The organism is candidate division WOR-3 bacterium (assembly GCA_039802005.1).
In the GTDB taxonomy this organism is placed as follows: Bacteria; Hydrothermota; Tepidihabitantia; order SM23-42; family JAOAFX01; genus JAOAFX01.
Genome location: JBDRVV010000012.1, coordinates 1 through 57,671 on the forward strand (window position 1 = coordinate 1; position 57,671 = coordinate 57,671).

General features: G+C 36.8%; 55 protein-coding genes and 1 tRNA gene (1 of these 56 running past the window's edge). 31 read left to right on the plus strand and 25 right to left on the minus strand.

Annotated elements, in window-relative coordinates; all coding sequences use genetic code 11:
* Both ABIL69_05365 and ABIL69_05370 read left to right on the plus strand, forming a co-directional pair.
* Positions 1-404: T9SS type A sorting domain-containing protein (locus ABIL69_05365; GenBank protein ID MEO0123417.1), on the plus strand; the 404-nt coding region annotated here is incomplete at its 5' end.
* Between the two features lie 150 nt (positions 405-554).
* On the plus strand, positions 555-1,172 hold the full coding sequence (locus ABIL69_05370; protein MEO0123418.1) for an energy transducer TonB: 618 nt from the start codon (positions 555-557) through the stop codon (positions 1,170-1,172).
* Here ABIL69_05370 and ABIL69_05375 read toward each other — a convergent pair whose 3' ends face one another.
* From ABIL69_05375 to recR, 12 genes are all read right to left on the minus strand, one after another.
* Positions 1,173-2,174: a bifunctional phosphoglucose/phosphomannose isomerase gene (locus ABIL69_05375; protein MEO0123419.1), complete on the minus strand. Its 1,002-nt coding sequence runs from the start codon at positions 2,172-2,174 to the stop codon at positions 1,173-1,175.
* 5 nt (positions 2,175-2,179) lie between these two features.
* Positions 2,180-3,931, minus strand: a complete 1,752-nt coding sequence (gene ptsP / locus ABIL69_05380; protein ID MEO0123420.1) for a phosphoenolpyruvate--protein phosphotransferase — start codon at positions 3,929-3,931, stop codon at positions 2,180-2,182.
* Positions 3,931-4,188 carry an HPr family phosphocarrier protein gene (locus tag ABIL69_05385; protein MEO0123421.1) on the minus strand — a complete coding sequence of 86 codons (258 nt, stop codon included), beginning with the start codon at positions 4,186-4,188 and terminating at the stop codon, positions 3,931-3,933. Before ABIL69_05385 ends, ptsP begins: the two co-directional genes overlap by 1 nt.
* Positions 4,185-4,877, minus strand: coding sequence for a PTS system mannose/fructose/sorbose family transporter subunit IID (locus ABIL69_05390; protein MEO0123422.1), 693 nt, complete (start codon positions 4,875-4,877; stop codon positions 4,185-4,187). Before ABIL69_05390 ends, ABIL69_05385 begins: the two co-directional genes overlap by 4 nt.
* Positions 4,850-5,494, minus strand: coding sequence for a PTS sugar transporter subunit IIC (locus ABIL69_05395; protein ID MEO0123423.1), 645 nt, complete (start codon positions 5,492-5,494; stop codon positions 4,850-4,852). The genes ABIL69_05390 and ABIL69_05395 overlap by 28 nt, the downstream gene beginning before the upstream one ends.
* Complete coding sequence (locus tag ABIL69_05400) at positions 5,491-7,407, minus strand: alpha-amylase/4-alpha-glucanotransferase domain-containing protein (protein MEO0123424.1); 1,917 nt, start codon at positions 7,405-7,407, stop codon at positions 5,491-5,493. The genes ABIL69_05395 and ABIL69_05400 overlap by 4 nt, the downstream gene beginning before the upstream one ends.
* Complete coding sequence (locus tag ABIL69_05405) at positions 7,408-7,881, minus strand: PTS sugar transporter subunit IIB (protein MEO0123425.1); 474 nt, start codon at positions 7,879-7,881, stop codon at positions 7,408-7,410.
* A 1-nt stretch (position 7,882) separates the two neighbouring features.
* Positions 7,883-9,328 (minus strand): hypothetical protein, encoded by a 1,446-nt coding sequence (locus ABIL69_05410; GenBank protein MEO0123426.1) that lies wholly within the window; start codon positions 9,326-9,328, stop codon positions 7,883-7,885.
* A 284-nt stretch (positions 9,329-9,612) separates the two neighbouring features.
* Complete coding sequence (gcvPA, locus tag ABIL69_05415; GenBank protein ID MEO0123427.1) at positions 9,613-10,956, minus strand: aminomethyl-transferring glycine dehydrogenase subunit GcvPA; 1,344 nt, start codon at positions 10,954-10,956, stop codon at positions 9,613-9,615.
* On the minus strand, positions 10,956-11,342 hold the full coding sequence (gene gcvH, locus ABIL69_05420; protein MEO0123428.1) for a glycine cleavage system protein GcvH: 387 nt from the start codon (positions 11,340-11,342) through the stop codon (positions 10,956-10,958). The genes gcvPA and gcvH overlap by 1 nt, the downstream gene beginning before the upstream one ends.
* A gap of 9 nt (positions 11,343-11,351) precedes the next feature.
* A complete protein-coding gene (gene gcvT / locus ABIL69_05425) occupies positions 11,352-12,440 on the minus strand; it encodes a glycine cleavage system aminomethyltransferase GcvT (protein MEO0123429.1) in 1,089 nt (362 codons plus the stop codon).
* Between the two features lie 42 nt (positions 12,441-12,482).
* Positions 12,483-13,070, minus strand: coding sequence for a recombination mediator RecR (recR, locus tag ABIL69_05430; protein MEO0123430.1), 588 nt, complete (start codon positions 13,068-13,070; stop codon positions 12,483-12,485).
* Positions 13,071-13,179: 109 nt separating this feature from the next.
* On the opposite strand from recR, the gene ABIL69_05435 reads away from it, so the two are divergent.
* Positions 13,180-13,968 carry a TIGR00282 family metallophosphoesterase gene (locus tag ABIL69_05435; protein ID MEO0123431.1) on the plus strand — a complete coding sequence of 263 codons (789 nt, stop codon included), beginning with the start codon at positions 13,180-13,182 and terminating at the stop codon, positions 13,966-13,968.
* Between the two features lie 163 nt (positions 13,969-14,131).
* Positions 14,132-14,680 (plus strand): hypothetical protein, encoded by a 549-nt coding sequence (locus ABIL69_05440; GenBank protein MEO0123432.1) that lies wholly within the window; start codon positions 14,132-14,134, stop codon positions 14,678-14,680.
* Here the strand turns inward: ABIL69_05440 and ABIL69_05445 are convergent.
* On the minus strand, positions 14,670-15,362 hold the full coding sequence (locus ABIL69_05445; GenBank protein MEO0123433.1) for a PrsW family glutamic-type intramembrane protease: 693 nt from the start codon (positions 15,360-15,362) through the stop codon (positions 14,670-14,672). The genes ABIL69_05440 and ABIL69_05445 overlap by 11 nt on opposite strands.
* A gap of 82 nt (positions 15,363-15,444) precedes the next feature.
* Between ABIL69_05445 and ABIL69_05450 the strand changes: the two genes are divergently transcribed.
* From ABIL69_05450 to ABIL69_05495, 10 genes are all read left to right on the plus strand, one after another.
* Positions 15,445-16,083 (plus strand): HAD family hydrolase, encoded by a 639-nt coding sequence (locus ABIL69_05450; protein MEO0123434.1) that lies wholly within the window; start codon positions 15,445-15,447, stop codon positions 16,081-16,083.
* Between the two features lie 78 nt (positions 16,084-16,161).
* Positions 16,162-18,084: a hypothetical protein gene (locus ABIL69_05455; protein MEO0123435.1), complete on the plus strand. Its 1,923-nt coding sequence runs from the start codon at positions 16,162-16,164 to the stop codon at positions 18,082-18,084.
* Between the two features lie 45 nt (positions 18,085-18,129).
* The gene (locus ABIL69_05460; protein ID MEO0123436.1) at positions 18,130-19,848 is read left to right on the plus strand and encodes a proline--tRNA ligase; all 1,719 of its coding nucleotides are present in this window, start codon (positions 18,130-18,132) and stop codon (positions 19,846-19,848) included.
* Positions 19,841-20,299, plus strand: coding sequence for a ribosome maturation factor RimP (gene rimP, locus ABIL69_05465; GenBank protein MEO0123437.1), 459 nt, complete (start codon positions 19,841-19,843; stop codon positions 20,297-20,299). Before ABIL69_05460 ends, rimP begins: the two co-directional genes overlap by 8 nt.
* The gene (nusA, locus tag ABIL69_05470) at positions 20,283-21,578 is read left to right on the plus strand and encodes a transcription termination factor NusA (protein MEO0123438.1); all 1,296 of its coding nucleotides are present in this window, start codon (positions 20,283-20,285) and stop codon (positions 21,576-21,578) included. Before rimP ends, nusA begins: the two co-directional genes overlap by 17 nt.
* Complete coding sequence (infB, locus tag ABIL69_05475) at positions 21,559-23,652, plus strand: translation initiation factor IF-2 (protein ID MEO0123439.1); 2,094 nt, start codon at positions 21,559-21,561, stop codon at positions 23,650-23,652. The genes nusA and infB overlap by 20 nt, the downstream gene beginning before the upstream one ends.
* A gap of 4 nt (positions 23,653-23,656) precedes the next feature.
* Positions 23,657-23,965, plus strand: a complete 309-nt coding sequence (locus ABIL69_05480; GenBank protein MEO0123440.1) for a DUF503 domain-containing protein — start codon at positions 23,657-23,659, stop codon at positions 23,963-23,965.
* A gap of 1 nt (position 23,966) precedes the next feature.
* A complete protein-coding gene (rbfA, locus tag ABIL69_05485) occupies positions 23,967-24,305 on the plus strand; it encodes a 30S ribosome-binding factor RbfA (GenBank protein ID MEO0123441.1) in 339 nt (112 codons plus the stop codon).
* Entirely contained in the window at positions 24,247-25,233 is a 987-nt protein-coding gene (locus tag ABIL69_05490; protein MEO0123442.1) for a bifunctional oligoribonuclease/PAP phosphatase NrnA, read from the plus strand. The genes rbfA and ABIL69_05490 overlap by 59 nt, the downstream gene beginning before the upstream one ends.
* On the plus strand, positions 25,214-26,095 hold the full coding sequence (locus tag ABIL69_05495) for a bifunctional riboflavin kinase/FAD synthetase (protein ID MEO0123443.1): 882 nt from the start codon (positions 25,214-25,216) through the stop codon (positions 26,093-26,095). The genes ABIL69_05490 and ABIL69_05495 overlap by 20 nt, the downstream gene beginning before the upstream one ends.
* Here ABIL69_05495 and ABIL69_05500 read toward each other — a convergent pair.
* Both ABIL69_05500 and ABIL69_05505 read right to left on the minus strand, forming a co-directional pair.
* Positions 26,085-27,896, minus strand: coding sequence for an HD domain-containing phosphohydrolase (locus tag ABIL69_05500; protein MEO0123444.1), 1,812 nt, complete (start codon positions 27,894-27,896; stop codon positions 26,085-26,087). The genes ABIL69_05495 and ABIL69_05500 overlap by 11 nt on opposite strands.
* Entirely contained in the window at positions 27,893-28,870 is a 978-nt protein-coding gene (locus tag ABIL69_05505; protein MEO0123445.1) for a HAMP domain-containing sensor histidine kinase, read from the minus strand. The genes ABIL69_05500 and ABIL69_05505 overlap by 4 nt, the downstream gene beginning before the upstream one ends.
* A gap of 649 nt (positions 28,871-29,519) precedes the next feature.
* On the opposite strand from ABIL69_05505, the gene ABIL69_05510 reads away from it, so the two are divergent.
* A complete protein-coding gene (locus ABIL69_05510; GenBank protein MEO0123446.1) occupies positions 29,520-30,359 on the plus strand; it encodes a fibronectin type III domain-containing protein in 840 nt (279 codons plus the stop codon).
* 59 nt (positions 30,360-30,418) lie between these two features.
* On the opposite strand, the gene folE is transcribed toward ABIL69_05510, so the two are convergent.
* From folE to ABIL69_05535, 5 genes are read right to left on the minus strand one after another with little or no spacing between them, the layout of a single operon-like run.
* The gene (gene folE, locus ABIL69_05515; protein ID MEO0123447.1) at positions 30,419-30,976 is read right to left on the minus strand and encodes a GTP cyclohydrolase I FolE; all 558 of its coding nucleotides are present in this window, start codon (positions 30,974-30,976) and stop codon (positions 30,419-30,421) included.
* Between the two features lie 2 nt (positions 30,977-30,978).
* Positions 30,979-32,874, minus strand: coding sequence for an ATP-dependent zinc metalloprotease FtsH (gene ftsH / locus ABIL69_05520; protein ID MEO0123448.1), 1,896 nt, complete (start codon positions 32,872-32,874; stop codon positions 30,979-30,981).
* A complete protein-coding gene (gene hpt / locus ABIL69_05525) occupies positions 32,864-33,373 on the minus strand; it encodes a hypoxanthine phosphoribosyltransferase (protein MEO0123449.1) in 510 nt (169 codons plus the stop codon). Before hpt ends, ftsH begins: the two co-directional genes overlap by 11 nt.
* Positions 33,357-34,718 carry a tRNA lysidine(34) synthetase TilS gene (gene tilS / locus ABIL69_05530; GenBank protein ID MEO0123450.1) on the minus strand — a complete coding sequence of 454 codons (1,362 nt, stop codon included), beginning with the start codon at positions 34,716-34,718 and terminating at the stop codon, positions 33,357-33,359. The genes hpt and tilS overlap by 17 nt, the downstream gene beginning before the upstream one ends.
* Before the next feature lie 44 nt (positions 34,719-34,762).
* A complete protein-coding gene (locus ABIL69_05535) occupies positions 34,763-35,434 on the minus strand; it encodes a hypothetical protein (protein MEO0123451.1) in 672 nt (223 codons plus the stop codon).
* A gap of 108 nt (positions 35,435-35,542) precedes the next feature.
* Here ABIL69_05535 and ABIL69_05540 point away from each other — a divergent pair, with 108 nt between their 5' ends.
* From ABIL69_05540 to tyrS, 13 genes are all read left to right on the plus strand, one after another.
* On the plus strand, positions 35,543-36,598 hold the full coding sequence (locus ABIL69_05540; GenBank protein MEO0123452.1) for a rod shape-determining protein: 1,056 nt from the start codon (positions 35,543-35,545) through the stop codon (positions 36,596-36,598).
* Positions 36,599-37,336, plus strand: a complete 738-nt coding sequence (gene mreC, locus ABIL69_05545) for a rod shape-determining protein MreC (GenBank protein ID MEO0123453.1) — start codon at positions 36,599-36,601, stop codon at positions 37,334-37,336. It abuts the gene before it with no gap.
* Between the two features lie 5 nt (positions 37,337-37,341).
* The gene (locus ABIL69_05550; protein MEO0123454.1) at positions 37,342-37,761 is read left to right on the plus strand and encodes a hypothetical protein; all 420 of its coding nucleotides are present in this window, start codon (positions 37,342-37,344) and stop codon (positions 37,759-37,761) included.
* The gene (gene mrdA / locus ABIL69_05555; protein MEO0123455.1) at positions 37,746-39,464 is read left to right on the plus strand and encodes a penicillin-binding protein 2; all 1,719 of its coding nucleotides are present in this window, start codon (positions 37,746-37,748) and stop codon (positions 39,462-39,464) included. The genes ABIL69_05550 and mrdA overlap by 16 nt, the downstream gene beginning before the upstream one ends.
* Complete coding sequence (gene rodA / locus ABIL69_05560) at positions 39,457-40,626, plus strand: rod shape-determining protein RodA (protein ID MEO0123456.1); 1,170 nt, start codon at positions 39,457-39,459, stop codon at positions 40,624-40,626. The genes mrdA and rodA overlap by 8 nt, the downstream gene beginning before the upstream one ends.
* Entirely contained in the window at positions 40,626-42,191 is a 1,566-nt protein-coding gene (locus tag ABIL69_05565) for a lipoate--protein ligase family protein (GenBank protein ID MEO0123457.1), read from the plus strand. Before rodA ends, ABIL69_05565 begins: the two co-directional genes overlap by 1 nt.
* Positions 42,181-43,221: an NAD(P)/FAD-dependent oxidoreductase gene (locus ABIL69_05570; protein ID MEO0123458.1), complete on the plus strand. Its 1,041-nt coding sequence runs from the start codon at positions 42,181-42,183 to the stop codon at positions 43,219-43,221. Before ABIL69_05565 ends, ABIL69_05570 begins: the two co-directional genes overlap by 11 nt.
* Positions 43,214-44,131 carry a radical SAM protein gene (locus ABIL69_05575; protein MEO0123459.1) on the plus strand — a complete coding sequence of 306 codons (918 nt, stop codon included), beginning with the start codon at positions 43,214-43,216 and terminating at the stop codon, positions 44,129-44,131. Before ABIL69_05570 ends, ABIL69_05575 begins: the two co-directional genes overlap by 8 nt.
* 12 nt (positions 44,132-44,143) lie before the next feature.
* Positions 44,144-45,178, plus strand: a complete 1,035-nt coding sequence (locus ABIL69_05580) for a radical SAM protein (protein MEO0123460.1) — start codon at positions 44,144-44,146, stop codon at positions 45,176-45,178.
* Complete coding sequence (locus tag ABIL69_05585) at positions 45,171-46,598, plus strand: FAD-binding oxidoreductase (GenBank protein MEO0123461.1); 1,428 nt, start codon at positions 45,171-45,173, stop codon at positions 46,596-46,598. Before ABIL69_05580 ends, ABIL69_05585 begins: the two co-directional genes overlap by 8 nt.
* Before the next feature lie 15 nt (positions 46,599-46,613).
* The gene (locus ABIL69_05590; protein ID MEO0123462.1) at positions 46,614-47,318 is read left to right on the plus strand and encodes an anaerobic ribonucleoside-triphosphate reductase activating protein; all 705 of its coding nucleotides are present in this window, start codon (positions 46,614-46,616) and stop codon (positions 47,316-47,318) included.
* Positions 47,319-47,395: 77 nt separating this feature from the next.
* A complete protein-coding gene (locus ABIL69_05595; protein MEO0123463.1) occupies positions 47,396-48,820 on the plus strand; it encodes a radical SAM protein in 1,425 nt (474 codons plus the stop codon).
* Positions 48,798-49,988, plus strand: a complete 1,191-nt coding sequence (tyrS, locus tag ABIL69_05600) for a tyrosine--tRNA ligase (protein ID MEO0123464.1) — start codon at positions 48,798-48,800, stop codon at positions 49,986-49,988. The genes ABIL69_05595 and tyrS overlap by 23 nt, the downstream gene beginning before the upstream one ends.
* A gap of 16 nt (positions 49,989-50,004) precedes the next feature.
* On the opposite strand, the gene ABIL69_05605 is transcribed toward tyrS, so the two are convergent.
* Positions 50,005-50,583 carry a hypothetical protein gene (locus ABIL69_05605; protein MEO0123465.1) on the minus strand — a complete coding sequence of 193 codons (579 nt, stop codon included), beginning with the start codon at positions 50,581-50,583 and terminating at the stop codon, positions 50,005-50,007.
* Positions 50,584-50,994: 411 nt separating this feature from the next.
* Here ABIL69_05605 and ABIL69_05610 point away from each other — a divergent pair, with 411 nt between their 5' ends.
* The 3 genes from ABIL69_05610 to ABIL69_05620 are packed head-to-tail and all read left to right on the plus strand — an operon-like array spanning position 50,995 to position 55,526.
* A complete protein-coding gene (locus tag ABIL69_05610) occupies positions 50,995-51,987 on the plus strand; it encodes a D-glycerate dehydrogenase (protein MEO0123466.1) in 993 nt (330 codons plus the stop codon).
* A complete protein-coding gene (locus tag ABIL69_05615) occupies positions 51,984-53,135 on the plus strand; it encodes a glycerate kinase (protein MEO0123467.1) in 1,152 nt (383 codons plus the stop codon). The genes ABIL69_05610 and ABIL69_05615 overlap by 4 nt, the downstream gene beginning before the upstream one ends.
* A 30-nt stretch (positions 53,136-53,165) precedes the next feature.
* Complete coding sequence (locus ABIL69_05620) at positions 53,166-55,526, plus strand: S8 family serine peptidase (GenBank protein ID MEO0123468.1); 2,361 nt, start codon at positions 53,166-53,168, stop codon at positions 55,524-55,526.
* A gap of 52 nt (positions 55,527-55,578) precedes the next feature.
* On the opposite strand, the gene ABIL69_05625 is transcribed toward ABIL69_05620, so the two are convergent.
* The 4 genes from ABIL69_05625 to ABIL69_05640 form a co-directional block, all read right to left on the minus strand.
* Positions 55,579-56,220: a metallophosphoesterase gene (locus ABIL69_05625; GenBank protein MEO0123469.1), complete on the minus strand. Its 642-nt coding sequence runs from the start codon at positions 56,218-56,220 to the stop codon at positions 55,579-55,581.
* The gene (locus ABIL69_05630) at positions 56,217-57,263 is read right to left on the minus strand and encodes a hypothetical protein (protein MEO0123470.1); all 1,047 of its coding nucleotides are present in this window, start codon (positions 57,261-57,263) and stop codon (positions 56,217-56,219) included. The genes ABIL69_05625 and ABIL69_05630 overlap by 4 nt, the downstream gene beginning before the upstream one ends.
* 73 nt (positions 57,264-57,336) lie before the next feature.
* Positions 57,337-57,408 (minus strand) — tRNA-Gly (locus ABIL69_05635).
* Between the two features lie 228 nt (positions 57,409-57,636).
* Positions 57,637-57,671: the end of an AAA family ATPase gene (locus ABIL69_05640; protein ID MEO0123471.1), read on the minus strand. It continues 2,365 nt past the right edge of the window; only the last 35 of its 2,400 coding nucleotides appear in the window; the start codon falls outside the window, past its right edge — the gene reads right to left on this strand; the stop codon is at positions 57,637-57,639.

A 57,671-nucleotide genomic window follows, 5' to 3' on the forward strand; every position in this document is an offset into this window, starting at 1 on the left:
TCCCTGATACGCCGAGCAATTATTCCAGCAAACTCTGGCTGGTGGTAAAAGGATTGGGTAGATATGATTCCACATCTTCGCCGGTCTTCTATATCAAAAGACATACTGGAGTGAAAGAGACTAAAATTTCGCGATCCGCAATCCGAAATCCGAAATTAGAAATCTATCCCAATCCAGTCTATGATAAACTGACAATCCAATATGCAGTTCCTGAACCATCAAAGGTGAAACTTGCTATCTACAATGTCTTAGGGCAGATTGAGCAGAGCCTTGTTGATGAATACAAACCTGCTGGCATCTACGAAATAGAGCACAAAAAACCCTTGACAAGTGGTGTGTATTTTGTAAAATTGTTTGTTGATGAAAAGGTAATTACGAAAAAGTGTGTTATTTTAAAGAATTAAAGAGCACTGAGTCCCCCTCCATAGGAATGGAATAGTCGTAGGGCAAACCTTCAGGTTTGCACTCTAAATTGTCGAGCAATCTCGACCACTACATTTAAATGGAATATTTTTCCAAATTCCTTGTATCTATAAGTAGAAAAGGAGGTTAAAATGCGCGACCATAAGAAGATGTACGGAATCTATATAAGGGCAGGTTTTCTCATCGCAATTGGGTTAATAATCGCACTTTTCCTCACACTCCCCTATGCTGAACCCGAACCATATAAATTAAAACAGGAAGTGGTTGGATTAATCAATGAAATCACAATGCAAATTGAGAATCAAATAGAACCGATTGATAACATTGAAAGACCAAAACCACCACCCACAGTCGCCGCCGCTTCTAACCCTGATGAAGGTGTAGAAACAATAAATCCGACTAACCTTGTAGAAAATATCATTCCAACCACGCCAACTGGTCCGGATATTGAAGTGATACCATATTATAGAGTAGAGGTTAAACCACAACCAATATCAATGCCTGCACCCATATATCCACCCCTTGCTGCAAAAGCCGGAATTGAAGGCAAAGTTGTGGTCAAAATGCTTGTTGATATTGATGGTAGTGTGATTGCCGTTGAAATATTAAAAACAAGCGGTAACCAGATGCTGGATGAATCAGCAGTTGCTGCGGCAAAACAATCTAAATTTACACCAGCAAAACAAAGGGACAAACTTGTGAGGGTATGGGTCGTCAGACAGATTGAATTTAAATTGAAGGAAAGCTAACTAATCAAATTTTGATAATCGGTTCTTTAAATAATCTATTCTTTTAACGGGTAATGGGTCAACATTGGTCCTTAATGCAAGATAATAAGAAAGAAAATCGCCTAACATTATGGTTGAGAAAATCTGTTCAAGTAAATTTTTACCGTAGGGTTTAATATCAATGAATTTTAATGACTTAATCTCATTGCGAATTATCTCCTTGATTATTCTAACCCTAAGCTTGTTGCGCAGAAATCCAGCGGGGTCATTTATGAATACTGCTATTAGATTCTTGTTCAAATGCTCGGGCCTACCTATGCCAACTATCTCGTTGTGATTCATTTCAGGAATGATGTTGGTATGGCATAAAATCTTTGAATTTTCATTCAATTGGCACTGCCACCTTTTTGCAATTACACCCGTAACATTTGAACTGGCATATATAACAGGAAGTTTACCGACAAATAATTCCACAAGATTTTTCGCCTTTTTCTCAAGTTGCCCTTTCTGTCTTCTCAAAAATACTGACAACTTCATCAATTCAATCTCAGGGTTTTTATTTATTAAGTTTCCGTGATAAAGTAAAAGTGGTATGGGGGTAAATAAATAGCCCAAAGCTCCTCTTGGGGGAAATCCTGCAGGAATTTGAATTTTCAGAGATGCTTTGCTTTTAAGTAGTTTACCATTTGAAGAAATAATAACAATAGCGCTTCCCCTTTTTCTCAAAATATCATAGTTATTCAATGTTTCCTCTGTATTCCCTGAATAACTGACAAGTATAGCCAATGCATTCTTATCAATATGTTCAGGAATTTGATAATCTTTGTTGACAATAATATTCAACTGCGGATACAGGACCGAAACAATATCCCCACTTATGCCCGACCCCCCCATTCCACATATCAACACCTTTTCAAATGTTCTGCGTAAAAATTTTTTGTCTAAAGCATTGCTCCACACACCATTGAATATATTTATACTTTCTACAATCTGTTCAGGTAGGGAATATATTATTTCACGCATATCTTTCATTTTATCAGTTCTTCAATACCGGGAAATTTTTTTCTCACCACCCTGCTCAAAAATTTTTTCACCTCAAGTGCAGTTCTGAAATTCAAAGCCTCCTGAGCAATCTCCTGGCATTGTGATACTGTAAGCGTCCTCAAAACAAGTTTTGCCTTGGGTATTGAAGAAGGACTCATTGATAACTCATCAATACCAAATCCCACCAGAAGCGGGATTGCCAGTGGGTCTCCTGCCAGTTCTCCACATAAACCTACCCATATATTACCATTATGGCCCGCGGTTATAGTTTCTTTTATCAAGTGCAGAACCGCAGGGTGGAAATGGTCAAAAAGCTGGCTTATCCTTTCATTTCCGCGGTCCACTGCAAGCGTATATTGGGTTAAATCATTTGAACCAATGCTAAAAAAATCAACTTCGTGAGAAAGAAACGGACTCATCAAAGCGGCTGATGGTGTTTCAACCATTATCCCAAGTTGAATACTGTCATCAAATTCTATCTTTTTTGATTTCAGTTCTTGTTTTACTTGATTAAATATCAGTTTGACACGCTTTATCTCTTCATAGGTTGAAATCATCGGGAACATTATCTTTATATTCTTGTTGACCGAAGCACGTAAAATTGCCCTTATCTGGGTTTTAAAAAATTCAGTTTCCTGGAGACAGACCCGAATTGCCCGCCAACCCAGAAACGGATTTGCCTCATGGTAGTCAGAAAAAATTTTGTCTCCACCAAGGTCATAGGTCCTGATGATCACAGGATGAGGCTTGATTTTTTTCGCGAGTGCATTATAAACCTTGAACTGTTCTTCTTCGGATGGACTACCCCGCCTTGCAAGGTATAAAAATTCCGTTCTGAATAATCCTATCCCAATCGCTCCGTATTTTACTGCATGTTCAGCCTCTGCAAAAAATTCAATATTTGCTGAAATATCTATGCGTTTCCCATCTCTTGTTTCAGGAGATAATTCACTGACTGGTAAAAGCGCTTTTGCTATCTGCTGATACTTCTTTCTTTGTTCTTCGTAAAAATTTATTCTTCCTGAAGTTGGATGGATTATTACAATTCCCCGTTCGCCATCAACGATTATATCATCTCCATTTTGAACCTTATTTAAAAATTCTCCAATACCAAGAATTGCCGGTATTTCAAGTGCCCTCGCTGTAATTGCGGTATGAGATGTTCTTCCACCAAGTTCCATTGCGATACCGACAACATTCTTCGGATTTATAAGTGTTGCCTCTGAGGGAGGTATATCGCGCGCCACAATAATTGAATTAGGTGGCGCTTCAAGGACTGAGGTATGAGAAACGCCCAGTAAATTTTTCAACACCCGCTCTCCAACATCATATATATCAACAACCCTTTCCTTAAAATATGCGTTCTTGCTTTCACCAAGCTTTTTGGCATATTCACTTATGACTTCATTATAGATATATTCTGCATTTTTCTTTTCAGTAAATATCCTTTGTTTTACTGACTCAATTATTGTCTCGTCATCAAGCATCATAATCTGGGCATCAAGGAATTGACCAAAATCCTCTCCAATTTCTCTATTAATCTGCTCTTTGATTTTCTTTAACTCTTCCCTTGTCTTTTCTATGGCTTTTTCAAATCTTATAACCTCATCTTTCAGATAAACCGATAGAATTGGTGTCTGGAATACCTCGGTTTTTTTTATCTCATATATAAATGCCTTTCCAATGGCTACACCCTTTGATGCAGGAACACCATGCAATATCTTCTCTTTTGCCATCAATCCTGCCCTTCAAGTATCTGTCTCAATGCATTGAAGGCTTCTTTTTCATCCTCTCCGTTACATATTAAAATAACCTTTGCCCCCTTCTCACAGGCTAAAGTCAATATTCCCATAATTGACTTCCCATTGACCTTCACCCCATCCTTTACCAATTCAACCTTGCTCTTAAATTTTTCCGCAAGTTTTACAAATCTGGATGCGGGTAGGGCGTGCAATCCATTTTCATTTAATATTGCAATCGTTTCTTTTATCATAGCAGTATCAGGTTAATTATTATCAAAATAAAGACAAAAGTCAAGATTAAAATCGGTGCCACCCTTTTCCATAAAAGGACAAGAAAAATACCCGTAAGCGGAATTAGAAATAAAAGATTAATCCCCTTTTCAAGTATAATAGGCATCAAACCAATAGAAAATGAACCAATCGATTCAAATATCCTCAGCATTGTTTGTAATTTTTTATCTTTCAATATATAAATCACATTCCAACCCATTTTGTAGCCGGTGGCAAATCCATAAAAACGAAAATAAATATGAATTAGGTTATACAATAACAGGAAGATTATTACCCCAATAATACCATATTTTATACCCGTAATAATCGCAATTATTAATAACGCAGGTCTTATTGTCTGCCAGAAAAGGGTATCACCAAAAGACGCAAATGCAGATTGGCAAACCATTATATGTTTTTTAATATCATCCAAACTATCTTCCTTTTCATAGGCATTCAATACTGCACCAATGATAAAACCAACCATATACGGGTGGGTATTGAAAAATGTCCGACTATGTTGCACAAGGAACTCGTGTTTTTTCTTATCAATACCCATCATTGCGATAACCAAAAATCCCAGCGATTGCATTGAATGAAATGACCATGAAGATTGCAAAAACAAACTGGCAAAAAATAATTTTAAAAGACGAAATATGCCAATGCGCATAAGACCCCGATGACCAAAAAGTAAAATGACTGTCTTTTAAAATAAAGATATATTCCATTAGCAATACCGAGTGAGACGATAACAATTAACAAAAATTCCTTATTAAAACCAGTTCCGGAACCTGGAAATTTGAGTATACTCACCAGAAAGAATATTGGCAGTAGTAAGAATACACCTCTGAGGAAAGCCGTAATGATACCCCCAAAATGGCAGATATACAAATTATTATGTTTCCTTAAAAACCGGTAAAACAAACTTTCGTTTATGCGGCGCACAATTATATCAAGATAATTTCCCAGGACTGAAACAAGAATCCCGATAAGGAAAACTATTATCAAATTTGGTTCATTTTGAGTTGAATCCCTTAATAAAAAATACGAACCACAACCCGCAATCCCTGCCGCCTGGGCATCAGGAGGCACATCCTTTCCTATTGGTAGATTAGCAAGGAAGACCATCTGAAATAATGCCCCTATGAATATACCAATTTGAACATCTCCACACAATGCACCGATTATTGCCCCGGCAACAATCGGCTGAGATACACCAAATTCACCAACTGCATACTTATCGAGAAGAATTAGTGCCCCGAGGAGAGTCAGTAAAATAACAGTCATAACTCTATTTTTATCGCCGGTGGTTTTGAAAAAATCAACAGCATTGAAAATCCCTGGAATATTTTTTCAAATCCTGATTCGCTTGAAGAGATTGTCTCAATCGGATATGTAAGTAGAATGAATTTTTCTGAAGCATTGAATTTTATTGGGTTCAAATCTTTGCCCTGAATAGTGAAGTAATCAATATCAGAAATTTCCTGTAGTTCGTATAGGCTGTATTTATCGTTTACCTTCAAATCCGGGTTAAAAATACCCATTGAAAATTCCACACCCAAATTTTTTACCCAACCTTCGTATTTCAATTGTATAATTGCTCTCTGCTCATCAACCTTTATAGTCTTCTTTAGATTCAAACTTTCGTTAGACAAAATAATCTCAAATGTCTTGCATTCTGTGAGCTGGTAGGTAACAATTTCTCCGAAATTTTTTTGGTAGTAAAAATCTTCTTTTGTCGGCATCTCTTTAATATTATGGTCAATACCAAATGCCCTTTCATATTTATCGTATACGAGATACTTATCAAGGTCCTTCCCTTTTGACCGGACAACCTCGTGGATTGATCTTACCTCTCCTTCATCCCTTGATTGTGGAATCAATTCATGATATTTTTCTCTTCGTCTTGTTATGTAATTAGTTAAATTTTTAAGCCTTTTGCGGTCATCAATCTCAATTAGACTTCCCGTGTCGGGCTTTATTATACAGAAAAGGGCGTGGGTGCTCAAAATAATCTCTTCTTTGCCATCAACATCAAAATCTAATTTTTCCAAACCAACCTTGACATTATGGGATTCTGCTTCAATAAGGTTTTTATAAACTGCTTCTCTTAAATGAGGAAGATAGAGACCACCGAATATTCCATGCCAGTAAGCACAGGAACACTGACCACGCCACAGGCTTAATTTTGCATCAATATCATCTTTTATATTTTTTGATACATAGAGCATTCTTTTATGCATTAAGTTTGCCTCGGAATAACGACTCAGAAAATTTTTAAAATATCCGCCGTGTATTAAATGATAAAATCTCTGGTCAACATTTCTTTTTAACTCAACATAATTTTTGCCCGCCTTCAATGGTAAAACCCATTCGCCCATTTCTTCGTAAGATGCTGTGGGTATATAAATCCTTCCGGCGGGTAGTTCTTTCTTAATAATATCTCTCAAATGTACAGTCTCAACACTATCTTCGTTGCTGAGAAAATCTAAAAATTTTTCCAGCCATTGTTCTTTATACACCCAGTTATATGTCCCGGGCCAGACCCCGAATTTTTCGCCATCATCACCCAGAACTTTCAATATACAATTTTCTGCATTCCCTGCTTCTTTTAAATAATTTTTTACCTCATCTACCGGGTGGAAAGGAATCAAATATCTTAATTTCATAGATATAGGAAACAACCTCAAAACTTTACCATTATCCTCGGTGATAAAATATGATTTCAAATCTTCTTCACTCAAACCTGCATAGAGAAAATGTGTATCATCAAGTAAAGTATAATCAATACCAGCATCAACAAGTAGTGGTATCAATCCTGGTTCCCAGACTCTCTCGGTCAACCACAATCCAGAAGTTTCCACACCGAGTAATTTATAAATATAATCCTTAAAATATTTAATCTGTTCAACAACATCCTTAGACGGTATCAACGAGAGAATTGGCTCACTGTAAGCTGAAACAAGAATCTCAGCTTGATTTTTGTTCAATGCTTCTCTTAAATAATCAAAATATTCTGGATGATTTTTTATCAACCACTCGCACAAACTACCTGAATTGTGAATACCAAATTTAACCTTTGGATATTTTAAGAGTGTCTTTATCAATGGCAAATAAGAATGCTCGTAGGCAAATTGAAAAACCTGGTCAAAATTACCTACGGGTTGATGATTATGAATATATAATGCAAGTCTTATCATTTACACTCCTGTCAATTTTTTCATTACATCAACGGGCTGGGAATTGGGAAGCTGTTTACCCACTATTTTTATGCCCATTTCATGTATCTTAACTAAAAATTCAATATCTTCGGGCGTAAGGTATATGTAAGGTACAATCGACCTTGCGCCTTCACGATAACCTAATCCACCGATATAAATCTCATTCACTTTAAGGTCATTCTTAACAAGGTTATAGGCATCAACCGGTTTCTCAACCACAACCATAATCCGTTTTTTGTCAACCCCATCCTTTAGGTATTGAACGCAACCTTCAATATCATAACAATGGAAAGATATATTCTCAGGCACTGCAAGCCTATAAGCATTACAAACCCAGGCATCCTTGCTTATTGTATCCGACGCAATTATCAATTCTTCAATACCTAATGGCCTTGCCCATCCTGCGACAACCTGTCCATGTATCAAACGATCATCAATTCGCAATATAAACATATCAATCCCAGAATTCCCATTTTATTTCCATCCCGAACTTACGTGTCATATCAGGAAAATCTTCAGGTCTTACATTTGTTGCATTATCAAGGAACATATTTAGATTTAGAGTCAAAAACTTCCAATTTAGACCCGGCGAAATCATAAAGAATGGTTCATAATAATTACCTGTTTGTTCATATCTTGCACTAACAAAAGTAAATCTGGTATATATATCAACAATAGAACGCTCGGTCTTTCTCTGCCAGTTCAAACTGAATTTTGTAAAAAAGTCAGGAAAATCTAATGGAATATCACTATACATCAGATAATTAAATACAACCGTTGAGGAAAATCCACTTATACTCGGAGAGACAAGTATACCTTCAATACCTGAAATTTGATTATCAATATTAACCACCGAATAAGTTCCAACATTTACAGGTTGATATATTATTTGATTTCTGATACACGCATTATAAACACTGATAATAGAACTTTTGAAGTTTACACCCATTTCCTTATGAAAATGGGTCTCATCTTTTATATCTAAATTGCCTGTAATGTTCACGGACCTATTAAAAAATTTCTCATTACCATATTTGGATATAAAATCAGCCCTTTTGTTAAATAACGCGGTCCTCATAAATATTTTTGTATCATTTAAAATCTGGAAATTTATTCTGCCTGCTGGCGCAAAATAGATTTTATCCATTACATACTCCAGATTATAACCAATCCCGATAATAATATTATTAAATTTATAACTCGTATTCTGAGAAAATCCTATGCCATTATTTTTAATTTTACCAGGGGTGAATTGACTCGTCAAAGCAGTTAATTCAAAGATATTTTCAAAATTACCCTTATTAAATAAAAGTTTATGTTGTGTGCCATAGGTTAAAACCTGATTTTGGACCGAATCGTTATAAAATTTACTCAAAGTCCGATATATCATAAATTTATAAAAATCCTTCCCAGCAGTCAATGCGATATCACTGAAATTTGAATTTATTATTGTATCATAAGAGTTGCCTGTTATGATAAGGTCAAGGCGTATCGGAACAAATTGATTGTAGTAAAAATTACCATATCCCCCATTTCCGCGAAGATAGCGGTGTTCTGAAATTTTATAATGGCGTGAATAAACCCCGCCAAGATAGAATCCTGCTGAATTCGTAATGGCTCGGGTAAAATCAATATTATAGATTGTGTTGGGACCGAATAGAGCAAAATATAAATAAGAATAGGGCTGGCTGTATCTATCAATTTTTGTATTTAAGTCAATGGCATCCACACTTGAATTAAAATATTTTTTAATAAATATAGCAGATTCTATAAAATTTATGGGGAAGATTGCAAAATTAAATTCTTTGAAAAAATATTGGTCAATATAATGGGAATTGATTAAAACATTAGATGGATAATAACCCAACAAACCAGCTGTATAGTTTTTTTCTTTCAACAAATAAGTAGAATAATAAAATATATCGGAAAAATTAGATAAAAAAATAATGGGCTTAACGACCCGTAAATGATTTAAAGTACTGTCAAGAAACCCTGTATTGCTATAATTAATTATTCTGGGTATTTCATATCGGACGGTTTTAACTGAATCAATTTGTGTCGTATCCGAATTAAGATTATTAGTTAATAGAAAAAATAAGCACAAAAACACGGGTGATTATAGGATAAAATAACCATTTTGTCAAGATTTATAAATTAGTAATGGGATATTTTGATTTTATCGCGTTAAATAACCTTTTTTAATAAATCTACAAATCTATCCAGTTCTTCTTTTGTTCTCTTTTCTGTTACTGCAATCAGTAGTTGGTTCTGTAAATTTTTATTAAATATTGATAAAGGCACACCCGCAAAAATCTTGTATTCTAAAAGTTTATCAACAATCTCCCGGGCGTTTTTATCGGTTTGAATAACAAACTCTTTAAAAAATTCTCTATTATAAACTGTCCTAATGCCTTTTATTTCTCTTAAACGGTCATAAAGATAATGGCTCTTTGCAAGACACTGATTTCCAATCTCCACAATTCCCTGTTTACCAAGCGAGCACAAAAATATCAGTGAACTCAATGCACATAATGCCTCATTCGTACATATATTGGAAGTTGCCTTTTCTCTTCTAATATGTTGTTCACGGGTCTGGAGTGTAAGAACAAATCCTCTCTTCCCTTCTATATCCACAGTCTCACCAACGACCCTGCCGGGCATAAAACGCACAAATTCCATCTTTGTGGCAAATATTCCAAGCAATGGTCCACCAAAACCCTGGGCTATACCCAGTCCCTGTCCCTCACCGACCGCAATATCCGCATTATAATCACCGGGTGGAGAGATAATGCCAAGCGACAAAGGATCCACCACACTTATGAATAAAGCACCTTTTTTATGTGCCAGTTCAGATATTTCTTGTGGAGATTCAAGAATGCCATAAAAATTTGGAATTTGTATCGCCACACAGGCAGTATTTTCGTCAATGAGATTTCTCAAGGTATCAATGTCGGTAACCCCATCTTTTTGGGGGGCGATTATTATCTCCACGCCACATTCTTTTGTATAAGTTCCTACCACCTTTTGGTAAAATGGATGGATGAGTGCTGATAGAATTATCTTCTTTCTGTTATTAATGGAACATGCCATATGACAGGCTTCGGCAAGGGCAGAACCGCCATCATACATTGAGGCATTCGCAACTTCCATCTTCGTCAATTCACATACGACACTCTGATATTCAAATATCGTCTGGAGTGTCCCTTGTGAGACTTCCGCCTGATAAGGGGTATATGCAGTGTAAAACTCACTCCTTGAGATTATACTATCAACAATTGCTGGAATATAATGGTCATACACACCAGCGCCGAGGAAAGATATAAAATCAAATGTATTATAGTTCATTCCTGCAAGAGAATGTAGTATCCTACGAACTTCAATTTCAGATACCTCAGACGGCAATCCAATCTTACCTTTAAACTGTATTTCAGGAGGAATAATTCTGTTAATTAGTTCTTCAAAAGAACCGACCCCAAGCCGGTTCAATATTTTTTTCTCATCCTCAGGTGTTAATGGTAGATAATGCATTAGTGTCCTGCAATCAATTCTTTATATTGTTCTGCTGAAAGAAGGCTATCTAATTCAGCAGGATTATTTATCTTTATCTTGTATATCCATCCCTCATTATAAGGATCTCGGTTTATTATTGCGGGTTCTTTTATTACTTTTTCATTTACCTCTATGACTTCACCACTGACTGGAGCAAAAAGGTCGCTCACAGCCTTAACCGCCTCGATCGTCCCGATTGCTTCACCCGCCTTTATTTGTGTTCCTACTTTTGGGGGTTCCACCATAACAATATCCGAGAGTTCAGACTGGGCATAATCAGTAATACCAGTAATTGCCACATTGCCTTCAATCTTTGCCCATTCATGTTCTCTCGTATATTTCAATCCTTCAATGATGTTTGCCATTTAACCTCCTTATTTGTGCGTTCCCTTTTTATAAAACGGACCTTTTATCACTTCAACAGGGATTGGTTCTTTCGCCATTACAAAAAATTTTGTTCCCGGTTCAGAATATGTGGTCCCTACATATCCCATTCCAATACCTTTTTTAAGAGATGGTGAAAAGGTTCCAGATGTTACGAAACCTATTTCATTATCATTGGTATAAATCTTCTGATGAGGCCGGGGAATCCCCTTTTCAATAACCTCAAATCCCACGAGTTTCCTCTTTAATCCGGATTCTTTGATCTTAATCAACGCATCCCTGCCAATGAAATCTCCCTTGTCAAACTTAACAATCCATCCTAACCCTGCTTCAAGTGGATTTGTTGTTTTATCAATATCATTACCATAAAGACAATATCTCATTTCAAATCTCAGGGTATCCCTTGCCCCGAGTCCGACCGGTTTTACATTAAATTCTTTTCCGGCGTCAAATACAATATCCCAAATTTTTAATCCATCATTTGCTGACATATAAATTTCAAAGCCATCTTCACCCGTATAACCGGTTCGGGAGAGCAAAATACTAATGCCTCTAATCTTCGTCTCAGCTGCCCAGTAATATTTCAATTCAGAAAGGTTAAAATCCACAATCTTCTGGAGTAATAATTCTGACTTCGGTCCCTGGATTGCAAGCTGTCCTATATTATCGCTTAAATTTTTTATTTCCACATTAAATTTTTTATTCTGCAAAATCCATTGATAATCCTTTTCTGTATTGGCCGCATTCACAACGAGTAAGATCCGGTCTTTAAGATTATAAACTAAAAGGTCATCCACAATTCCTGCATCTTGATATAACATTGCTGAATATTGGACTTGATTCAAAGCAAGTCTGGATACATCGTTGGTAGTGATATAATTAACAAACTGAAGCCTATCAGGACCCGTAATTTCTATTTCTCCCATATGAGAGACATCAAACACACCGACTCCTGTTCGTACAGTCTCATGCTCAGGAATAATACCCTCAAACTGTATGGGCATAAAAAAACCAGCAAATTCAACTATTTTGCCATTATATTGTAAATGTTTTTCATAAAAAGGAGTTTTCTTTGCCATTGGAAATTATATCTAAAAAATTCGTTATGTCAATATAAAATTCTATAATTCACTTCTTCCTTCAAATGCCCTAAGGATTGTAGTGCCATCTGCAAGTCCGAGGTCGCTTCCAGTTGGAAGCCCCCGTGCAATCCTCGTGACCTTTATATTCAGTGGTTTAAGTAATTTTGCGATATAAAGTGCTGTCACATCCCCTTCGGTTGTGGGATTTGTTGCTATGATAATTTCGTTAACCTTTTGTTTCTGTATCCTTTCTAACAGACTTTTTATCCTTAAATCTTCAGGTCCAACATTATCAATCGGTGATATCACACCATGCAAAATATGGTATAAACCTTTATATTCGCCAATCTTTTCTATAACCATCACATCCGCAGGTTGTTCAACAACACAAATTGTTTCTCCGTTACGATTGGGAGCAGAACATATCTCACAAGGGTCAGTCTCACCAAGGTTATGACAGATTGAACACTCCTTTAATTCAAGCCTTGCTTTTAAGATCGCATCAGCCAATTCTTTGACACGAGAGACATCCATTTTCTGAAGAAAAAAAGCAAGACGCTGGGCAGTCTTTTTTCCAATTCCCGGGAGCCATTGGAGTTTTTCAATCAAGTCATCCAATAAAGGCATATTCCATTTTAGCCAGAAATTTACATAAGTCAATGCCCTGGAATAATAACAATTGGTTAAATGATTAAAAGGCTAAATATTCCAACAAAATGTTGAAATTACGAAAAAAATGAGTAGAATAATAATTGTGAAACTGCTTTTTATTGGTGATATAATCGGGGAACCAGGTAGAAAGAAAGTCGTCCAATCACTACCTGCATTAATAAAAAAAGAAGACATATCTTTCACTATAGCCCAGGGAGAAAATCTTGCTGGTGGGATAGGAATAACTGAGAATACTGCGAAGGAAATCCTCAATTGTGGTGTTGATTGTATTACAACCGGGAACCATATCTGGAAATACAAGGAAATATTCAAATACCTTAATTCAGAAACAAGAATTTTAAGACCCGCAAATTATCCTGAGGGCGTTCCCGGGAAAGGATATAATATTTTTGAAAAAATGGGCACCAAGATTGGCGTTATAAATCTTGAAGGAAGGGTATTTATGAGACCGCTTGAAGACCCCTTCCGAACGGGCAAAAGAATTATAGAAGAGATACAAAAACAAACAAAAAATATCTTCATTGATTTCCACGCTGAAGCAACGAGTGAGAAAAGGGCACTTGCACTCTATCTATGTGATTATGTAACAGGTATAATCGGCACCCATACCCATATTCAAACTGCAGACGAACAGATTATTGATAATAAGTGCGCTTATATAACTGATGCGGGTATGGTGGGCTCAAGCGATTCCATAATCGGAGTAAACAAAGAAGAAATAATAAAGTTTTTTCTATTCCAGTTGCCACAAAAGTTTAAAGTTGCAAAGGGCAATATCCTCGGAAATGGAGTCATAATCAATTTTGACGAAACGACTGGCATAGCCAAAGAGATAAAACGCTTAATATTTTGAGGTTATAAATCCAAATTATAATTACATTAAAAGATAATATATTATACTTTTGTGCAATATAATACTATAAATCGCCAAAAAATTATTTCAAATTCCGAGACTTAAGTCTAAAAGAATGGGCATAAAAATTGCCTAATAAAGTTATTAGAAAAAGGAGAGAACAATGAAAAGAATAACTTTATTAATTACTTTGCCAATCATTATTTCTCTGGCAGGAAGGTTGGGAATTGGATTGAGTGGTTTTGGTGAATATGACCAAAATTATACTCTTAAAAACTATGAATCTTTTGATAAAATGAACTACACTGCGGAATTCCATTTATCCGCTGAAGCCCTACCCTTTATGTTTATTGAACCTTCTGCTTTGGTGGTAAACGATGCGTTTACAAATAAAATGGTTCCCGGTATCGGACTAAGAATTAATGTTGCCCCAAGGCTTGGTAAATTCTTTCTTGCGCCTTTCTTCGGGGTAGAAGGCAGTATATTATTCTATAATCCAGCAATGGAACTAAAAGATGCTGCATATAACCAGCGATTGGAAGAATATTTTGAAGGTTCGTCACCAAAGGCAACCGGGATCGGATATGGTGGTTTATCTATATTTTTGAGCAGTTCTGTTTCGCTTGATTGCCATTACCGATACCTTTATCTTGCAAAAGGGGTTGGGATTGAAATGGTAGGTGCTGGTTTGACTTGTTACATCAACTGGTAACTGAATTATTTTCCAGTCTTGATTTACTCTGCATTTCTGCCTTCTTCAAATTTCCTTTTGTCAAGAATCCGAGGATTATGACAAGAACTATCACAAGAAGAGCCAGAACCGTCTTTGTAAACAATAGAAAATCAAAGAATCCATGTGTTAGAATTGCATAAAATACCCCGAGAAATATATACCTTTTCTCTTTTAATTTATCCAATTTTGCCATTCCAATATAATAACCCATCAACGCACCAAAGAATGCGTGCCCCGGAACTGAAAGAAATGCCCTCAATACCCCTGTTCCCACTCCGTATTCAAACACATAAAAAATATTTTCTATTGTAGCAAAACCAAGTGATGAAGAAACGCAATAAACAATACCATCCATAACCTCGTCAAATTCAATTTTTTTATAAACACACATTTTGACGACCAGAAATTTTAGAATTTCCTCAGTTGGTGCAACAAGAACAAACGCCATTAAAAATGCGTTAAGCATTTTATAAGGGGTCGCATTGAATAGCGGCTCAAGTAACCCTTCAATTATCATTCCGGGTATAACCATCAACGCACCTAAAAAATAAATGCCTATGATATATTTTTTAGGCTCGGGCTCGTACTTATCACGGTGGTAAAAATACCAGAAAAGAAAAAGACAGGGTGCAACCGCAATAATTAAGAGTAGCACAAACATCGATAATATTATCTAAGATTTTAACTATGTCAATATAATGTTTGACTTGACTTGAGAATAGATTAGCATAAAATAAAAAATTATGAAATTCAATAAAAAAATTTCAAAAATCAGGGCAATACTCTTTGACCTTGATGGTGTACTCGTGGATACATATAAAGTCTGGTATAAGCTTTTCAATCAGACATTAAAACATTTTGGATACAAACCTATAAATCTGAAGACCTTCGCCCAAAACTGGGGACAAAGCACCGAAGAAGATGTAAGAATATTTATGCCCGATGTAAAGATTAATGATGTTGTAGAATATTTCTCAAATAACTTTTTAAAATTCATCAAGTATATGAAAATCAATCAAGGTGCAAGAAATACCCTAAAGAATCTCAAAAAATCTGGATTAAAGATTGCATGTATTACAAATTCGCACCGTGATATCACCAGATTTGAAATAAAAAAATCTAACCTTGAAGAATTTTTTGATGTAGTTATAACTGCTGATGATGTAAAGAAACCCAAACCTGACCCGGAGATGTTATTTAAGGCATGTAAAAAGCTTAGAGTAAAAATAGACGAAGTTATCTTCATCGGAGATACACCCACGGATTTAAAAACCGCCAAAAGCTCGCAATGCCTTTTCATCGGGTACAAAATGAAGAATACCCTCCATATTAAAAATCTTTCTGAATTGATACCCTTGATAAAGAAAAAATTTTTAATATAATGAATTTATTGGCTGTAAAATGTTTGATGGATTAAGTAACTACAATTTTAAAAATTTAAAATAAGAAAGGAGTTGTAAATGAAGAAATTAATATATAAAATATGTTTTGTCTTTACAATGTGTCCATTTCTGCTTTACAGTCAGATGAATGTTGGAATGGCACTAAATAGAGTAGCCAGTACAACCAATTCTTTTGTGGAAAATTTCAGAATTGAAAAAGGTGATTTAGAATTTTACGGATATGGAAAATTTCGTCTGAAGTTATTCGACCAATTCATTGATAACCCTTTAAAGATAGATAATTATACACGAATGTTATCCCGAACAATCTTAAATAATGCCGATTCTCTGTGGGCAATAAGTTATTTTCCCTGGGCGCGGATTGACGAAGGTGTGAGAAGAGGATTGATTGAAAGACAGAATGATCTCTTAACGAAATCAATACCCAAACAGGATGAAATGGATACAGCATTTTTAAATCTTTTGCAAAATTTTTATGGAGTTGATAGTGTTGCGGTTAATCAAATTCCTGAGACAATTAAAGTGGGCTTATATTTGATTCTCACTGAAATAAAAAATTCTTTTGAATGGATTGATAAAGGCAACAAGCATTTATCAAAAGAAGATTGTGACCAAATAATCAACCAATTGATGGGCACAAACGAAGATGGATTATCAAACCGGCACTTCGAAAATCTTATTGAAAACACCGACTTCAAGGCACTCGCTGCCGGTGCTATGGATTTATCATATGTTCTGCAGACGGCAATTGATTTAATGAAAGAACAGGGTTTTGTAAAAAGGACCAAAATTGAAACAAAATATGGGATCATAATTCTTGGAAGCATTGATGATGATATCTATCAACCTCTACCCTATCTTCTTATCATTGATTTCGGTGGAAACGACACTTATGAATCAGGGGGGATTTCAGATAAAAAACACCCGGTTTCCATTATCATAGATTACTATGGAGATGACAAATATAAGGGAGAAATTGGTTGTGGCACCGGAATAGCAGGCTATGGGTTTGTGATTGATTTAACTGGTAATGACACATATTATGCTGAGAAATTTGGTTTGGGAACTGGATTCTTCGGTCAGGGTATAATCTTGGATTTTGCAGGAGACGATGAATATAATACAGATATCTATGGTATAGGGGCTGGAATATGTGGCATTGGAATGGTATCGGATATATCAGGAAATGATAAATATATTGGATTTCAAGAATGCCAGGGTTTTGGTTTCGTAAAAGGCGCTGGCTTGCTTATTGATAAAGAAGGAAACGACATTTACATAGCCCGTGACGATACATTAAAGTATCCATCACTCCAGGCACCTGAGCATAATGCGAGTTTAAGTCAGGGAACAGGATTTGGGGTCAGAGCAGACTTTACTGATGGTCATTCGCTTGCAGGTGGAATTGGTATGTTGATTGATGGGAACGGTGACGATAAATATACCTGTGGTGTATTCGGTCAGGGTTGTGGCTACTGGTTTGGTATGGGATTTTTAATCGATTTTGGAGGAAATGATGAATATAATGGTATATGGTATGTCCAAGGGGCTGGGGCACATTTTGCCATTGGTGCATTATTAGATTCAACAGGAAACGATAGATATATCGGAACAAAAAATATGGCACAGGGAGCGGGCCATGATTTTACACTCGGCGTTCTTTTTGATTATGAGGGAAATGATTACTATGATGCACCAAATTTGAGTCTTGGTGCAGGGAATGCCAATGGGATGGGATTATTTATCGATATCAAAGGCGATGATCATTATCACACACACGGCGGTATAACATTAGGCAATGCAAGTACAGCAAGTCGTGGGACGATAAGAGATTATATCAAAACCATTGGCATCTTTATTGACTGCGCAGGGGAAGATATTTATTCGGAAAAAATAGCTGGTAATAAAAAAATCTGGCATCAAAAACCGCCCTTAGAACCACCATTAAAAACAGAAATCGGAATTGGAATTGATTTTTAATAGTTACTATTGACTTTAATTGAAATTTATGTTATATTTATAGTTATGATATTATCTAAGGCATTGATTGAAACTTTAAGGGAAGACCCGAAGGATGCTGAACTGAAAAGCCATAAACTGCTTATTCGCGCGGGCTTTATAAAACAGCATGGGGCAGGAATTCATACTTATCTGCCTTTAGCCTGGCGGGTATTGTTGAAGATTGCGAATATAATTCGTGAAGAGATGGACAGAATTGGTGCGCAGGAACTCTTAATGCCTGCCCTTTCTCCTAAAGAAATATGGGAGGAATCAGGAAGATGGAAAGATTTTGGTGATGATATGTTCAGGTTAAAAGACCGAAAAGGCAGACATTACTGCCTCTGCCCTACCCATGAAGAAGTAATTACGGAAATCGCCCGGGTACATATCCGTTCATATAGAGATTTGCCACAGATATGGTATCAGATTCAAACAAAATTCCGGGACGAACCGAGGCCCAGGGGCGGTGTTATCCGTTCGCGCCAATTTATTATGAAAGACTCTTACAGCCTTGATATTGACGAAGAGGGGTTAGACAAAAGTTTCAATCTACACAAGGAGGCATATTCACGGATATTTAAAAGATGCGGACTGGAATTTTTGATTGTTGATGCATCTGGGGGGCTGATGGGGACCGGTGAATCAAAAGAATTTATGGCGATTGTGGAAGGCGGCGAGGATAGCATTGTTCTGTGTCCAAAGTGTGAATACCGTTCAAATCTTGCAATTGCCGAAGGAATTGGTGAATATGTGTCTTTTTCTGAAGGCAAACTACAAAAAGTAGCAACACCAAACAAAAGAACAGTTGAAGAAGTAAGTCAATTTTTAAATGTTACACCGTCTAATTTGATAAAAAATATGTTTATGACTGCTCAGGGTAAGGAACCCGTTCTCATTTTGATCCGTGGCGATTATGAAATAAACGAAGAGCGATTGAAAAAAATTATTGGTAATGACTATCAACCCGCCAGTGCCGAGGAAATCCAGAAGTATTTTGGCGCTGAACCAGGATTTATCGGACCTGTAGGAATCTCAAACATTAACATAATTGCCGACGAATTACTGAAAGATACAAAAGGAATGGTCACCGGTGCCAATGAGAATGATTACCACATCAAAGGTGTAGATATTAACAGGGATGTTAATGTAAAAAATTATTATAACATCAGGCAGATAAAAAAAGGTGACCGATGCGTAAAATGTGGTGAGGAATTACAAATTAAGAGTACCCTTGAATTGGGGCATATATTTAAATTGGGCACAAAATATTCGGCAAGTATGGGTGCATATTTTCTTGACCCCGGAGGAAAGGAAAAACCAATTGTAATGGGAAGTTATGGAATAGGACTGGAAAGAATCATGGCATGTGCAGTTGAACAAAAGGGCGATGAAAAAGGAATTATCTGGCCTATGTCTATTACACCATTTGATATTTATCTTTTGATCCTGAATCCCCAGGACGAGGGAGTAAATAAAATTAGCAATGATGTGATTAAAACCTTAAATGATGCAAATTTTTCAATGATTGTTGATGACCGCGATGTATCCGCTGGAATTAAATTTAATGATGCCGACCTCATCGGGATTCCTTTGAGGGTAACGATAGGACCTAAGGGATTAAAAAACAATAAATTTGACATATACATACGGGAATCTGACCAAAAGATTGAATGTGGTAAAGAACAAATTAAAGAAGTATGTCTGAAATTAAAAGAAAAATTGATGGAAGGTTTGAATGTATAATGTTGATTTGAAAAGAATTGAATCAATATTAAAAGAAATAGTGGAACCAATGGATTTCAGAATTTACGATATCCAATTTAATGAAGTATCAAGAACTTTAAAAGTATTCATCGACCGTGAGCAGGGCAGTGTCACTATTAAAGATTGTGAAAAGGTCAGTAGTGCATTGTCCGATATCCTTGACAATTCTGATATAATTGATTTTCAATACACCCTTGAGGTATCATCACCCGGGATTGAAAGACATTTGACCAGACCCGAGCATTTTCAGTGGGCAAGGGGTAAAATGGCAGAAATAATTTTAAAAAATAGAAAAATAAAAGGCTATATCAGAGAAGCAAATCAGCATAGTGTCAGAATTGCCCAAGATGCAGAAGAATTGATTATAAATTATGATGAAATAATAAAAGCAAAGATAACTGAGGAGATTGATTATGGCAAACGAAGATAATCTGATAATTGAAAATATCAAAACCATTGCCCGTATTCGCGGGGTAAAATTTGATTATGTAATTGATTCTCTTGCCGAAGCAATAAAGGCTGGCGTAAAAAGGAAATACGGCAAAGGTGTTGAATCAGAGGTAAATGTAAATAAATCAACAGGAGAAATAAAAATTAACCTTGTAAAAAAAGTAGTAGAAAAAGTCAATGAACCAGATAAAGAAATCGCAATTGAAGATGCCCAAAAAATTAAGGAATGTAATATAGGCGATGAAATAAGAATACCAATCCCCATAGGTGAACTCGGCAGGACCGCTATCGAATCGGTAAAACAAGCATTAACCCAACGCATCAGCGAAGCCGAGAGAAACCGAATAATGGCTGAATACGAGAAGAAGATTGGCGAGATTGTAAAAGGGATTGTAAAAGTCGTAAGTCGCAATGAAGTCCTGGTTGACCTCGGTCCGATTGAAGCAAGTATTCCATATTATGGGATGATGAGAAGTGAACATTATCGGCTTGATTCTCCAATTCGTGCAGTTGTCTTGAAGGTTGAGCGCGCCCAGTGGGGTCCGAAGATTATTTTATCAAGGACTGATCCAAAATTTTTAGAAAGATTGTTATTTTATGAAATACCGGAGATAAAAGATGGTATTATTCAGATAGTAAAAATTGTTCGTGAGCCCGGCATCAGGGCAAAGGTTGCAGTCCAGACGCTCGACCCCAAAATAGATCCGATCGGTGCCTGTGTAGGTTATAAGGGAAGCAGGATACAATCCATTGTAAAAGAGTTATCTGAAGAAAAGATTGATGTTATACAATGGAGTAAAGATATCAATCTTCTTGTCTCCCGCAGTCTTTCCCCGGCAAAGGTAAAGGAAATCAAACAGATTGGCGAAGGAAGTGTTCTGGCAATTGTTCCTGACGAAGATTACTCAAAGGCTATCGGTAAAAATGGTGTAAATGTTGACCTTGCTTCAAAACTCACCGGGTTGCATATTGAGATAAAGAAAATATCTGAATACGAAAAAGAACTTGAAGAGAAGAAACTAAAAGAGACAAAAATTGAGGACATAGCAACCCTGAATAAAAAAATGAAAAAGATGTTGATTGATAAAGGTTATACAGATGTTCTGAGTGTACTTAAGGCAACACCCGATGAATTAAAGACACTGCTTTCTTTAGATGATGAAGGTGTCAATGAATTATTAGAAAAATTGAAACCTAAAAAAGAAGAAAAACCAAAGGATGAAGATAAGGAGATAAAAGATGCCCCAGAAAGTCCATGACTTGGCAAAAAGTTTAGGTTTGTCAAGCGATGCCCTGATAAAAATGCTGGATGAAATTGGCATTAAAGCAAAGGGGCATATGTCTGTACTTTCAGATGAAGAAATAAAAAAAGTAAAAGATAAGATTGCTGAAGAAAGAAGAAGGCTTAAAAAAGAGGTAGCCAGATTCAAAACCACCGTTCGCCCCAAAGAAAAGATAAAAAAAATAAATGAGAAGGAAGTACGACAGACCGTAAAGGCAACTCTTGCAAAAATTGAAAAAGGTGAATCAAAGAAACATTATAAAAAAGAAGAATCGGTAAAACAGGTTGAAGCACCAAAAGAAAAAGTAATAGAAGTCGTTGAATTTATGACCGTAGCTGAATTCGCACAGGCACTTGAAGTTTCACCGAGCGAGGTGATAAAGAAATGTTTGAGCCTCGGGGTAATGGCAAGTCTGAATCAACGACTTGACCTTGATACAATTGCAGTCCTTTGTGATGAATTCAAATGCAAAATGAAGATTGTAACATTGGAAGAACAGATAAAAAAAGAAGAAGAAAAATCTCTACAATTGGTGAAGAGACCACCGGTCGTCACGGTTATGGGGCATGTTGACCATGGTAAGACAACACTCCTTGATGCTATTACCAAACTCAGAGTAGCAGAGTCAGAATATGGTAAAATAACACAAAAAATCGGTGCTTACCAGATTTCCTATAATGATAAATTAATAACTTTTATTGATACACCGGGACACAAAGATTTTACCACAATGCGGGCGAGGGGTGCCCAGGTTACTGATATAGTCGTCCTTGTTGTAGCTGCAGATGAAGGTGTAATGCCTCAGACAATTGAGGCAATCGACCACGCACGGGCTGCCAATGTTCCAATAATTGTAGCAATCAATAAGATAGATTTACCCAGGGCAAATGTAAATCTTGTAAAATCACAACTTGCGAAGGCGAATGTAATTGTTGAAGAATTTGGTGGAAAATCTATATGTGTAGAAACATCCGCCCTTAAAAACATTGGAATAAATGATTTACTTGATGCCATTCTTGTAAAGGCAGAAGAAATGGACCTCAAGGCACCAATAAATACAACAGCAAAGGGTGTTGTCCTTGAGGCAAATGTTGAACATGGCAGGGGAAATGTTTGCACAATATTAGTTCAGGAAGGAATTTTAAGAAGAGGCGATGCTTTCGTCTGTGGGTGTCAGGCAGGAAGGGTTCGGGAACTCTTGAACGAAACGAGGAAAAGAATTGATGAGGCAGGGCCTTCCACTCCAGTCGTAGTGCTTGGATTTGATGGACTACCTCAGACCGGTGAAATATTTATGGTCGTGGATGATGAGCGTCAGGCAAGGGAGATTGCATACCAGCGTGAACTCATAGAAAGATCGAGAAGAATGAAGGCAAGAAAAGCAAAAGTAACCCTCCTTGATTTGCAAGAAAAGATAAAAAAAGGTGAAACTAAAGAATTAAATATAATTCTTAAAGCTGACACTGCAGGGTCACTTGAAGTTCTGGATGAAAAATTACAGGAATTGAAAATTGAAGATACCCGAATCAACATCATTCATAAAAGTGTGGGCAAAATAAGCGTATCAGATGTTTTACTTGCAGAAGTGACGGGTGCGATCTGCGTCGGTTTTCATGTAGGACCTGATGCTGATGCACTTGAGGCTGCCGAACGCGAAGGTGTGGAGATTCGTACGTATAGATTGATATATGAAGCACTTGATGATCTGCGTTCAGCAATGGTGGGTCTGCTTGAACCTAAGGTTCAAGAAATTTTCATTGGAGAGGGTGAGGTCCGCGAAGTTTTCAGTATTCCGAAAATTGGTTTAGTTGCGGGATGTTATATAAAAGATGGTAAGGTAATCAGAAATGCTGTCGCAATTTTATTAAGAAATGGGAAAGAAATAACAAAGACCAGAATAATTTCTTTAAAAAGATTTAAGGAAGATGTTAAAGAAGTTGCGGCCGGATATGAATGCGGAATCGGCCTCGAAAATGTAACGGATTTACAAAAAGGTGATTTGCTACAATTTTTCAAAATAGAAGAAACTACAGAAGTTGGAGAGCAATAATTAAATGTCCAGTGCAAATAAAAAAAGCAGATTTTTTGTAGGGATATGTGACATTGACCTCCATATTGAAAATTGCCATTCACTTAAAGAGCGAAGAAATATTTTATTGAGTCTTAAGGAAAAAGTTAAAAATCGTATGAATGTTGCAATTTGTGAGTTTGGCGATTCTAATTTGTGGCAACGTTCTCAGCTTGCGATAGTTACCTGCAGTAATACGAAGGCAATTGTAGAAACAACACTGAGAAATGTCTTGGAATTTATTGGGAATTTCCCTTCGGTGATTGTGTTGAATTCTGAATCAAAGATAATATAATATGCGAAGTGACCGTGTTGCATCCCTGATTGCACGAGAGATTTCCCTGATCATAAGCCAGGAAATAAGGGACCCAAGGTTGGGAATGGTTACCATTACAAAGGTTACTGTTTCTTCCGATTTGAAAGATGCTAAGGTATATTTTACGACGATGGGAAATAGCACAAATGACCTCCACATTCTTGAAGGTGCGAAAGGCTTTATCCGTTCCACCCTTGCTCATCGTATTCGAATAAAATTTATTCCTGATTTAAAATTTATGATTGACGATAGTCAACAGTATGGGGAAAAGATTGATAAACTCCTTGAAGAGATTGATAAAGGCAATAAAGACACATAAAAAAATCCTCATTGCAACTCATATTGATCCTGATTGTGATGGAATATGTTCTGCATTATTGATGACTCATTTTGTAAACCACTTTCAAAAAACAAAACCATATCTTTTCTGTCATTCCCCCCTGCCTGAGAAATATCAATTCCTTTCGAAAAATTATACATTCTCAAAATCTATAAAACATTTTGATCTTTTGATTGCTGTAGATTCCGCCGATATTGATAGGATATTTCCAAAAGAAAAATATAATTTAAATTTTTTGAACGGTAAATTTATCATTAATATTGACCACCATCGGAGCAATAAACAATTCGGGAATATTGCAATCATTGATGAAAAAGCATCTTCGGCATGTGAAATTATATATGGATTGTTTAAAAAACTTAATATAAAAATTGAAAGACGAATTGCAGAAATTTTTTATGCAGGTATTTATAATGAAACTGGTGGATTTGTTTATCCCAACACGACCTCTACAGCACTTCGTATATGTTCTGATTTGATAAATCTCGGGATAGAACCTTCCGTACTTGTTAAAAAACTGAATGCAAAAACAATTGCCGGAACAAAACTCTTAAGTGCTGTCCTGGCAACAATTGAAATAAAAAATGGCATTGGCACTATGTACCTCACACAGAAAATGTTGAATAAATACCGGGCACGAATATCAGAATCTGAAAATTTCATATCTTTTTTGCAGGCAATACAGGGTGTGAGAATCTCTGTATTCTTTCGTGAAGAAAAAGACAGTATAAGAATAAGTCTACGTAGCGATGGGCTACTTGATGTGAATAATTTTGCGCGCAGATTCGGGGGTGGTGGGCATAGACTTGCCGCGGGCATAAGATTGAAAGACAATCTTTCTTTAGCAAAGAAAAAAATATTATCTGCCCTATTTAAAGAACTCATAAATGCAGGTCATATACAATAGAACTGACGCTTTAACATTTAATTCAATCTGTGCCCTTGGTAATTTTGATGGTATTCATCTTGCCCATCAGGAAATAATACATAAAATAAAAAAGCTGTCAGGTGGTCATAGAAAAACTGGTATAATCACGTTCAATCCTCCACCCGTATCAATACTTCATAAAGATGGAATATTCTTCCTTACGACAAAAGAAGAGAAGGAAAAAATCCTGAATTCCCTGGGGATTGATTTTGTTTATTACTTCAAATTTGACATAGATTTCTCACAAAAAACCCCGGAAGAATTTGTAAATTTGGTCTATAATTTAATAAAGCCAGCAGCCGTAATCGTTGGTGAAAATTTTCATTTTGGTAAAGGACGTAAAGGAAATGCAAACCTGTTAAAAGAACTTGCCCGTGATAAATTTGCGATAGAAATAATCCCCAGGATAAAAGACCAGAATGGCGTAATATCAAGCACAAGGATAAGAGAACTTTTATTACTCGGGAATATTCCAGCAGCAAATCAACTTTTAGGCAGAAAATATACAATCACGGGCAAAGTAATAAAAGGCAAAGGTAAAGGTGCTCAAATTGGTTTCCCAACAATAAATCTATTAATTGATAAAGAAAAATTATTACCCCTTGATGGGGTCTATGAAGTAAATCTTGAAATTGCCAGCAAAAATTATCAGGGGGCAATGTTTTTGAAACACAACGAAATTGAAGTTCATATCTTAAACTTTTCAGGAAACCTATACAACCAAGAACTTACCGTGGAATTTATCCGAAGATTGCGGGCGATAAAAAAATTTACTGATGATGAATCTCTGAAAAGAGCGATTGCCGAAGATATAAAAAAAATAAAGGACTCTAAAATTTAAATCCTTTTTCCTTAAATAATCTTACGCAGGCCTCAACAACATTTGAATCGTAGAGTGTACCTTTATTCGTTATGATCTCATTCAATGCTACATCAACACCCCAGGCAGGTCTATATGGTCTGTGGGTCATCATTGCCTCAACCACATCCGCAACTGCAAGTATCCTTGCCTCAAGCAAAATTTTATCTAATTTTAAACCAGAAGGATAACCAGAGCCATCAAATCTTTCGTGATGTTGTAATACTATCTCCGCAACCGGCCAGGGAAATTCTATCGGTCTAAGAATTTCGGCACCGATCTTGGGATGTTCTTTAACAATATCATACTCTGCATTTGTAAGTCTTGCTGGTTTACTTAAAATCTCAGCCGGGACATATATCTTCCCAATATCGTGGAGAATACCGGCAATATTCAAACACTGAACAATATCATCATTAAGGTTTAGTTCTTTAGCTATTGCACAGGCAAGTTGAGCAACCCTTTTCTGATGGCCCGCTGTATAAGGATCTCTTTTTTCAACCGCTGAAGCAAGGGCATGAACAGTTCCCTCAAGGAATTGCTGATTTTTCTTAAGCGATTCTATCAACTTTTCTTCAGCATCATGCTGGGCAGTTATATCATGAACCAATCCAATCCCACCAACTATATTATTATTCTCATCATATACCGGTGCACATTTCATTTCTGCATATATCACTTTTGCGCTGGTTGTTGCTTCATAATACCCAATATATTCGCCTTCTTTACCCTCAAGAACCGATTTGATTGAAGGTAGAATACGCCTGTCTTTAATTTTGTTTAGGTCAAGACCATGCAATTTTTCATAAGTAGAATTTAAAATCTTAACAAAACGTTCGTTGAAATCAGTTAAAATCAAATTTTTGTCGTAGTAAAATACCCCGACCGGAATATTTTTAAAAAGTAACTGATATTTAAATTCACTCCCCTTTAATTTTTTTTCTGTTTCTTTTATCTTCGTTATATCTCGAGCAATACCGAACCTCCCAATAAATTTACCGTTTTCTTTTATTGTATATACCTTTATATTCAACAATACAATTGAGCCGTCTTTATGTAAAAATTCAACAGTATATTCATCCTGCATAGACTGTCCTGCTTTTGCCTTTTCAAAATGTTTTTGGGCAACTTCCAACCCTTTTGGTGTAAGGAATTCACGAAAATGTCTTCCTATAATTTCTTCCGGTGTATAACCCAACATTTTAACCTGCGGATTGACGGCGGTAAAGTATCCATTTTCATCAAGCCAGTAGATAAAATCATCTATATGATCAATAATAAGATTATAGCGCCATTGTATCTTTTGAAGGTCTATAAGTTTCTTTTCAAGTTTCTGAATAAGGACCTGGTTATAAAGTGTTTGAACCTCTTCTGTTTTTTCAGTAATGATTGTCCTCGGAAGAGTTCTCCTCTCAATAAAATCAGATATTGCCTGTTTTAAAATTTTCAGGAATTCATCAACTTCAATCGGTTTTCTAATATACAGGTCGGCACCGAGTTTTAGCCCCAATTCTTCATCTTTTGCTGAAGTATATGTCGCTGTATAAAATATAAATGGTATATTTTTAAGCCTTTCATCTCCCTTACACTTTGACAGGAATGTATACCCATCCATTATTGGCATCAAAATATCAGAGATAATTATATCAATCTTCTCTTCCTGGAGTATATCTAACGCCCTTTTCCCATTTTCTGCACAAACAATTTCAAATCCATTATTTTTAAGAATGGTCTCTAATAGATACCTCTCTTCTTTTTTATCATCAACAACAAGAATCTTCATCGTACCTCCAGTTTTTTGGGCAACTTTATTGTGAACTTTGTTCCTTTATTCAACTCGCTTTCCACAAAGACCTCACCATGTAGTAAATTTATAATACGGTTACAGATATACAATCCGAGACCTGCACCCTCTACATCCGGTCTGTTTTTAAATTTACCAATACTGAAAGGCTCAAATAAATATTTTATATCTTCTTTACTCATACCTATGCCGGTGTCTTTAATTATTATATGCACAAAATCTTCTCCGTCAATAACATCAACATCTATCCCCCCTTTATCAGTAAATTTTATACCGTTGTTTATGAAATTTATAAGAATCTGCCTTACTCTCTTTTCGTCAGATAGAATCTCTACCTTACTTTTAGATCTCATTTGAATTGCTATACCCTTCTTTTCCGCAATCGGTTTTAGTGATTCTATAGTCTCGTATATCAATTTTTGTAAATCAAATTTACCAAGTGATAATCGTTCACCGGCAATTTCGATCTTACCAACATCAATCAATTCATTGATTAATGATAATAAATGTCTTGAACTGTCTTTCACTATCGTCAACTGCTTTTTCTGTTCCTCATTGAGTTTGCCCGAATATTCTTTTAATAATACATCAGTAAATCCGATAATAGAATTAAGCGGCGTTCTTAACTCATGTCCCATTGAAGAAATGAATATATTGCGTCGCAGATCAAGTTCCTTTAATTCATTATTTATTTTATTCAATTTTTTATTCAACTCTTCTGTCTTTTTTAAAAGGGTATCAGTCTTTTTGAGTTTTGCAAGTTGATTTTGTATTAAAAAATATATTAACAAACCCGTTACAATAACATAACCCCATCCCTTATATGTTTGTATCACTGTAAGTTTAGCAGGATCGGTTGTAAACTTTAAAACAATATTGTCTGAAAACATAATATACAGTCCTGCGACTATCATATAAATAATCGTAACACGCAAAGCAAAATTCTTTAGCACAAACCCCCACAGTTATATTAAAATTATAGTTAAAAAACCTTTCCTGTCAAGATTTAATTTTCCTTTCCTATACCCTTTCCATTTTTATTCAAATCATTTTTAGCTTTTAATGTCAATTTATTAATATGGATTAAATGTAGTGGCCGAGTTTACCCCGTTAGAATGGTCCGCTGATTGCCCCGTTGAGCCATCCTGTTAGAAGACGAAGTATTCTAACGGGGTTTACTCGGCTTTTAAATATCTGCAGACCAAGGTCTGCCACTACCATCAATCGTTCAACTCTGTAGTGGTTGAGCTTGCTCAACATTGATTATTGCAGAGTAAACTCTGCCACTACAAGTTCTAATGCAGACCAAGGTCTGCCACTACACTCTTACGCATAGATTTTATTGAACCCAAATAAAACATTTTATAAAATTTGAAGAAGAGTCGTAAAATACTACTTGACAAAAATTGAATATTGGGTATAATATATCATAAAAGATTATTTCAAAAAGGAGGTGATGGACGGAAATACATAAAGGTGGTTTAAAGGGCTTTGCGGATGTGCCTGAGAACATCCGGTGGGTGTAAAACGGCATAATCCGTTTGCATCCGTGAAAATCAGTGTGAATTTATTTCTGCACAGCAGAAAATGAAAGGAGTAAAAATGAAGAGATTAATGTTTGGTGTTATTGCCTTTATGGCAATGATTATACTCGTTGGTTGCGGCGGTGAAGCCGAAAAACTCGCCGCACCAAAAATTGTTGCAACAATAATGGACACTGCATCAGTAACTGTAGTCTGGGAAGAAGATACCACCGTTACTCAACATTCTGATTTCAGCGGTTACAATGTATATGTCTCCACAGATTCAACTGTTCTTTTATCCGAAGATGGCGAAGATCTTAATGCCCATAACACAACAGTTATTACCACAAATTCTTACACAGCCACCAATTTAAGCAAAGATAGTATCTATTATATCCAGGTTAGAACTGTAAACAAAGATGATAAGGTTGGTAGTTATAATACAAGTGTTCCTTTTGTCAAAGCATCTCCGAGACCAGAATTTACAGTTACAGTCCATCTTGAACTTTATCCCAACAACCAGAATGAACAAAACTGCGGTCTGAGATTTGAGACCGGTGTGGTAACAAGTGAATCTCTAAATGTCTTCCCTGGAGCAGATGTATTCTTTGAAAGATTCGCAGACACACTCCAGGTGAATTCAGCATCAAGAAGAACTGCATCTGGTTTTTCGCCAAGGACAACGCTTATGAAAAATTTCGGTCAAAAGCACCTTGACAGTCTGTATCAAGTTACACCATCTGAAATTGCTAAGGACCATGAGCCGTTTGTTGTTGGTGACCTAATCGTCTTTAAAACCGAAGAGAACAATTATGTGAAACTCCATATTGATGCTTACGATTCTACGGCAGCAACAGTTGACGTAACCTACGCTTATCAGAATAAACCCGATTTTCCATACTTCTCACCCGGGAAGTAATTGTGGATTAAAAAGAAAAGGGGCGGCAGAACCGCCCCTTTTCTTTTAACAACTCCGTGCTATTTACCTTTTATCAAAGAAAATGCCTCAGCCCTGGTCGCTGCGGATTGCATCACACCGCGAATTGCGGAAGTAACAGTCAAAGTTCCTGGTTTTTTTACCCCAATCATTGAAAGGCATAAATGCTCTGCCTCAATCACAACAAGGACCCCCATCGGTTTCAAGTTCGCCATTAAAAAATCAGCGATCTCATGGGTCAAGCGCTCCTGTAGTAATGGCCTCTTTGCCATCACATCAATAACCCTTACTAAACTTGAAAAACCAGTAACCCTGTTCTCCTTTGGAATATATACAATATGTGCCTTGCCAAAAAATGGTAATAAATGATGTTCGCAGATTGAATAGAAGGGTATATCCTTTATCAAAATCATCTCGTCTTCATTTTTTGTCCGGTAGGTCTTGAGCTCCTTTTTGGGGTCCTGTTTTACTCCGGAGAATATTTCTTCATACATTTCTGCAACACGTCTGGGTGTATCTCTTAAACCATCACGATTCAAATCCTCACCAATCGCCTTGAGGATAATTCTTACTGCCTGTTCAATTTTTTTCTTGTCCATTATTATCTTCCCTTCCCTTCTTCACCCCTATTTACCCCTTTTCCACCTTCTTCACCCTTTTCATCTCTCGCCTTCTTCAGCCCTATTATCTCATCTATTTCTTCACCATTAAGAATTTCTTTCTCCAATAATTTTTCTGCAAGTAGCTTCAATTTATCAATATTGCTTTTAATTATATCTTCAGCAATCCGCTCTGCCTTTGTTATTATATTCTTTACTTCCTCATCAATCTCCCGGGCAGTCTCTTCTGAATAATCTCTATGAATTCCAATCTCTCTACCCAAAAAGATTTCTTCTTGTTTTTCACCATAGGTTAAAGGACCAAGTTTCTCACTCATTCCCCATTCACATACCATTTTGCGTGCAAGTTTTGTTGCCTTTTCAATATCATTACCCGAACCAGTAGATAGATCGCCAAGAACAATTTTCTCTGCGACCCTTCCACCAAGCATAAATGCGAGCTGATTGAAACAGTATGTCTTTGAATATGTCCTTCTCTCATCAATCGGTAATGCCTGGGTTACACCGAGTGCCATACCCCTTGGTATGATCGTAACCTTATGTATTGGGTCCATTCCAGAAAGAAATTTTGATACAAGAACATGCCCGCATTCGTGGTATGCAGTGAGTCTTTTTTCGTATTCTGATATTATCAAACTTTTTCTTTCAACCCCCATAAGAATCTTGTCTTTTGCATCTTCAAATTCCTGCATAGTAATTTTGTCTTTATTCCTTCGTGCTGCAAGAAGTGCGGCTTCATTACACATATTTGCCAGGTCAGCACCAGAAAAACCCGGTGTGCCACGGGCAAGAATATCAAGGTCCACATCCGGAGCAAGTGGAATGCGCCTCGTGTGAACTTTTAAGATTCCCAACCTTCCTCTGACATCTGGTCGATCAAGAACAATTACACGGTCAAACCTGCCAGGTCTCAATAAAGCCGGATCAAGTATATCGGGGCGATTCGTTGCCGCCATTAATATTATCCCTTCGTTCACTTCAAATCCGTCCATTTCTACCAACAATTGATTTAAAGTCTGTTCTCTCTCATCATGTCCCCCACCGAGACCTGCACCGCGTAATCTGCCAACTGCATCAATCTCGTCAATAAATACAATGCAGGGTGAATGTCTTTTTGCCTGGTCAAACAAATCCCTGACCCTGGATGCACCAACACCCACAAACATTTCTACAAAATCTGAACCACTGATTGAAATAAATGGAACGCCCGCTTCGCCAGCCACTGCCCTTGCCATAAGTGTCTTACCAGTACCTGGTGGTCCCAATAAAAGAACGCCCTTAGGGATACGCCCGCCGAGTCTGGTAAATTTTCTCGGTTCTTTCAAAAATTCAATAACTTCCTGTAACTCCTGCTTTGCCTCTTCCACACCTGCGACATCATTAAATGTCGTTGAAGGTTTGTTTTCCAAAACAATCTTTGCCCTGCTCTTACCAAATCCTAAAGCCCTATTCTGTCCCGACTGCATTTGCCTCAAGAATAATACCCATATTCCAATGAGCACTATCCAGGGAATAATTCCAATTAATATATCAGTCCAGCCTGAACGCTGTTTTACAAAAACCTCAACATTATATTTCAAGAGCTCATCAGTTAGTTTTGTATCCTCAAATGGTATCAATGTCGTGAATTCGCTATAATTTTTACCATCATAAGGTATCGGACTACGGAAGGTTCCTTTTATTGAACGTTCAGAAATTGTGACTTTTTCAACATTTCTTATTCGCAATTCCCTGATAAAAACAGAATATGGAATGTTTGCCGAACGTCCGCTCTGTCCAGAAAAATATTGTATCCCGAACCAGACAACAAGCACGAGAAGTGTCCACACGATTGCTGTCTGCCAGGCTTTGCTTTTCGGTTGTTTCTTATTCGCCATGATAAACTCCAATGTATTTTAAATTGCGGAATTTATTCTCGTAATCAAGCCCATAACCAACAACGAATACCTTAGGAATATTGAAACCAATATAAGTCAACGGAACTTCAATCACACGGGCATCTTTTTTATTTAACAATGTACAAACCGCAATGCTTCTGGGTTTTCTTGTTCTTAAATTATTGATAATATAATCAAGCGTCCTGCCTGAATCTACAATATCTTCAATCAAAATTATATCACGGTCTTCTATATTAAGAGAAAGGTCCTGAGTAATTCTGACAACACCACTTGATTTTGTCCCGGTATAACTTGAAATACCCAGGAAATCTATCTCCACCGGTATATTTAGTTCCCGTAAAAGGTCTGCGAGGAAAACAAAAGCGCCCTTAAGCACACCGATAAGAATGGGATTCTTATTCTTATAGTCATTATTTATCTCCAGACCTATTTCTTTAATCCTTTTTCTAATATCTTCTTCTTTAATAAGTATATTCAAGCGCCACCTTCAGTATATCTTTTGTCTTGTTATTTATAAATGCCCGATAAGCACGATAAATTCCAATCACCCAGAGTATTCCTTTTCGGTCGCACAACACGACCACACTATTCCGTTCATTGGCAGGAACTTTTTTTTCATTCAATATCTTCTTTAATTTTTTTGTACCGTTTTTAATCTTGACTATATCTCCTTCTGTTCTATTCCTTAAAACAAGTGGCGGATAAATCTGCGAAAAATCAAACACTTCGCAATTATCCTGCCTTTTTTTTAAATCAAAATTTTTTAAAATTTCACCCTTAACAACAAATCTTCCAATATCAACAGATTCACCGATCTTTAATTTAATTTTTAACTTATTTTTTAACCCCTCATTTTTTATTCCGATAAAAACCTTATCAAAAATTCTTTGTGCATACAAATTATAAGGCAAAATAACTTTCCTTCCACTACTTTTATCCTTTAGACTCAACACTGCCGATATATGTTTACTCTCAATTCCCGAAAGGTCGCCCTTCAACTCCTTTATAATTTTCATAACAACTCTATTTACTATTGCTTTATTATAATACATTAAACGACCTAAGTCAAGAGTAAAACCATCTTTCTTTCTGTAAACAAGTTTTTTATAGACCCGTTCAACTATCTTTTGCAAAAATTCTTCATCATTGTGGAGAATTTCTATCTCCCTTTTTATTGTTTCATATATATTGGGATTCAACTTAATAAATTGTGGTATTATTTTGTATCGGATAAAATTTCTGCGAATATCAGTATTTAAATTTGAAATATCTTTTGAGAACTTTAATTTTCTTTTTTTCAGATATTCTAAAATTTCTTTTTTTCTCACATTAATCATTGGTCGGACAAATGGCAACCGGACCGGTGGTACTGCCTGTAAACCTATATTACCACTACCCCGTATCAGATTTATGAAGAAGGTTTCTATGAGGTCATCAAGATTATGACCAAGGACAATCCTCTGTGCAGAAATCCTTTGGGCATAATCAATCAATGCCCTGTATCTCCTTTCTCTTGCCTCTGCCTCAATTCCCTTTTTACCCTTGATAACAGTTATTTTAATTATTTTAAAATCGCATTGATATTTTTTTGCATAATATTCGGTCAATCTTTCTTCTTTCTTCAATATTCGATTCGACCTCAGTCCGTGATTGATATACACAAGAGAAAATTTAATTTTATTTCCGTATAGGCTTTTTAAAATATCAACAAGGCATACCGAATCTGGACCGGATGAGAAACCAATAACTGCCTTTTGCACCCCCCTGAACATTTTGTATTCATCAATCGTATTTTTTACATTTTCTAAAATTTTATCAACCATTTATAGATAACTCCGTTTGGTTATCAGAAACTCAATTTTCAGAATCAATAATTTGCTTGTATATCATCAATCTTTTGTCTGATATCGGTTTTTATCTGGGTCTCAAATCTTTTCAATATATCAAGCAAATCAACTATATCCTGAAAATCGTCCGGTAATTCATTGAGCATTTTATTAAGGGCGTTTTTTGAAAGATTAATACCTTTGTTGATAACCTGAAGTGTCCCCTCTTCCTCAACTTCCTTTGCCTCCGGGTCAAAAAATTCGTCATCAAAACTACTTACCAATCTTCCGGTCTTTGCCACAAGTAGTGTGTGATACCAGACAAAATCTTCAAATTCTTCTTCAATCTCTTCGGGTATACCTTCTGCTTCTAATTTTTTTATTAATTTGTGCGCCCGATCGAAATACTCATAGGCAAGGTTATATATAACATATGTGCGGGGGTCAACCTCTTTAATCTCTTCGTCCGGAATATCACTAAGGTCAATACCCTGCTCAGCTGCCGCCTGTTTTATCATCTCCTGTGTCTTTTCAAATATTTCTTTTAAATCGTTTAAAAATACATCAGGGTCATTCGGGTCTTCACCTTTTAGATAGTGTTCTAATAAACGCTCTTGATTTTCTTTATATACCCGGCAGTGTTCTTTCTCATTGCACCGCTCACAGCGATAATCACAATAATTATATGGTCCTGGTTTGAATTTTTTAGCCACAAATAAATATATTCAGTTTTTTTGTTCAGTCAATACAATAATAATTATTACTTGTCTTTCTTGACATTCTTAAAAAATTAGATAATATATACTGCAAGGAGGCATCCTTTGGGGTTCAATATTGTCAATTTCTTTAAGAATTTAAGGAGCCATTTTTTAAGTGATGTCGCAATAGACCTTGGAACATGCACAACACTTATTTATGTCCATGGTAGGGGTATTGTTTTGAATGAACCCACCGTGGTTGCGGTTGATGTAAAAACAAAAAAGTGTGTGGCGGTTGGCGAAGAGGCAAAACGGATGCTGGGAAAAACTCCGGAAGATATCAGGGCAATCAGACCGATGAAAGATGGGGTCATTGCCGATTTTGAAATGGTAGAATTGTTATTAAGGTCGTTTATTGAAAAAATTCAACAGAAGAAGCTTTTTACAAGACCCAGGGTCATTATTTGTGTGCCATCAGGTATCACTGAAGTTGAAAAAAGGGCGGTGCGGGATTCGGTAGAGGCTGCAGGTGCCCGAGAAGTATATCTCGTATCTGAGCCAATCGCCGCGGCAATCGGTATCAATCTTCCTGTTCATTTACCCCAGGGAAATATGATTATCGACATCGGTGGCGGAACCACAGAGATTGCGGTCATTGCACTCTCCGGTATTGTAACAAATAACTCAATCCGGGTTGCCGGTGATGAAATGGATGATGCGATAGTTCAGTATATAAAAAAGAATTACAATTTAATTATTGGAGAGCAAACTGCAGAAGAAATAAAGATTGCAATAGGAAATGCATTCCCAACCGAAGAAGATAAAACAATGGAGGTCAGGGGGCGTGACCTGGTAAAAGGTATCCCCAAGACAATAAAAATAACGAGCCATGAAGTAAGAGAAGCAATTCAAGAACCGCTTTCAATGATCATTGAAGCGGTGAGGATTACACTCGAAAAGACTCCTCCTGAACTTGCTGCAGATATTGTTAATTCTGGAATTTATATGGCAGGTGGAGGTTCGTTATTGAGAGGAATTGATACATTGATCCGTGAAGAAACGAATCTTCCGGTCACCGTAGCAGAAGAACCAAATAAGGCAGTTGTCTATGGTGCAGGTAAAATCCTGGAAGATATGCAAAAATATGAAAAAGTAATTTTTACCTTGAAGAGAGAATAGTTGTCCAGGGTTCAACTCTTAATATTCGGTTCCCTATTAGTCATTTCGCTTGTATTTATTATATTAAATCAAAATGTTGACTTCTATTTAAGTACCCGTCTGTCTGAGGTCTTACTCTTTCCACTCAAACTAATCTTTAACTATTTCCAGTATCTCAATGTTTCGCAGAAGAAGATAGACCTGCTTGAATCAGAAATAAGTAAACTACAGATTGAAAATCAAATAGTAAAAAGCAGTTTAAATTCATTAATGGTCTCTGACACAATTTCATATCTGCAGTTGAGACTTCTGAAGGCAAATGTAATTGGCAGAGACCCGCAGAATTTCAATGGATTTCTGTATATTGACAGGGGGTATAAAGATGGATTATCTCAAAATGCACCAGTAGTGCTCCAGAACAAAATCATCGGCAGGGTTAAATCACTCTCGGAAAATGCCGGAGTCGTTGAAACAATTGAAAATCCTGGTTTTGCCATTAGTGCGGTAGATTCACGCTCAGGGATATATGGAATGGTAAAAAGAAAAAAACAACTTCATTTTGAATACATAAAGGTCAATGATGATGTAATTTTAAACGATTCTATTTATACATCTGGACTGAGTGAAAATCTTCCTAAAGGATTAATGATCGGAACTGTCTCTTTAGTAAAGGAAAAAGATGATTTATTCTTTAAAGAAGTGATAATTGAGCCAGCAATAAGCATTAATAAATTGCACTATGTCTATGTGATTTATTAAATTTTATGAGATTTTTGCTTTATTTTATACTCGTCTATTTTTTCCTTCCGATTAATTCGGCGGTTGATTTCTTAACGATTCTCGTCTATTTTGTTGTTTTAAATGAAGATAGTAGATTTTCTATATTATTTGCATTTTTTGTAGGTTTGCTAATGGACCTATATTATCCGGTGTCACTTGGAGTAAATATATTAATCTTCTTAATCCTGACACAGGGATTAGTTTTTATAAAAAATTATTTTGTGCGTGAGCCATTAACTTTGATAGTAGTTTTTATTATATTCTATTTTGTCAGAGTGCTTACTGCATATATAATCCCGGGAAGAATAATAATGTGGAATACGGCTGTTTTAACAATTATTTTCGCCCTTCCAGTAATATTTATTTTACAAAAAATATGTTTTAATGTATGGATCAGGAATTAAAAACCTACCGATTTTTACAAACATTATTGTTCGGGGCTTTTGCCGTGATCCTTTTTTTCAGTTTAAAATTACAGATTTTTGAAGGAACAAAATATTATAGACTTTCGGAAGAAAACAGAATTAAGAAAAAATATATCATAGCGCCACGTGGTAAAATCTATGACCGCTGGGGTAAAGAAATTGCCAATATGAGACCGGCATTTTATGTGTCAATAATTCCTGCACTGGTTGATAAAAATTCTATTGAAACAGTAGCACGAATATTAGAAATTGATATCAATACGATTCAAAAAAAACTTAAAATAGAGAAAAATCCGTATGTCTCAGTGAAGATCAACCGTGATGTATCTTTCAAACAGATTTCTATAATTGAAGAAAAGATTGAAGAATTACCAGGGGTTGAAGTTGGTGTTGAACCCGTGCGTAATTATCCTTACAATCAACTTCTATGCCACTTGTTAGGTTATGTAAGTGAAATAACTGACCTGGAATTGAAACAACTCAAAGAATATAAAATAGGTGATTATATCGGAAGAATAGGAATAGAACAACAGTATGAAGGAATACTCGCAGGCAAGGATGGAATAGATTACATTGAGGTAGATGTAAAAGGAAGGGAATTAGGCAAGGTTCCCGAATACAGACCAATCCCGCCGATTCCTGGTAATGATTTATATACAACGATTGACCTTGAATTAACCGATTCTACAGCAAAATTTCTAAAAGATTATCCAAAGGCATCTGCCATAGCAATGAATCCGCAAAATGGTGAGATTTATGTCTTCTATTCAAAACCCGGTTTCGACCCGAATCGGTTTGTCCACGGACTTACTGATGAAGAATGGCTGGCACTAAATAATCCCAAAGAAGCACCGCTCTATAACCGTGTAACAATGAGTTGTTATCCGATAGGTTCAACGATTAAACCATTCCTTGCGCTTGGTGCCCTTGATTTAGGAATGATTGGAGCAGAAAAAAGATTTGACCCCTGCAGGGGTGGTTTGAAATTGGGCAATCGTTATTTCCGATGCTGGAAAATACATGGCAGTCTCAACCTCATTGATGCAATTATTTATTCCTGTGATGTATATTTTTATCAACTTGGCAGATATTTAGGAATTGACAATATAACCGACATCCTCTTTGAAGTCGGCTTTGGTAAACCCACGGGTATTGACTTCCCTCAAGAGAAAGTTGGACTTGTGCCCGAGCGCAAATGGATGGAAAGACGCTATGGCAAAAACTGGACCGAAGGTCATATATTTAATCTGAGCATTGGTCAGGGAGACATGCTTGCTACACCAATTCAACTTGCCCGGGCTTACACCATATTTGCCAATCAGGAAAATAGCATTGTCACACCCCACTTAAATAAAAATTTAAACACAGGCAGTAAAAAAATAGAAAAAAAGATTGATGCATTAAAATTGGTGCGTGAGGCACTAAGCGGGGTTGTAGCAAGGGGGACTGGAATGATGGCGCAGGTTCAGGGTTTTGAAGTCAGCGGTAAAACAGGGACTGTTGAAAATCCACATGGTGAAGACCATTCTCTGTTTGTCGGTTATGCGCCAAAAGAAAATCCCGAAATACTTGTCTGTGTTGTTGTAGAGAATGCCGGCCATGGTGGAAGTGTTGCAGCACCGATTGTGGGTAAGATAATAAAAACATATTACGAAATAAACAAGAGGCTCAGCAGTGAATAGAAAAGATTATAGTATTTTAATAATCAGCACGATAATTTCTCTACTTGGTCTGGCAATGATATTTTCAACGGGTGGCCTCAGCTATTTCACAAGGCAGGCACTATGGCTCGGTGTTGCGGTATTAATCTGTCTAATGATAAGCAGATTCTCAAGCCGATTCTGGCAGACATTTGCCCTACCGATATATATCTTTACCTGTATTTTAACTTTGATTGTCCTGGTCTATGCATCAAGTTATCCAAGGCGCTGGTTCAATATTGGCTTTTTTTCTCTACAACCTTCAGAATTTGCTAAGATTGGAACGATCTTATTCCTGGCAACTTATTTAAGCGAAAGAAAAAAAATTGATAAGTTTACTGATTTTTTTATCCCGATAATCATCATAGCAATCCCTTCTTTTCTTATTTTCGTTGAACCCGACCTTGGAGCCGCCCAGATTTTTTTCCCGATTATGTGTATTATGCTTTTCTGGGCAGGCATGCCATTTGAGAAAATCTTAATATTTTTCTCGCCGATAATTTCGGCTATAACAAGTTTTTCTATATATACATGGCTCGGATTTATGATAATCTTTGGCATCTTCGTTTATTCAAGAAAAAAATTAACTGAAATACTTTACCATTTAATTGCTAACCCAATAGCTGGACTCATAACTCCGATTATCTGGCATTCATTAAAATCATACCAGCAAAAAAGAATCATTGCATTTCTCTCGCCCTGGATCGACCCCCAGGGAATTTCCTGGCAGTCCATACAATCAAAGATTGCGATCGGATCAGGACGTTTATTTGGCAAGGGATTTCTATCCGGCACCCAGAAAAAGTTAGAATTCTTACCCGAACGACACACGGATTTTATCTTCTCCTGTATTGGTGAAGAGTTTGGATTGATTGGAATTTTAATAACTGTATTGTTGTATATCTTTCTTTTTTATAAGCTCTTAAGGATTGCACGCGAAACAAAGAATAAATTTCTAAGCCTTGTTGTCATTGGGATTATGTCCTGGTTGTGGTATCAGGCGTTCATAAATATGGGTATGACGCTCGGCATACTTCCAATCACCGGTGTACCACTGCCATTCATCAGTTACGGTGGTTCTGCACTCCTTTCCTGTTTCATTGGAATCGGTATTGTTCTTTCAATTATCCATAATAAATATTGATGGATAATAGAATTTGGCGTCTTCTTGATACAGGGGTTTTAAATGCTGCAGAAAATATGGCTATTGATGAAATGCTCCTTGAACTGCGTGCAAAAAATCAAATACCGAATACATTGAGAATACTGCAATTTAGTCCCCCGGCTACCCTTGTTGGATTCCATCAGTCAATTGAACAAGAAATCAGGATTGATTATTGTAACAAAATGGGCATTGATATAAACCGCCGTATAACCGGTGGTGGTGCTATCTTTTTTGACAAAACTCAATTGGGCTGGGAGATAATCTGTAGTAAAGATTTTTTCAATAATTCTATGCCCAATGTTGAATTGTTTAAAAAACTTTCTTTACCCATAATCAATATGCTCGGGCAACTTGGAATAAATGCGAACTTCAGGGGACGAAATGATATAGAAGTAAATGGCAGGAAAATATCTGGTACCGGGGGTGTTGAATGGGGAAATGCATTTTTATTTCAGGGAACGCTACTCGTTGATTTTGATGTTGATACAATGCTAAGGGCACTCCGTATCCCGATTGAAAAACTGAAAAGGCATGAGATTGATTCCTTAAAAGAAAGGGTAACCTGTATTAAATGGGAACTCGGCTATACACCCGATATTAAAATTCTGAAAGGGCTGATCAAAAAAAGTTTTGAGAAAGATTTTGGTATAAAATTAATAAAATCAAATTTGACAGTACTGGAATTAAACTCACTGCCCGCCTATTTGGAAAAATTCCGTTCAGATAAATGGATATACAAAGTCAGGGCGCCAATATCTGAACAACCTGTGCTTTATATTACTCGCCTGAGCAAGGCGGGAAAAATCAAGGCATTTTTTACGCTGAATCTGCGCCAAAAAAGAATTCAAAGTGTCATATTTATGGGTGACTTTTTTGCCTATCCATCACGGGCAATATTTGACCTTGAGGCAGTATTTAAAGAGATGCCCCTGGAAAAAGAATTGATCATTAATAAAATAAAAGAATATTTTCAGAATTATAAAAATCTTTATATACCTTATGTAAAGATTGAAGATTTTATAAAGATTATAGATGGTCTTTTTGAAAAATTGAATATCATAGAACTCGGTATTTCACCCGAACAATCAAATCACATATTCCTTGTCAATGGTTCATACGAAGGAATCCTTAAAAATAAACCCAATTATCTACTTCTCCCCTATTGTGCCAAATCAACCAAGTGCTCTTATCGGTATAAAGACCAGTGCGAGATGTGCGATGATTGTACAGTCGGCGATGCATACAGAATCGCCATTGCATTAAATATCAAACCGATTACGATTACGAGTTTTGAAGATTTAATTGCAAAACTTAGAAAATTAAAAAGGAACAAGGCATCAGGATATATTGGATGCTGCTGCGAACAATTCTATACAAAACATCAGGATAGATTTGAGTCTGCAGGCATTCCAGCAATACTACTTGACATATATAACGAAACTTGTTATGATTTAGGTAAGGCAACTTTTGCCTACAAAGGTGAATTTGAAAATCAGACGAATCTAAATTTGGAATTATTAAGGAAGGTGCTTGATGGAATATGATGTCCTAATTGTTGGTGCTGGACCCGCGGGAGCAACAACAGGTTGGCATATTGCCCGCGAAAATTTTAGAGTCCTAATGGTTGATAAAAAGAAAGAAGTTGGAGTTCCGGTTCAATGTGCAGAATATATTCCTGCCCTTCTTTCAAAAGAAATAACGATCCCAAGTGATGCAATTGCAAATGAAATAAAGGGATTGAAGATATATTTCCCGGATAATCGTTCATATGCGTTTTCTGCCCCGGGTTATATTCTGAATCGTGCAATTTTTGATAAATATTTAACATTGAATGCAGTTAAAGCCGGTGCTCGTTTATGGCTAAAAACAAAATTCCTTGGAATTGAAAACGATAAAATTCTGCTTTCCCAGAATGGTAGAATGATAGAAATAAAAGCCAAAATCATTATCGGTGCCGATGGTCCAAATTCCCGGGTAAGTCGTTTTATAAACAGACGCTATAAAGATTATGTCGTTGCCTATCAACAAGAATTACCGTTAATTGAAAAAATGGAACATACCGAAGTTTATTTTGATGAAAAATTTTTCGGTGGTTATGCCTGGTTATTTCCCAAAAAACAAAGTGCTAATGTTGGATTGGGTGTGAGAATTGGTTATAAAATAAAAGTTAAGGAATTATTTATTCAATTTATTGAAAGACTTGTAAAAGATAAAAAAGTTCTTAATACACCTTTAAAAACTGTCACTGGTTTGATCCCTGTAGGTGGGCCGGTTCAAACCATAAAAAATAATATCTTACTCGTTGGCGATGCCGCAGGACAGACCCATCCAATCACCGGGGCGGGCATTTCTCAAGCAGTATTATGTGCGAAATTTGCTGCGGACGCAGTTAAAAAAACACTGCAAAAAAATGATTTGAATTTACTAAATATTTATGGAAAGGAATGGCAGAATATCTATCTTGAAGAATTGAATCGAGCAATAAAAAAGAGGGAGTTAATGGAAAAGAACTGGAACAGAATAACAGATATTTTAAAAGAATGCTGGGTGTCATTCCCTGAATACTATGGATGATTTAAAAAATCTTGCAAAAAAGGCAAGAGAGATATCATATTCTCACCACGGGAAGAAAATTACATTCTATATACCAGGAATGTTTCACTATAATGGTATTAAAGGAAATTTCCCGGGTGTATCACTCACCGGGAAATCCTGTGGACTGAATTGTGCCCATTGTCAGGGCAGACTCTTAGAATCTATGTTACCAGTTGAAAGTGCAAATCAACTTTTAGACTTAGGAGAAATGCTTTACAAAAATAATGCCGTTGGTTTCCTCTTAAGCGGAGGTTTTGATTCAAATCATACAATTCCTTTGATAGACTATATCCCAGCAATTAAAAAAATTAAGGAAAGAACTGGTTTAAAAATCACGCTCCACTGTGGTATTCTGGACCAGAAGACCTGTATTATGCTTAAAGAAGCAGGCATAGACCAAGCCCTTATTGATGTAATAGGCGATGATGATACAATAAAAAATGTATACAGAACAGAGAAAAAGGTTGATGATATAATAGATACAATAAAGAACCTGTTAAATGCCCAAATCCCTGTCATACCCCATATCGTTGTTGGATTAAATTATGGGAAAATTTCCGGTGAACACCGGGCACTTGAGATAATAAAAGATTTTCCCATTAGTACTCTCGTCTTTGTCAGCCTTATGCCTGTTCCCGATACCCCGATGGAAAATATAAAAACTCCGACTGCGGAAGAAATTGCACGATTGGTGATCAATGCCCGTTTTAAAATGCCCAAACTTATCATTGCACTGGGATGTGCCCGAAAAAGGGGATATAAAGATATTGACCTATGGGCAATTGAATGTGGTGTGAATCGCATTGCCCTGCCCGCGGACGAAGCGGTAGCAAAGGCAAAGGAATATAATCTTTTTATTGAATGGCAGAAAACCTGCTGTTCGTTATAGAAGGGGGTGTAAATGAAAATGGAAAGTCCTGATTATATCCGAATCAGTCAGGCCGCCGCAATGGTTCTGGGTTTTAAAAGTGGTTTGTTTTACCGAAATGCAAAATCACCCTGTATTAATATCCTGCTCACCTATGAAAACGGTTGTGCAGGCAATTGCGCGTATTGTGGATTATCAATGAAAAGGCCTGGTGAATACAGAGAGAAAAGTTTCATAAGGGTTGAATGGAATAATTATCCAATCAGTGAAGTCATACAAAGAATTAAAAATAAGAATGACTACATCAGACGCATCTGTATCTCAATGATTACAAATCGCCGTGCGGTAAATGATACAAAAAAGATTATACAGATGCTCCATAACGAAGTTCCATATCCAATTTCAGTCCTTGCTGCACCAACCATTCTCAGCCAAGAAGATTTCTTGGAAATGAAAAAACTTGGTGCTGACCGACTGGGAATAGCAGTTGATGCCTGCACCCCAAGATTGTTTGAGCAATTTCGTGGCAAAGGTGTAAAGGGACCGCATAAGTGGGAAACCTACTGGTCAGCACTTCAGCAGGCGGTTTCGGCATTTGGCAGGGGTTATGTTGGTGTCCATCTCATCGTTGGACTTGGTGAAACTGAAAAAGAAATGGTAGAAACGATTCAAAAAGCGCAAGATAGTGGTATTGAAACCCATCTATTCAGTTTTTTCCCTGAATCAGACTCAATACTTGCCCATCAAAATCCACCCAACATCGGAACCTACCGCAGGATTCAACTTGCGCGGTATTTAATAAATAAAAATGTTTGCACAATAAAAGAATTTGAATTTGATGAGAAAGGTAGAATTACAAAATTCAATATCCCTGAACCTGAACTTGAAAAACACATAAACTCAGGGAAACCTTTTATGACAAGTGGTTGCCCTGGTGAAGATGGCGAAGTCGCTTGCAACCGCCCCTATTCTGATTCACTACCAGGTGACGATATAAGAAATTTTCCATTCTTGCCTGACCCGAATGATATTGCAAAAATAAAAAAGGAACTGAAGATATATGTATAACAAAATAAACGAAAAAATCATAGATAAACTTCTCTCAATTCTTGGCAAGGAAAATGTTATATTAGAAAAAGAAGCACTGGAAAACTATGCCCATGATGAAACACCGCTTTATCAATCAATGCCCGAAGTTGTAGTAAAACCGGTGAATAAAAAACAAATTTCAGAAATAATGGTGATTGCAAATGAAAATCAAATACCGGTAACCCCGCGGGGTGGTGGGACAAGTCTTTCCGCAGGTGCCGTCCCAATCCACAATGGTATTGTCCTATCGCTCGAAAGGATGAATCATATCAAAGAGGTTGATGAAAAAAATCTGATGGCAATTGTAGAACCGGGTATCATAACCGGAATAATGGAAAAAGAACTTGCTCGGTATAATCTTTTCTTTCCCCCTGACCCAGTAAGCCTTGATTCCTGTACTATTGGGGGGAACATTGCGGAATGTGCAGGTGGACCAAGGGCGATGAAATATGGCGTTACAAAAAACTATATAACGGGTTTAGAAATAGTACTCGCGGATGGTGAAATTATCAGATTGGGTGGCAAATTGCTCAAAAATGTGACTGGTTATGATATGCTCAGTTTGTTTATTGGCTCAGAAGGCACGCTCGGAATTGTCACTGAAGCAACCATAAAAGCACTGGTGATTCCTGAAATAATCGTTGACCTTTATATCCCATTTAAAACCGTCTCTGATGCCTCGAATTTTTCTATTGAAGTTCTGAATAGCGGTTTAACTCCCACCGCGATTGAACTTATGGAAGGCGAAGTTGTAAGAATGGTTGAAAAATATCTACAGAGAAGGGTTCCATATAGTGAAGCAAATGGACACACAATCGTAGAAATAGACGGTAATGATAAAGAATATTTGAGAAAAATCTGGGAAAAAATTGGGGATATTGCATTAAAATTCAATGCCATGGATGTGCTTGTAGCCGAAACTCTCCAGGATCGGGAGCGGGTATGGGAAATAAGAAAGAAGATCGGCGATTCCCTAAAATCACAAACAAAAATAATAGCCCGAGAAGATTTGGTAGTTCCCAGGGATAAAATACCTGAATTAATATATCAATTAAAGGAATGTGTGAAAAATTTTGGTTGTGAACTCTATGCATTCGGACATCTCGGCGACGGGAATATGCATACCGATGTTGGATGCATAGAAGAGAAGGATAAAAAATTGAATGGCAAAGATTGGATTGCCGAGATGCGTAAAAAAATGTATGAGTTCACAATCCAACTCGGTGGAACGATAACCGCCGAGCACGGCGTGGGTTTATCAAAAATTCCCTACCTTGCCCTTGCCCTTGATAAGAAAACGATTGAATTGATGTTGCAAATAAAAAAAGAATTCGACCCCAAGAACATTCTCAACCCGGGCAAAATATTTCCAAATATTTTAGGTAATTTAGGTGTTTAGAAATTTTGTAATAATATGATTCGTGCCTTCATTGAAACCTCTCTAATTGACTGGGATGGAAAGATAACCTCAGTGCTCTTTTTTGATCGGTGTAATTTTCGTTGTCCCTTCTGTCAAAACTGGCGTTTGATAATCAATCCCAAAAAATATCCAGAGTATAATATTGATGAAATTTTAAAAAAAATTTTGCATAAAAAAAACTGGATTGATGGCATCGTCCTCACCGGTGGTGAACCTCTAATATTTTTTGACGATATAATTGGAATAGCAAGAAAGATTAAAAAAAATAACCTGTTAATAAAACTTGATACCAACGGTTCATTGCCGGAACAATTAGAGCGTTTGATAAAATTAAACTTAATTGATTATGTCGCAATGGATATCAAGGCACCGTTTGACCAAACATACTTTATCGCCACCGGCAAGAACCCAAAAACAAACCCCAAACTTATTGAGAAGGTCAAAAGAACGATAAAAATCCTTATGGATTTAAATATTGATTATGAATTCAGAACGACCTGTGTGCCAGGATTGATTGATGAAAAGGCAATAATAAAAATAGGAGAAGAAATAAAAGGGGCAAAGAGATGGGCTCTACAAAGATTTATACCTTTCAATGCCTATAAAAAAGAATATCGTAGCAAGACCTTTGATGATCAACAATTAAATGAATTCCTTAGCATTGCACGATCCATAGTCCCTGATTCAAAACTTAGATAGAAATCAAAAACTCAAATTAAGACTTAAGTTTAGATTTTATATAATTGACAATTTTGTTCTTTTGATTATAATTTCGTATGAAACTGGAGACAAAGGTAAAAATAAACAATTTCCTTATGAAAAATTTATTATATGGAATTTTTCACAGTGGAAATAATCCTTTGCTCCGTCCTGTACTATTACCTGTTGTGGAAAAAGGTATCTGGCTTGCGCTTAATAATGTTCCTGGACCAGTAGGCTTGCCGGGTGTATTAAAGGATAAATTCTATATGCTCAGGGCAATGGTCTACTCAGGCATCCGATTTGGAACTACATCAAAGTTTACTGACACCATAGTTAACAAGGCAATCTTGAGTAATCTAAGGGCAGAAAAGGAAAAAGAATTTCGTGCGGTATTTGGATTTGACCCACCAGGTTTTATGACTATTTCTCCTGCAAAGAAATGCAATTTGAGGTGTAAGGGCTGTTATGCAAATTCCGCATCAGAAAAAGACCAGTTGCCATACGATATTTTTTCAAGGGCGATAAAAGAGATGCGAGACCTCTGGGGTGCAAGATTTGTTGTAATATCAGGCGGCGAACCAATGCTTTATAAATGGAATAACAAAGGAATCATTGATATATTTGAAGAACATCCCGATTCATTATTTCTGATGTATACAAATGGCAGTTTAATAACTGAAGAAATAGCAGACAAATTTGGCAAATTGGGGAATATTACACCGGCAATATCTGTAGAAGGAATGGAAGAAACAACCGAAAGAAGGAGAGGTAAAGGTTTCTTTGATAAAATAGTCCGTACCCTGACCCTTTTGAGAAAATACCGTGTGACCTTTGGAATATCAATAACTGCGACAAGGGAGAATGCCGAAGAAATTGTCTCTGATGAATTTATTGATTTCTATTTTAACAAACTTGGGGCAGCCTATGCCTGGGTCTTCCATTATATGCCTATTGGCAGAGATATTGCCCCTGAATTAATTCCCACACCAGAACAGAGGGTAATGCTCTGGGAAAAAAGCTGGGAAATTATCAGGAATAGAAAGATTATGTATGCGGATTTTTGGAATCATGGTCCGGTATCGGATGGTTGTATCTCAGCAGGAAGACCTGGTGGTTATTTCTACATTGACTGGCACGCCAATGTCTTTCCCTGCGTTTTTTTCCCTTATGCTGCAGCCAACCTTAAAGAAATTTATGAAAATGGTGGTAATCTAAATGATTTAATAAACCTGCCTTTGCATAAAAAAATCCGGGAATGGCAATTCAAATACTGGAAAGAAGGAGATTTATTAAGACCCTGCCCGATTCGTGACCATTATCTAATTGCAAAGAACTTTGTGCTTGAAACACAGGCGAAACCAGCAGACCAATCAGCAGAGGAAATATTGAATAGCCCTGATTATGAAAAGAAAATGGCAGAATATGATTTTGAGTTAGAAAGAAAAACCAGAGTAATCTGGGAAAAGGTGTATAGAAATGGAGCCAGAAAAGCAGTTTGAACTAATTAAGATCAATACTGCAGAAATTATTTCTGCGGAAGAATTATTAAAAAAACTAAAAAGGCGAAAGCCGTTAAGAGTGAAACTCGGGATTGATCCATCAGCACCAGAGATACACCTCGGTATAAGTGTTCAGTTGAGAAAATTAAAACAATTCCAGGAGTTGGGACATACCGTTGTGCTTGTTGTAGGTGACTTTACCGGAATGATTGGAGACCCCAGCGGCGTATCAAAGACAAGACCCAAATTGACTCGTGAACAGGTGAAAAAGAATATGGCACGGTATAAAGAACAGATATTTAAAATCCTCGACCCAAAGAAAACAGAGTTTACATACAATTCAAAATGGCTTGGTGCATTAAGTATTTACGATTTCATCGAAATCGCCTCTAAATACACAGTGGCACGCATTCTTGAAAGGGATGATTTTTCAATCCGTCTTAAAGAAGGCATACCCGTATATATGCATGAAATAATGTATCCATTGTTTCAAGCTTATGACTCAGTCGCAATAAAGGCAGATATTGAATTAGGTGGAACTGATCAGAAATTCAATCTTCTCGTCGGTAGAGAACTGATGAGAGAATTCAATATGGAACCGCAGGTTGTTATGACACTGCCCATCCTCGAAGGCACCGACGGTGTAAGAAAAATGAGTAAGAGTTACGGTAACTACATTGGTATCACCGAACATGCAAGGGAAATGTTTGGAAAGGTTATGTCCATTCCGGATGAATTGATAATAAAATATTTTGAATTAACCACCGATGCCTTTCCCCACAAAATAGAAGAATATAGAAAGGGATTAAAAGATGGCTCTATCAATCCCCGGGATGCAAAATTTGATCTTGCCAAAACTATAGTGCGAATGTACCATTCAGCCCAGGCTGCCGAGGAAGCGGCGAGTGAATTTGAAAAGGTGTTTACTAAAAAAGAATTGCCCACAGAATTAAAAGAATTCAAACTTGCAGAGAAAGAAATAAATATAGTTGATCTGCTTGTAAAGACGAATCTTATGCCTTCCCGTGCAGAAGCAAAACGCAAGATCAAAGAGGGGGCGATAGACATTGATGGGAAAACAGTTAAGGATATAAATTATATCGTCCGATTAAGTGAACCGATTGTCGTTAAGGCAGGAAAACACAAATTTTTAAAAGTCACGCCCTGAAAAATTTTAAATCCTTTTAGTCTGAATTATTATCCTTCTGGTGGATAACATCAGTCGTTAAATCAAGGGCATCGGCGAGCCTCTCACATATCTTTTCAAGGGAATTATATAATTCGTTTTCACTAATAGATTTACTGTGTATGCGGTCAAGGATATCCTCAAGTTGCGAAAATGTATTAACCAGTTCATTATAATCATAATGGAGCGTCTTGGTAAGCGAATGGCATAGTTCGTTATATATCTCCTGGATACCATTAACCACATCTCCCTTGCGAAATTTTATTTCACCGGTCTCAATGCCTTCACTAAGTTTTTTAAGATAACTTGCAAGTCGATGGAGTGGGCCATAGATTCTGTTTGATAGTCTCAATAAAGTTACATAACTTAAATAATAAAGCACTATTGCGATAATTATAAAAATTATAATCGGTAAGGTGTAGTTTCTACCTGGCGCAAACACATTTTCAGGTCCAAAAATGAAAATCAATGATAGGATGAGAATAAGAGAAACGCCTAAAACCAGTCCAAATGCATGAAAGACCATTCGGTATTGTAAACGATTAACGATTAAATTCTTTCTCCGTTCTTCTTTCATAGTAAATAAGTATAATCACAATTAAATCATTGTCAAGTATCTGTGATTCTGAGTCCTCTCCATTCTAATAGAATGCTTTTTTAATATTCAATAAAGCCTTAGAAATCTCGTAAACCCGTAGCGGCAACCCCTGGTCTACAACAAAAATTGTAGTTGTAGAGATTGCTCTGCGTAATAGACTAATTGTAGTGGCAGAGTTTACTCTGCAGAATTAATAATTGTAGTGGCAGAGTTTACTCTGCAGAATTAATAATTGTAGTGGCAGAGTTTACTCTGCAATAATCTATGTCGAGCAAGCTCGACCACTACGTAATTGGGTGGTTGGCTTCGGCCAATACAATTAATCCATATTGAAATGTGCCAACACTTCCCACCCTTGATTTTTCAAAAAATTTGTATTTAATTATTCTTATGAAAAACAAAGACAAAATTTATATTACAAGAAATTTACCCAAGCCGGCAATTGACTTATTAAAAAAATATTTTCTAATAGAAATATATAAAAAAGAGCAACCAATTAAAAAGTTTGAATTGAAAAAAGCATTGAGAGATAAAACAGGTCTCATTTCTCTACTTACCGATAATATTGATAAAGAAGTGATAGGTAATGCCCCATTGTTGAAAATCATTGCGAATTATGCTGCAGGTTATAATAATATTGATATTACTGAAGCGACAAAGAAGGGTATAATGGTAACAAACACGCCTGATGTTTTAACCGAAACAACCGCTGACCTCACCTGGGGAATGATACTTGCCGTTGCCCGCCGTATCCCGGAGGCAGAAAAATTTTTAAGAAAAGGCAGATTTAAAGGTTGGGAACCTTTGTTATTTTTAGGTCATGATGTCCATCACAAAACAATTGGAATAATTGGTATGGGCAGAATCGGAAGGGCAGTGGCAAGACGTGCAGCAGGATTTGGAATGAAGATAATTTACTATGATAAATTTAGGCTTCCGACCAAACAAGAAAAAAACCTGTCTCTCAATTATAAACCATTTGAATATATCCTTAAAAATGCCGATTTCATTACAATCCATACACCATTAACCAAGGAAACATATCATATGATTTCTTATCGGGCATTTAATTTAATGAAAAAAACTGCATTCTTAATAAACACCGCACGCGGACCCATCATAGATGAGAAGGAATTAATAAAGGCACTCAAATATAAGAAAATAGCAGGTTGTGCACTTGATGTCTTTGAAAATGAACCAAGGGTATCAAAAGAATTACTAAAGATGGATAATGTTTTACTTCTTCCCCATATCGGCTCGGCAACCCTTGAAACGAGAACAAATATGGCATTAATCTGTGCCAAAAATTTAATCGCTGCCTTGATAGAAAACAAAACACCGCCCAATCTTGTAAATCCAGAAGTTTTGAAGTTCAAAAATTGAAGATACTGATTGCCCCCGCAAGTTTCAAAGGCTCAATTATCTCAAAAGATATATCAAGCGCCATTGTCAGAGGAATAAGAAAGATAAAAAAGAATATTGTAGTTAAAGAATCGCCAATTGCAGACGGTGGAATGGGCACCCTGGACATAATCACAAGACATTTTAAAGGTAAATATATAACCTGTTATGTCACCAATCCGCTTGGGAAAAAAATCAAGACAAAATTCGGTATTATACAGAATAAAAAACTCGCAATAATTGAACTCGCACAAGCAGCGGGTCTACATTTGATTCCAGAACAATTAAAAAATCCGCTGAAGACTACTACCATTGGCGTGGGTGATTTGATTAAAGAGAGCATAAGAATGGGTTCTAAAAAAATTATTATTGGTGTAGGCGACAGCGGAACGATAGACTGCGGAATTGGAGCATTGTCAGTCCTCGGAGTAAAATTTCTTGATAGAAATTCAAAACCAGTAGAGTTAACTTGTTCAGGACTTTTGAAATTAAAAAAAATTGACGCTACTGCAGTAAATTCGTTAAAAAAGTCAGTTGAATTTATAATCCTCGCTGATGTTGCTAATCCCCTCACGGGCAAAAAAGGTGCGATTGTCTATGCACCACAAAAGGGCGCAAAAGATGAAGACCTGCCATTGATTGCACGGGCATTAAAAAATTTTAAAAAAATAATTTTCAATCAATATAAAATAGACCTTGATAGAATTAGGGGCACTGGTGCTGCGGGCGGGATAGCCGGCGGAATGTATGCAATTTTGAATGCAAAAATCGTTTCAGGATTTGATTATTTTGAAAAAATCTTTAATCTGGACAAAAAGGTTAAAAACGCCGATTTGGTCGTCACCGGGGAGGGTAAAATTGATAAGACAACCTTCTCTGGCAAGGCAACCGGCAGAATAATAAACTTATGTAAAAAATATCGCAAACCAGTAATCATAGTCTGCGGCGGTTATGACCGTAATTTAGATTTGAGAAAATATGGAGTAATAAAAATCTACTCACTAATTGAAAGCACAAAAAATAAGAAGAGAGCTATAAATAATGCACACCAATTATTAGAAAGAATCGGTGTGCAGATTGCCAAAACTTCAAGTTCTTTACTTTCTACTTTGCTCTTGACACCGCTATAATTATAATTAAAATCATTACAAGGAGGAACTATGAGATATATAATTTCTGTCATATTCTGTTTGCACCTTATCTTAGGCAGGGAAACTTCCGAAGCCACTATTGGATATTTTATGCCATCGCCCATTGAAAATGCAACAATCATCGGTATGGAAAATGGCTTCTCCTTTGACACAAAAATCGGTGAACCTGTTATCCCACAAAATCTAAGGGCTAAAGATAGCCCAGACTACCCTTACTACCTAATCCAGTTTACAGGCCCAATATATACCGAATGGAAGGAAAAACTACAAACAATTGGTATCAAAATTTATGCATACTGGCCCAATTATGCTTATCTCGTAAAAGCAGACCATGAGCAGTTAAATGCGATAAAATCCCTGCCATATGTTCACTGGATTGGACTATTCCATCCTGCTTATAAGATTAACATAAACCTACTCAATGCTCGTGGCACGGGCATAATCAGTATTCAGTTATATCCCGATGCTGACCTGAACAAGACCCTTGAAGACATTGCAAAAACTGGAGCAAAAATATTGGACTTTTCAGTCAGTGAAATAGGAAAACTTGTCCGGGCTGAGTATGATTTATCCCTTGTTTATAAGATAGCACAAATACCTGAGGTCCTTGCAATCGTTCCCTGGACACCAGATGAATTAATGAACGAGAATTCTCAGTGGGTATGCCAGACAGGCTGGAAATCATCGGTGCCTCCGGACACAATAGGTCGCCGGGTATGGCACAAGGGCATCCGCGGTCAGAATATGATCCTTGGCTTTTCTGATACAGGAATAACAACAACCCATATCGCTTATAGCCACACCGGAATTCCCATATCCGATTCTGGACATTTTGCATCCCATCGTAAGATTGTTGCTTATCTTCTCTTAAGCGGTGCTGCGTTCGGTGATGTAGGTTCAACATACCACGGGAGTCATGTTGGTGGCACGATTGCTGGTGATGACTCAATAAATGGTGGAACAAATGTAAATGACGGGATTGCCTACAAATCCCGATTATTCTTCGTTGATATCGCCAATGCCTCAGGTAGTTTGGTCACACCCACTGACCTCACCCCTCTTTATAATATGTTCTACAACGACCCCCTCTTCCCGATGCGCCAGCATTCAGCATCATGGGGTAGAACCGGAACTGGTTACATTGACCGTGATGCATTCTCTGATGCCTATCACTGGCAGCATAAGGATTTCTTAGATATCTTTGCTGCTGGTAATAATGGTCCCACATATCGCACGATCACACATGCGGCCTATGCTAAGAATGTTGTCGCTGTCGGTGCCCTCCAGAACGGCACATCATCAAATCAAATTGCTTCATTTTCCTCAAGGGGTCCAACCCTTGATTTAAGGGTCAAACCAACGGTTTGCACACCCGGACAGAATATAGTGTCGGTAGATGGAGGAACAACTTCGAATTATAAAACCCTCAGTGGCACAAGCATGGCGACTCCGGCATGTAATGCCTCTGCAGGTTTAATAAGGCAGTATCTCAAGCAGGGCTGGTATCCATCAGGTAGTCCCAATCCAAATGATACCCTTGGCTATATCAGCGCGGCATTGATTCGGGCGATGTTAATCGTCTCCGCGGATCCTAATGTTGGAACTTATATCGTCCCTGATTCCAATATCGGCTTTGGCAGAGTTGATATAGACAGTGTCCTTTATTTTGCTGGTGACACCCGAAGACTTGCATTCTGGGATGATACATCAGGGTTGACCACAGGACAATATAAAGAATATTACATAAATGTCTATGATTCCACTCTCGCTTTAAGATGTGCCCTGGTCTGGACCGATACCGCAGCCGCAGTGGGATCTATTCCAAATATTGTTAATGACCTGAATCTCCAGATGACCAATCCTTATGGAACCTATTATCGTGGTAATCAGATGTCAAATGGTCAATCGGTAACCAATCCAGCCAATTACGATAACCGGAATGTCGAAGAAGTCTGCCGGATAAATACCCCCAGAAGAGGCATCTGGACGATAAGGGTGAGTGCCCAGAACATTCCCTATCCTAAACAACCATACGCCCTGGTGGTGACTGGTGGGATGAACATAGAGGTCGGTATTGAAGAAAAAGCGATGCCCAGATTTGATACAAAAACCACACTTGCAAGAATAATTCCCAACCCAGCATCAAGTAAAGTTATGATTCAATTCCAGATATCTCAAAAAACAGAGATTGCCTTAAAGGTGTTTGATGTATCAGGCAGATTGATGAGCACAATACTTAAAGGACAAAGAGAATCGGGAATCTATGATGTTGAATGGAAGATAGGTGAATCAATTCCATCCGGTGTCTATTTTGTAATGCTTGAGGCTGAGAATACAAAACAGATTGAAAGATTAATCATAGTCCGTTAAATAATAAAAAGGGCAGGTCAATTTTTGACCTGCCCGCACTGAAAAATACTCCTTAAGCATTATAAAGTTCAACCTTTATTTCATCGGTTATGTCCATCATCCCATAAAATTTTGGAAATGGACCTGGATTTACAATAATTGTCCTTCCAATCCTGTCTGTATTGCGCGCCTCGTGTATATGACCACAGATACACAAATCAGGTTGATTCTTTTCAATAAATTCGCGAATGTGCTTACTACCAACATGCATACCCATTAAAGTCTTATCAACCTTTGTATTAAATGGCGGTGCATGACTTACAAATATCTGTTTCCCATCCTGTCTTCTGTAGTTACTTAAAATCCTTTCAATCTCTTCATCTGAATACTCCTGCGGGGTTCGGAAAGGTGTATAACCACTTCCCCCAATACCAAAAAATAACAACCCCTTGAATTCTCTTATCTCTCCATGCAGGTTAATACCTTCATCTTTTAAGAAATCCAGCACTTCATACTGGTCACAATTACCAGGCACTGCAACGACATTAGCATTAATTTCTTTTATTGTATTTAATACAATAGAAGCCTCTTTCTTGCCACCAAAATTTGTAATATCACCAGATATAACAACAAGATCCGCAGAACTCAAAACATCAATAATCTTTTTATCGTAATTGATTCGGCCATGGATATCAGAAATGGCGAGAATCTTCATTTATTTGTATAGTAAAATCGGTGAAGGTTAATTATATCTTTCATAATCGTAGCGCCAATCGCTACGAGTCCAGAAGCTCCTCCGATCAAAGTCAATTCACCCATCAACCTTGTGTGGAAAGTGACACCTTTGTTTGAACCATAAACATAGGACAGTGGGTCATCCTTATTAAGAAATTCTGGTCCAACAGATATCTTGGGTTCTCCATTTTCAATTGATAACTTGCCTATCAGCCTTACTATCTTTCCCTTCTTTACTTTAGCACAGACTACTTTCTCATTCAGGTTCATTATTCCCTGACAGGGAATTGACCTTAAATCTGCACACTTGCCGGTTAATAAAAGCCCAAGGATTATTGTTTTATAACAGGTGTCAATTCCTTCAAGATCAAATCTATAATCGGGCTCTGCGATACCAAGTTTTATTGCCTCTCGTATTGCCTCCATTTTGCTCTTCTTTTCAAACATAATCTTATCAAGGACAAAATTACTCGTGCCATTTAAAATTCCACGCACATAATATACATTGGCATTTATCAATTCATTATTAATAACCCCTGAAGTGGGCAGAGCGCCAGCAGTCGTGGCACTGATACCGATATAAACATTTTCTATCTTTGACAATTGAATAAGTTCATCGCCTTTAAAAACCAAAGGCGCCTTGTTCGCACATATTATATTTATTCCATTTTTAATCGCTTCAACCAGATAAGGGTAACTTACGCCAGCATCAGTTCGTGAACCAGGCAAGCCGTCAATAATAATATCAAATCTTTTACTTTCAATCAGATGAATAAATTTTTCCAAGGGTTTTTTTATAACCTTATCTAAATTTTTACCTTCTGCTTTTTTATCAATCAAATCCTGTAAATTTAAATCGCCGCAGGCAAAACTTTTTGAATCTGCAGCGGCAATAAATTTTAGTCCAAAACCGAATTTTTCTGTGATTCTGTCTCTGTTTTCAATGTAATGTTTGGCAAATGCCCTTATAACCTTGCCAAATCCTAATAATCCAACATTATATTGCTTGATTCTTGATCGCATTGAATGATTATACCCAAAATATAAACTGAGTCAACCTCTGATTATGATTTGAGTTTTAATTTAAAAATAAAAAAGCGGGAGACGGGATTTGAACCCGCGACCCTCACCTTGGCAAGGTGATGCTCCACCACTGAGCTACTCCCGCAAAATCAGCAAAATATTATAAGCCTTAGATAATTATATATAAAATGGAACAAAAGTCAACACTTCTTTAATCTTACTTTTAGAAATATCGTACATTTGCAATGGAAAATTTTAGCCTGAAGTAAAAATTGTAGTGGCAGACCTTGGTCTGCAGATATTTATGAGCAGAGTAAACTCGCCCAATACATCTTAAAAATAGTTTCTATTAGTCGCATGTTCCCTGTTCTTACTAACTCTTAAAAACGACCTCTCCCCTCTGCATAT

Bases quoted from the DNA above. Each gene is read 5' to 3' on its own strand.
- ABIL69_05370 (MEO0123418.1), top strand. From the start codon at position 555: ATGCGCGACCATAAGAAGATGTACGGAATCTATATAAGGGCAGGTTTT.
- ABIL69_05375 (MEO0123419.1), bottom strand. From the start codon at position 2,174: ATGCGTGAAATAATATATTCCCTACCTGAACAGATTGTAGAAAGTATA.
- ptsP (MEO0123420.1), bottom strand. From the start codon at position 3,931: ATGGCAAAAGAGAAGATATTGCATGGTGTTCCTGCATCAAAGGGTGTA.
- ABIL69_05385 (MEO0123421.1), bottom strand. From the start codon at position 4,188: ATGATAAAAGAAACGATTGCAATATTAAATGAAAATGGATTGCACGCC.
- ABIL69_05390 (MEO0123422.1), bottom strand. From the start codon at position 4,877: ATGCGCATTGGCATATTTCGTCTTTTAAAATTATTTTTTGCCAGTTTG.
- ABIL69_05395 (MEO0123423.1), bottom strand. From the start codon at position 5,494: ATGACTGTTATTTTACTGACTCTCCTCGGGGCACTAATTCTTCTCGAT.
- ABIL69_05400 (MEO0123424.1), bottom strand. From the start codon at position 7,407: ATGATAAGACTTGCATTATATATTCATAATCATCAACCCGTAGGTAAT.
- ABIL69_05405 (MEO0123425.1), bottom strand. From the start codon at position 7,881: ATGTTTATATTGCGAATTGATGATCGTTTGATACATGGACAGGTTGTC.
- gcvPA (MEO0123427.1), bottom strand. From the start codon at position 10,956: ATGCATTATCTACCATTAACACCTGAGGATGAGAAAAAAATATTGAAC.
- gcvH (MEO0123428.1), bottom strand. From the start codon at position 11,342: ATGGCAAACATCATTGAAGGATTGAAATATACGAGAGAACATGAATGG.
- gcvT (MEO0123429.1), bottom strand. From the start codon at position 12,440: ATGGCAAAGAAAACTCCTTTTTATGAAAAACATTTACAATATAATGGC.
- recR (MEO0123430.1), bottom strand. From the start codon at position 13,070: ATGCCTTTATTGGATGACTTGATTGAAAAACTCCAATGGCTCCCGGGA.
- ABIL69_05435 (MEO0123431.1), top strand. From the start codon at position 13,180: ATGAGTAGAATAATAATTGTGAAACTGCTTTTTATTGGTGATATAATC.
- ABIL69_05440 (MEO0123432.1), top strand. From the start codon at position 14,132: ATGAAAAGAATAACTTTATTAATTACTTTGCCAATCATTATTTCTCTG.
- ABIL69_05445 (MEO0123433.1), bottom strand. From the start codon at position 15,362: ATGTTTGTGCTACTCTTAATTATTGCGGTTGCACCCTGTCTTTTTCTT.
- ABIL69_05450 (MEO0123434.1), top strand. From the start codon at position 15,445: ATGAAATTCAATAAAAAAATTTCAAAAATCAGGGCAATACTCTTTGAC.
- ABIL69_05455 (MEO0123435.1), top strand. From the start codon at position 16,162: ATGAAGAAATTAATATATAAAATATGTTTTGTCTTTACAATGTGTCCA.
- ABIL69_05460 (MEO0123436.1), top strand. From the start codon at position 18,130: ATGATATTATCTAAGGCATTGATTGAAACTTTAAGGGAAGACCCGAAG.
- rimP (MEO0123437.1), top strand. From the start codon at position 19,841: ATGTATAATGTTGATTTGAAAAGAATTGAATCAATATTAAAAGAAATA.
- nusA (MEO0123438.1), top strand. From the start codon at position 20,283: ATGGCAAACGAAGATAATCTGATAATTGAAAATATCAAAACCATTGCC.
- infB (MEO0123439.1), top strand. From the start codon at position 21,559: ATGCCCCAGAAAGTCCATGACTTGGCAAAAAGTTTAGGTTTGTCAAGC.
- ABIL69_05480 (MEO0123440.1), top strand. From the start codon at position 23,657: ATGTCCAGTGCAAATAAAAAAAGCAGATTTTTTGTAGGGATATGTGAC.
- rbfA (MEO0123441.1), top strand. From the start codon at position 23,967: ATGCGAAGTGACCGTGTTGCATCCCTGATTGCACGAGAGATTTCCCTG.
- ABIL69_05490 (MEO0123442.1), top strand. From the start codon at position 24,247: ATGGGGAAAAGATTGATAAACTCCTTGAAGAGATTGATAAAGGCAATA.
- ABIL69_05495 (MEO0123443.1), top strand. From the start codon at position 25,214: ATGCAGGTCATATACAATAGAACTGACGCTTTAACATTTAATTCAATC.
- ABIL69_05500 (MEO0123444.1), bottom strand. From the start codon at position 27,896: ATGAAGATTCTTGTTGTTGATGATAAAAAAGAAGAGAGGTATCTATTA.
- ABIL69_05510 (MEO0123446.1), top strand. From the start codon at position 29,520: ATGAAGAGATTAATGTTTGGTGTTATTGCCTTTATGGCAATGATTATA.
- folE (MEO0123447.1), bottom strand. From the start codon at position 30,976: ATGGACAAGAAAAAAATTGAACAGGCAGTAAGAATTATCCTCAAGGCG.
- ftsH (MEO0123448.1), bottom strand. From the start codon at position 32,874: ATGGCGAATAAGAAACAACCGAAAAGCAAAGCCTGGCAGACAGCAATC.
- tilS (MEO0123450.1), bottom strand. From the start codon at position 34,718: ATGGTTGATAAAATTTTAGAAAATGTAAAAAATACGATTGATGAATAC.
- ABIL69_05550 (MEO0123454.1), top strand. From the start codon at position 37,342: ATGAGATTTTTGCTTTATTTTATACTCGTCTATTTTTTCCTTCCGATT.
- mrdA (MEO0123455.1), top strand. From the start codon at position 37,746: ATGGATCAGGAATTAAAAACCTACCGATTTTTACAAACATTATTGTTC.
- ABIL69_05565 (MEO0123457.1), top strand. From the start codon at position 40,626: ATGGATAATAGAATTTGGCGTCTTCTTGATACAGGGGTTTTAAATGCT.
- ABIL69_05570 (MEO0123458.1), top strand. From the start codon at position 42,181: ATGGAATATGATGTCCTAATTGTTGGTGCTGGACCCGCGGGAGCAACA.
- ABIL69_05575 (MEO0123459.1), top strand. From the start codon at position 43,214: ATGGATGATTTAAAAAATCTTGCAAAAAAGGCAAGAGAGATATCATAT.
- ABIL69_05580 (MEO0123460.1), top strand. From the start codon at position 44,144: ATGAAAATGGAAAGTCCTGATTATATCCGAATCAGTCAGGCCGCCGCA.
- ABIL69_05585 (MEO0123461.1), top strand. From the start codon at position 45,171: ATGTATAACAAAATAAACGAAAAAATCATAGATAAACTTCTCTCAATT.
- ABIL69_05590 (MEO0123462.1), top strand. From the start codon at position 46,614: ATGATTCGTGCCTTCATTGAAACCTCTCTAATTGACTGGGATGGAAAG.
- ABIL69_05595 (MEO0123463.1), top strand. From the start codon at position 47,396: ATGAAACTGGAGACAAAGGTAAAAATAAACAATTTCCTTATGAAAAAT.
- tyrS (MEO0123464.1), top strand. From the start codon at position 48,798: ATGGAGCCAGAAAAGCAGTTTGAACTAATTAAGATCAATACTGCAGAA.
- ABIL69_05605 (MEO0123465.1), bottom strand. From the start codon at position 50,583: ATGAAAGAAGAACGGAGAAAGAATTTAATCGTTAATCGTTTACAATAC.
- ABIL69_05610 (MEO0123466.1), top strand. From the start codon at position 50,995: ATGAAAAACAAAGACAAAATTTATATTACAAGAAATTTACCCAAGCCG.
- ABIL69_05620 (MEO0123468.1), top strand. From the start codon at position 53,166: ATGAGATATATAATTTCTGTCATATTCTGTTTGCACCTTATCTTAGGC.
- ABIL69_05625 (MEO0123469.1), bottom strand. From the start codon at position 56,220: ATGAAGATTCTCGCCATTTCTGATATCCATGGCCGAATCAATTACGAT.
- ABIL69_05630 (MEO0123470.1), bottom strand. From the start codon at position 57,263: ATGCGATCAAGAATCAAGCAATATAATGTTGGATTATTAGGATTTGGC.